Annotated in this window: 53 protein-coding genes, 5 tRNA genes and 1 riboswitch (2 of these 59 cut by a window edge); of the genes, 11 read left to right on the forward strand and 47 right to left on the reverse strand. The window is 39.4% G+C overall.

From position 1 onward, the window contains the following. From uvrC to lpxO, 5 genes are all read right to left on the reverse strand, one after another. Window positions 1–1,360 carry the 5' portion of an excinuclease ABC subunit UvrC gene (gene uvrC, locus F968_RS17250; protein WP_004795055.1) on the reverse strand. Its footprint begins 440 nt before the window's first position, so the window shows 1,360 of its 1,800 coding nt (coding positions 1–1,360); it begins with the start codon at window positions 1,358–1,360; its stop codon lies beyond the left edge, outside the window. A 133-nt stretch (window positions 1,361–1,493) separates the two neighbouring features. Further along, on the reverse strand, window positions 1,494–2,024 hold the full coding sequence (locus F968_RS17255; protein ID WP_004795057.1) for a CHAP domain-containing protein: 531 nt from the start codon (window positions 2,022–2,024) through the stop codon (window positions 1,494–1,496). A 247-nt stretch (window positions 2,025–2,271) separates the two neighbouring features. Further along, a complete protein-coding gene (locus F968_RS17260; RefSeq protein ID WP_004795059.1) occupies window positions 2,272–3,315 on the reverse strand; it encodes a hypothetical protein in 1,044 nt (347 codons plus the stop codon). Then, window positions 3,312–3,434 (reverse strand): hypothetical protein, encoded by a 123-nt coding sequence (locus tag F968_RS20025; protein WP_081399709.1) that lies wholly within the window; start codon window positions 3,432–3,434, stop codon window positions 3,312–3,314. The genes F968_RS17260 and F968_RS20025 overlap by 4 nt, the downstream gene beginning before the upstream one ends. A 90-nt stretch (window positions 3,435–3,524) precedes the next feature. Further along, on the reverse strand, window positions 3,525–4,439 hold the full coding sequence (gene lpxO, locus F968_RS17265) for a lipid A hydroxylase LpxO (RefSeq protein WP_004795061.1): 915 nt from the start codon (window positions 4,437–4,439) through the stop codon (window positions 3,525–3,527). Window positions 4,440–5,011: 572 nt separating this feature from the next. On the opposite strand from lpxO, the gene fadB reads away from it, so the two are divergent. Both fadB and fadA read left to right on the forward strand, forming a co-directional pair. Further along, entirely contained in the window at window positions 5,012–7,165 is a 2,154-nt protein-coding gene (gene fadB / locus F968_RS17270) for a fatty acid oxidation complex subunit alpha FadB (RefSeq protein ID WP_004795062.1), read from the forward strand. A 12-nt stretch (window positions 7,166–7,177) separates the two neighbouring features. Further along, window positions 7,178–8,350: an acetyl-CoA C-acyltransferase FadA gene (gene fadA, locus F968_RS17275; RefSeq protein ID WP_004795064.1), complete on the forward strand. Its 1,173-nt coding sequence runs from the start codon at window positions 7,178–7,180 to the stop codon at window positions 8,348–8,350. A gap of 47 nt (window positions 8,351–8,397) precedes the next feature. Here the strand turns inward: fadA and F968_RS17280 are convergent, their stop codons facing one another. Continuing rightward, window positions 8,398–8,889, reverse strand: a complete 492-nt coding sequence (locus F968_RS17280) for a hypothetical protein (RefSeq protein ID WP_004795067.1) — start codon at window positions 8,887–8,889, stop codon at window positions 8,398–8,400. A 243-nt stretch (window positions 8,890–9,132) separates the two neighbouring features. After that, window positions 9,133–9,780, reverse strand: coding sequence for an RBBP9/YdeN family alpha/beta hydrolase (locus F968_RS17285; RefSeq protein WP_034596474.1), 648 nt, complete (start codon window positions 9,778–9,780; stop codon window positions 9,133–9,135). A 71-nt stretch (window positions 9,781–9,851) separates the two neighbouring features. Here F968_RS17285 and F968_RS17290 point away from each other — a divergent pair, with 71 nt between their 5' ends. Continuing rightward, on the forward strand, window positions 9,852–10,217 hold the full coding sequence (locus F968_RS17290) for a MerR family transcriptional regulator (RefSeq protein ID WP_004795070.1): 366 nt from the start codon (window positions 9,852–9,854) through the stop codon (window positions 10,215–10,217). Window positions 10,218–10,238: 21 nt separating this feature from the next. Here the strand turns inward: F968_RS17290 and F968_RS17295 are convergent, their stop codons facing one another. Beyond that, window positions 10,239–10,997 carry a hypothetical protein gene (locus F968_RS17295; protein WP_004795072.1) on the reverse strand — a complete coding sequence of 253 codons (759 nt, stop codon included), beginning with the start codon at window positions 10,995–10,997 and terminating at the stop codon, window positions 10,239–10,241. A gap of 177 nt (window positions 10,998–11,174) precedes the next feature. On the opposite strand from F968_RS17295, the gene F968_RS17300 reads away from it, so the two are divergent. The 3 genes from F968_RS17300 to F968_RS17310 all read left to right on the forward strand — a co-directional run bounded on the left by F968_RS17300 (window position 11,175) and on the right by F968_RS17310 (window position 14,401). Further along, window positions 11,175–11,876, forward strand: a complete 702-nt coding sequence (locus tag F968_RS17300) for a DsbA family oxidoreductase (protein WP_004795074.1) — start codon at window positions 11,175–11,177, stop codon at window positions 11,874–11,876. 360 nt (window positions 11,877–12,236) lie between these two features. Then, entirely contained in the window at window positions 12,237–13,379 is a 1,143-nt protein-coding gene (locus F968_RS17305; RefSeq protein WP_004795076.1) for a hypothetical protein, read from the forward strand. A gap of 125 nt (window positions 13,380–13,504) precedes the next feature. Then, entirely contained in the window at window positions 13,505–14,401 is an 897-nt protein-coding gene (locus tag F968_RS17310) for a hypothetical protein (protein WP_004795079.1), read from the forward strand. 84 nt (window positions 14,402–14,485) lie between these two features. Here F968_RS17310 and htpG read toward each other — a convergent pair whose 3' ends face one another. The 5 genes from htpG to F968_RS17335 form a co-directional block, all read right to left on the reverse strand. Next, window positions 14,486–16,405 (reverse strand): molecular chaperone HtpG, encoded by a 1,920-nt coding sequence (gene htpG / locus F968_RS17315; protein ID WP_004795082.1) that lies wholly within the window; start codon window positions 16,403–16,405, stop codon window positions 14,486–14,488. 102 nt (window positions 16,406–16,507) lie between these two features. Next, window positions 16,508–16,861, reverse strand: a complete 354-nt coding sequence (locus F968_RS17320) for a lysozyme inhibitor LprI family protein (protein WP_004795083.1) — start codon at window positions 16,859–16,861, stop codon at window positions 16,508–16,510. Between the two features lie 189 nt (window positions 16,862–17,050). After that, window positions 17,051–17,635 (reverse strand): OmpW/AlkL family protein, encoded by a 585-nt coding sequence (locus F968_RS17325; protein ID WP_004795086.1) that lies wholly within the window; start codon window positions 17,633–17,635, stop codon window positions 17,051–17,053. Window positions 17,636–17,964: 329 nt separating this feature from the next. Beyond that, window positions 17,965–19,389, reverse strand: a complete 1,425-nt coding sequence (locus tag F968_RS17330) for a Na+/H+ antiporter family protein (protein WP_004795088.1) — start codon at window positions 19,387–19,389, stop codon at window positions 17,965–17,967. 101 nt (window positions 19,390–19,490) lie between these two features. Further along, window positions 19,491–20,369, reverse strand: coding sequence for an alpha/beta fold hydrolase (locus tag F968_RS17335; RefSeq protein WP_081399578.1), 879 nt, complete (start codon window positions 20,367–20,369; stop codon window positions 19,491–19,493). A gap of 117 nt (window positions 20,370–20,486) precedes the next feature. Here F968_RS17335 and F968_RS17340 point away from each other — a divergent pair, with 117 nt between their 5' ends. Continuing rightward, a complete protein-coding gene (locus tag F968_RS17340) occupies window positions 20,487–20,972 on the forward strand; it encodes a DUF4442 domain-containing protein (protein ID WP_004795093.1) in 486 nt (161 codons plus the stop codon). A gap of 44 nt (window positions 20,973–21,016) precedes the next feature. On the opposite strand, the gene F968_RS17345 is transcribed toward F968_RS17340, so the two are convergent. The 30 genes from F968_RS17345 to F968_RS17490 all read right to left on the reverse strand — a co-directional run bounded on the left by F968_RS17345 (window position 21,017) and on the right by F968_RS17490 (window position 50,289). Next, the gene (locus F968_RS17345; RefSeq protein WP_004795095.1) at window positions 21,017–21,373 is read right to left on the reverse strand and encodes a hypothetical protein; all 357 of its coding nucleotides are present in this window, start codon (window positions 21,371–21,373) and stop codon (window positions 21,017–21,019) included. A gap of 215 nt (window positions 21,374–21,588) precedes the next feature. After that, on the reverse strand, window positions 21,589–21,954 hold the full coding sequence (locus F968_RS17350; RefSeq protein ID WP_004795096.1) for a hypothetical protein: 366 nt from the start codon (window positions 21,952–21,954) through the stop codon (window positions 21,589–21,591). Between the two features lie 180 nt (window positions 21,955–22,134). Further along, complete coding sequence (gene rpoC, locus F968_RS17355; protein WP_013199106.1) at window positions 22,135–26,328, reverse strand: DNA-directed RNA polymerase subunit beta'; 4,194 nt, start codon at window positions 26,326–26,328, stop codon at window positions 22,135–22,137. Window positions 26,329–26,414: 86 nt separating this feature from the next. After that, window positions 26,415–30,503 (reverse strand): DNA-directed RNA polymerase subunit beta, encoded by a 4,089-nt coding sequence (gene rpoB / locus F968_RS17360; protein ID WP_004795100.1) that lies wholly within the window; start codon window positions 30,501–30,503, stop codon window positions 26,415–26,417. 306 nt (window positions 30,504–30,809) lie between these two features. Next, on the reverse strand, window positions 30,810–31,175 hold the full coding sequence (rplL, locus tag F968_RS17365) for a 50S ribosomal protein L7/L12 (RefSeq protein ID WP_004795102.1): 366 nt from the start codon (window positions 31,173–31,175) through the stop codon (window positions 30,810–30,812). Between the two features lie 48 nt (window positions 31,176–31,223). Further along, a complete protein-coding gene (gene rplJ, locus F968_RS17370) occupies window positions 31,224–31,730 on the reverse strand; it encodes a 50S ribosomal protein L10 (protein WP_004699170.1) in 507 nt (168 codons plus the stop codon). Between the two features lie 313 nt (window positions 31,731–32,043). Beyond that, complete coding sequence (rplA, locus tag F968_RS17375) at window positions 32,044–32,739, reverse strand: 50S ribosomal protein L1 (protein WP_004795104.1); 696 nt, start codon at window positions 32,737–32,739, stop codon at window positions 32,044–32,046. A gap of 3 nt (window positions 32,740–32,742) precedes the next feature. After that, on the reverse strand, window positions 32,743–33,171 hold the full coding sequence (gene rplK, locus F968_RS17380) for a 50S ribosomal protein L11 (protein WP_001074682.1): 429 nt from the start codon (window positions 33,169–33,171) through the stop codon (window positions 32,743–32,745). 109 nt (window positions 33,172–33,280) lie between these two features. After that, the gene (gene nusG / locus F968_RS17385) at window positions 33,281–33,814 is read right to left on the reverse strand and encodes a transcription termination/antitermination protein NusG (protein ID WP_003654499.1); all 534 of its coding nucleotides are present in this window, start codon (window positions 33,812–33,814) and stop codon (window positions 33,281–33,283) included. 7 nt (window positions 33,815–33,821) lie between these two features. Then, window positions 33,822–34,262, reverse strand: coding sequence for a preprotein translocase subunit SecE (secE, locus tag F968_RS17390; RefSeq protein ID WP_004795106.1), 441 nt, complete (start codon window positions 34,260–34,262; stop codon window positions 33,822–33,824). A 75-nt stretch (window positions 34,263–34,337) separates the two neighbouring features. After that, window positions 34,338–34,413 (reverse strand) — tRNA-Trp (locus F968_RS17395). A gap of 60 nt (window positions 34,414–34,473) precedes the next feature. Next, complete coding sequence (gene tuf, locus F968_RS17400; RefSeq protein WP_004794160.1) at window positions 34,474–35,664, reverse strand: elongation factor Tu; 1,191 nt, start codon at window positions 35,662–35,664, stop codon at window positions 34,474–34,476. A 146-nt stretch (window positions 35,665–35,810) separates the two neighbouring features. Further along, a tRNA-Thr gene (locus F968_RS17405) sits at window positions 35,811–35,885 on the reverse strand. Window positions 35,886–35,898: 13 nt separating this feature from the next. Next, window positions 35,899–35,974 (reverse strand) — tRNA-Gly (locus tag F968_RS17410). 37 nt (window positions 35,975–36,011) lie between these two features. Further along, window positions 36,012–36,095 (reverse strand) — tRNA-Tyr (locus F968_RS17415). Between the two features lie 52 nt (window positions 36,096–36,147). Beyond that, a tRNA-Thr gene (locus tag F968_RS17420) sits at window positions 36,148–36,223 on the reverse strand. A gap of 98 nt (window positions 36,224–36,321) precedes the next feature. Then, window positions 36,322–37,815: an anthranilate synthase component I gene (trpE, locus tag F968_RS17425; RefSeq protein ID WP_004795107.1), complete on the reverse strand. Its 1,494-nt coding sequence runs from the start codon at window positions 37,813–37,815 to the stop codon at window positions 36,322–36,324. Between the two features lie 108 nt (window positions 37,816–37,923). Further along, complete coding sequence (locus F968_RS17430) at window positions 37,924–38,592, reverse strand: phosphoglycolate phosphatase (protein ID WP_004795108.1); 669 nt, start codon at window positions 38,590–38,592, stop codon at window positions 37,924–37,926. Window positions 38,593–38,657: 65 nt separating this feature from the next. Beyond that, a complete protein-coding gene (locus F968_RS17435; protein WP_004795109.1) occupies window positions 38,658–39,284 on the reverse strand; it encodes an FHA domain-containing protein in 627 nt (208 codons plus the stop codon). Window positions 39,285–39,324: 40 nt separating this feature from the next. Beyond that, on the reverse strand, window positions 39,325–41,583 hold the full coding sequence (gspD, locus tag F968_RS17440; RefSeq protein WP_004795110.1) for a type II secretion system secretin GspD: 2,259 nt from the start codon (window positions 41,581–41,583) through the stop codon (window positions 39,325–39,327). Window positions 41,584–41,624: 41 nt separating this feature from the next. After that, window positions 41,625–42,461, reverse strand: a complete 837-nt coding sequence (locus F968_RS17445) for a type II secretion system protein N (protein WP_004795111.1) — start codon at window positions 42,459–42,461, stop codon at window positions 41,625–41,627. Then, complete coding sequence (gene gspN, locus F968_RS17450) at window positions 42,461–43,204, reverse strand: type II secretion system protein N (protein ID WP_004795112.1); 744 nt, start codon at window positions 43,202–43,204, stop codon at window positions 42,461–42,463. The genes F968_RS17445 and gspN overlap by 1 nt, the downstream gene beginning before the upstream one ends. Before the next feature lie 331 nt (window positions 43,205–43,535). After that, window positions 43,536–43,862: an H-NS histone family protein gene (locus F968_RS17455; RefSeq protein WP_002053185.1), complete on the reverse strand. Its 327-nt coding sequence runs from the start codon at window positions 43,860–43,862 to the stop codon at window positions 43,536–43,538. 194 nt (window positions 43,863–44,056) lie between these two features. After that, a complete protein-coding gene (locus F968_RS17460) occupies window positions 44,057–44,497 on the reverse strand; it encodes an acyl-CoA thioesterase (protein ID WP_004795113.1) in 441 nt (146 codons plus the stop codon). Window positions 44,498–44,504: 7 nt separating this feature from the next. Further along, on the reverse strand, window positions 44,505–45,698 hold the full coding sequence (locus F968_RS17465; protein ID WP_004795114.1) for a hypothetical protein: 1,194 nt from the start codon (window positions 45,696–45,698) through the stop codon (window positions 44,505–44,507). A 9-nt stretch (window positions 45,699–45,707) separates the two neighbouring features. Continuing rightward, a complete protein-coding gene (locus F968_RS17470) occupies window positions 45,708–46,550 on the reverse strand; it encodes a hypothetical protein (protein WP_004795115.1) in 843 nt (280 codons plus the stop codon). Between the two features lie 8 nt (window positions 46,551–46,558). Then, complete coding sequence (locus F968_RS17475) at window positions 46,559–47,326, reverse strand: uroporphyrinogen-III synthase (RefSeq protein ID WP_004795116.1); 768 nt, start codon at window positions 47,324–47,326, stop codon at window positions 46,559–46,561. A 3-nt stretch (window positions 47,327–47,329) separates the two neighbouring features. Further along, complete coding sequence (hemC, locus tag F968_RS17480; RefSeq protein ID WP_034596687.1) at window positions 47,330–48,247, reverse strand: hydroxymethylbilane synthase; 918 nt, start codon at window positions 48,245–48,247, stop codon at window positions 47,330–47,332. Between the two features lie 101 nt (window positions 48,248–48,348). Continuing rightward, on the reverse strand, window positions 48,349–49,089 hold the full coding sequence (locus F968_RS17485; protein WP_004795118.1) for a LytR/AlgR family response regulator transcription factor: 741 nt from the start codon (window positions 49,087–49,089) through the stop codon (window positions 48,349–48,351). Between the two features lie 60 nt (window positions 49,090–49,149). Continuing rightward, on the reverse strand, window positions 49,150–50,289 hold the full coding sequence (locus F968_RS17490) for a sensor histidine kinase (RefSeq protein WP_004795119.1): 1,140 nt from the start codon (window positions 50,287–50,289) through the stop codon (window positions 49,150–49,152). Here F968_RS17490 and argH point away from each other — a divergent pair. Both argH and F968_RS17500 read left to right on the forward strand, forming a co-directional pair. Then, entirely contained in the window at window positions 50,280–51,713 is a 1,434-nt protein-coding gene (argH, locus tag F968_RS17495) for an argininosuccinate lyase (protein ID WP_034596480.1), read from the forward strand. The genes F968_RS17490 and argH overlap by 10 nt on opposite strands. A gap of 9 nt (window positions 51,714–51,722) precedes the next feature. Continuing rightward, window positions 51,723–51,992 carry an oxidative damage protection protein gene (locus F968_RS17500; protein ID WP_004795121.1) on the forward strand — a complete coding sequence of 90 codons (270 nt, stop codon included), beginning with the start codon at window positions 51,723–51,725 and terminating at the stop codon, window positions 51,990–51,992. Between the two features lie 310 nt (window positions 51,993–52,302). On the opposite strand, the gene phoU is transcribed toward F968_RS17500, so the two are convergent. The 4 genes from phoU to F968_RS17520 form a co-directional block, all read right to left on the reverse strand. Further along, entirely contained in the window at window positions 52,303–53,025 is a 723-nt protein-coding gene (phoU, locus tag F968_RS17505) for a phosphate signaling complex protein PhoU (protein WP_013199117.1), read from the reverse strand. Between the two features lie 105 nt (window positions 53,026–53,130). Continuing rightward, on the reverse strand, window positions 53,131–54,462 hold the full coding sequence (locus F968_RS17510; RefSeq protein WP_081399579.1) for a multidrug efflux outer membrane protein AbuO: 1,332 nt from the start codon (window positions 54,460–54,462) through the stop codon (window positions 53,131–53,133). Window positions 54,463–54,558: 96 nt separating this feature from the next. Beyond that, a complete protein-coding gene (locus F968_RS17515) occupies window positions 54,559–55,464 on the reverse strand; it encodes a DMT family transporter (RefSeq protein WP_004795127.1) in 906 nt (301 codons plus the stop codon). Then, a complete protein-coding gene (locus F968_RS17520; RefSeq protein WP_004795129.1) occupies window positions 55,457–56,038 on the reverse strand; it encodes a TetR/AcrR family transcriptional regulator in 582 nt (193 codons plus the stop codon). Before F968_RS17520 ends, F968_RS17515 begins: the two co-directional genes overlap by 8 nt. Before the next feature lie 107 nt (window positions 56,039–56,145). Here F968_RS17520 and F968_RS17525 point away from each other — a divergent pair, with 107 nt between their 5' ends. Next, window positions 56,146–57,231: a hypothetical protein gene (locus F968_RS17525; RefSeq protein ID WP_212749654.1), complete on the forward strand. Its 1,086-nt coding sequence runs from the start codon at window positions 56,146–56,148 to the stop codon at window positions 57,229–57,231. Between the two features lie 34 nt (window positions 57,232–57,265). Next, window positions 57,266–57,400: riboswitch (TPP riboswitch) on the forward strand. Window positions 57,401–57,488: 88 nt separating this feature from the next. Next, on the forward strand, window positions 57,489–57,671 hold the start of the coding sequence (gene thiC / locus F968_RS17530) for a phosphomethylpyrimidine synthase ThiC (RefSeq protein WP_004795134.1). Its footprint extends 1,695 nt past the window's final position; 183 of the gene's 1,878 nt are visible here — the first part of the coding sequence; its start codon is at window positions 57,489–57,491; its stop codon lies beyond the right edge, outside the window.

Consider the following 57,671-nt stretch of genomic DNA (forward strand, 5'->3'; position numbering starts at 1 on the left):
ATATGGCTTTTTTATAACGTCGTGTTAAGGCTTGGCGCATAGCCGCATAGTCATCGCCTGCTGTAATGTCTTGAATGGCAAATTGGCGGTAGTCACGCTTACGTGCCCCACCTTGGTCAAACACCACACAAGACGCAATTGGAGCTTCGCCCATGGTATGGCTAATATCAAAACATTCAATACGATCGACAGGTCTTCCAATCACTTGCTCTAATTGATGGAAACGTTCATTAAGCTCTAAATGATTACTCAACTGACCCTTAATTGCATGTTGAACATTCATTTCAGCTAGTTCTAGCCACTCGGCACGAGTTTCTCGAACATTATTCTTAATCTGAACTTTTTTGCCAAACTGCTGTGCCAATGCTTCTTCTAATTCTTTACGGTCTGGCAAAGCAATGTTCACGATGAGCTCATTGGGTACTTCATCTGCAACTTGAAAGTAAAAGTTTGCCATAAAGTCACTGAGCATTTGCCCAAGATCATCACCAAGCATGTCAGGGAAATAGCTTTTTCCACCTAGCATTCGCCCATTGCGCACATACATAATCTGTACGCATGTCACACCAGCCTGATATGCAATGGCCAGAATATCCGCCTCACCTTTGACTTTAAACACAGCTTGTTGAGCTTGAACTTCACGAAGTAAAGATAGTCGATCACGGTAAAAAACAGCTTTTTCAAATTCAAGTTCAGCTGCTGCTTGTTCCATTTTGGCAATCAGTTCTTGATTGAGCTCCTTCGTATCACCTTGCAAAAAGCGAATACTATTATTAATGTCTTCTTTATAATCTTCGGGTGAAATCAGCCCTACACAAGGTGCAGAACAACGCTTGATCTGATATTGCAAACACGGGCGCTTGCGCTGTGCAAAGTAGCTATTTTCACACTGACGTACATTAAAAAGCTTTTGTAGAACGAGTAAAGTATCACGGGCACTATAGGCACTTGGATAAGGCCCAAAGAACTTACCAATTTGATGCTTCCCTTTGCCGCGACCACTAGCAAGCCGAGGATACGGCTTATCTGCCGATACAAAAATATAGACATATGACTTATCGTCCCGCAGCATGATGTTATAAGGCGGACGATGTTGTTTAATTAAATTTTGCTCAAGGAGTAGTGCTTCAGTTTCTGAACGAGTGACTAAAGTTTCAATATCATAAATTCTGGCAACTAAAGCCTGTGTTTTAGGATGCTCAATGGTTTTAACAAAATAACTCGATACCCGATTCTTTAGGTTTTTTGCTTTGCCGACATATAACAATTCTCCCTCTTTCCCTAGCATTTTATAAACACCTGGAAGTTGGGTCATGTGGGCTAAAATTTTTTCAATATGGGGACGAGCGTTTTGATTCACTATCGGCAGACATGGCTTAATACTGAATACCTAATGTGATGTTTTCAACCTGAGTTTTCAAGTGCTTTACTGTGCCAGAAGCCAAATTTGGAAACAGATTTGGATATGTCCCGACAGACTATGTCGTACTCGCTTAAGAATCGAGGCGATAGTAGCTATATTTCACGTCTTTTTCTTTATAGACCGCATAAGTTTTTTGGCGAAAATCTGAGAACCACCCATTCCCTGTATATCCCGCAATATGACCATATGTATGACCACTTGTTCGCTCAATAATATAAATATCGCCTTCTTGAGGACGATTAAAAGCAGGTTTAATTTTCTTATAACCGTTCTTCTCAAGTGTATGCCCCCAGTCTGAAGCTGCTACCGGATGCTTAGATACATCGGCGCCTGCTGCTTGTAAAGCAATGCGAATATTCTTGGCGCATTTCTCTTTACTATGGTTGGCAGATATACTTTCAAGCTTACTTGAGAACTTATGCAAATTAATATTTTGATCTTCAGATTGATGACTTTTCACATCAGATTTTTTATGTTTTTCAGTCGTCGAAGCTGTTTGTCTTAACATCACTTTCATTTTTAAATCATCTTGAGAGCTTTCTTCTTTTCTCTCTGCGATATGATGAACATGTGCATGAACTGCGTGATGAGCATGAGCCATTTTAAAACCTACTTCCGCTAACCAGTCTTCGAAAAAACCGCGCCATTGTAGAATCAAAATTGGTCTTTGGCTTTTAATAGTTGTAACAAATTGCCAGCACTGTGAAATGAGTCACAAAAACTATTAAGTACTGTACAGCATAAAAAACGCCCTTTCGGGCGTAATAAATAAAACTATTTATCTATAATTTTGGTCAATCCCATCCATTTTAAATACGATTGACTAAGTATTTATAGAGAGTTTCAGATTAATTTAAATTATTTAAATAAACCGTTCGCTCTATAGTTTTCTGGGTAAAGCATTGTGTATATTGCATCTCTTGGTTTTGCTTACTCATTTCAGCAGTCCAGTAATTCGATTGTTTTTGATAAGTTTCTAAATCCTTTTCAGCAATGTCATCAACACTTTTTTGTGCAAGTACCTTACATTCAACATCGCGTTTTTCAAACCAATCGGATTGATCTTGTTTAAATTGAGTTTTTTTCTCAGCATTCAATTTATCCCAAGTCTGATTTAAGCGTTCTACTTGCTTAGCTTTGTCGCTATCCAATTCTTTTTTACGGACATCCATGGCTTTCTGTGCCAATTCAGTCTGCGCATTATAATTTTCTGCCGATTGTTTATCATCCTCTACACGACTTTTTTCATAACGTTGATTTTCTTCAACATAAGCCGCATATTGCACAGCTTTAGTGGCAACAAAAACCACTCCTTCAATCACAGTATTTTGACTTGGCAAATTAAATACCAAACCCTCTTTATCTGTTTTTGTGATGTTATAGAAAAAATCACCTTTCAATTGATCATTTTCAAGGGTCAAAGATGAATCATTATTAGAAAAATGGTCATTGAGTACATCCGATTCTTCATCAGAATAGCGCTGTTCTTCAATATATGCTTTTTCCGCACGCTTTTGTAAGCCTTTAGGAAATGAAACGACCAATTGGCTTTCACAACTTAATTGTGTATTTTTTTGACTATCGTCTTCTAAGGGTAAAGTGCGAATATTTTTAATTTCAAACTTCAAACCTTGATTAATTTTATTAAGGATGTCCGCATCAACCTGATATTGACTTTGTCTTAAACTGCGTTCGATTTGTTTCAAATACTCTTTTTTTAATGAGGCTTGAATCTGCTTCAAATTCTCAGGATGCGTACAGCTCCAATCCGAAATTGTCTCAACTTTATCTGTTTTTGATTTTGGTTCTGGCTTAGATTTCCCACATCCAGTCAATATTAATGCTGCACTGAATGTAGTTATTACTAAAGCTTGTTTCATCACCGTATTCATTTATATTCCACACAATTTTTTAAATTTATCAAGCACAAGAAAGGTATATATTTACCAGTCGCATTATCATCCCAATAATTAATATAAAATTCACCTAAAATTTTAAATAAAAATGCTATCCGCTCTAATAATCATCTTTTTAAGTGCATAAAAATAAATGCAAATTATTTAAATAATCAAAACAAAAAACGCCCTCTCGGGCGCTTTAATTAAAATATATATGGTCGAACAAAAATCAGGAAGAAAATCCCAAGCATTAATAACCATTTTAAGAAGTAATACAACTTACGGTTTTTAGCTTTTAATGCTTTAGCTTTAATGCGAATTTGATAAACATAACCAAAAGCTTTATTTAAACCACCTGTTTGGTCACCTGTTTCATTAGGTGAACTTGCAGCAGTCATCACTTTACGACCAAACCAATGATTGAAACGTTCCATCCATTTCACTTTCATTGGTCGTTCAACATCTGCAAAGAAAATAATACGGTTTTGATCAGTCTTATTTTCAGCATAGTGAATATAGGTTTCATCAAACACGACGCTTTGACCGTCACGCCAAGAGTATCTTTCACCATCTACATCAATAAAACAACGGTCATCATTTGGCGTAATTAAACCCAAGTGATAACGAAGTGATCCTGCGTATGGGTCACGGTGTCTTACCAAACGGCTGTCAGGTGCAAGCTCGGTAAACATTGCGGCTTTAATTGTCGGCAATGTTTTAAGAAGAGCTGTGGTTTTTGGGCAAAGCTCAGCAGCAGACGGATGGCTTGACTCGTACCATTTTAAGTAAAAACGCTTCCAACCTGTTTTAAAGAATGAATTAAAACCTAAGTCGTTATATGTACTTGAAGCTTTGATCCCACCTTGGTCATATAAAGCTTTCGCTTCATCACGAATCATTTCCCAATTTTCATCCAACACTTTTAAATCTTTAAAATGCTGGGTGTCGATATAAGGTTGATTCGGCACCTTTGAAAAGATGTACATTAAAAAGTTAATCGGTGCGAGCAAGGTTGAATGGTCAAAAAATTGACGATAAAACGAGTGACGCACTTTGCCGCGATGCTGGATATACAATGCCGATATCACAAAAATCGCTAATATGATCCACTTAATCATATTGCTACTCTTTCAAAAGATTAGGGGCAACTTCACCTTATATTTAAGGCAATAGAAACCGGAAGTTTATTTAATTGGCACAAATTTTAACAAAATTGACTTATAAAAAGCGAATGTAAAAAAATAAGTCAAATAATAGACCTCATATTTTTATAAGAAATAAAAGAACCCTTGGTATTTTTTCAGCACTTTAAAAAGTTAAAACTTGTTGTTATTTTTATTCGCTTTTTTAAGATAAAAATTGAACAATTGACTTTTTTGACAAAAAATTAACTTTTGAATTTTCATAATTTTTATAAGAAAGCTTGATAATTCCAGAGCTTTATAAAGAAAAATTTAAAGCAAAACAAAAGCCTTTGATTAGCAGCTATCTTTATGATTTCTTTTATGCATTTAATACAGATGAATTGAATAATAAATAAGATGACCCTTGCGTCACGGCTTGATACAACTTGTCAGGTTTTTTTTAGATATAGTTATCGTAAGATTAGCGAAGCATAAATGTGTACCAAAGCTGTGCACACGCTTCATAACATCAACTTAGAAGTCCTCCAAAACCAAGGAGATCAGGCATGATCCACGCTGGCAATGCCATTACCGTCCAAATGCTTTCGGACGGAATTGCAGAATTCCGCTTTGACTTACAAGGTGAGTCGGTCAATAAATTTAACCGTGCAACAATTGAAGATTTCCAAGCTGCTATTGCTGCGGTAAAAGCAAATAACGATATTAAAGGCTTAGTTGTTACGTCTGGCAAATCAACATTTATTGTTGGGGCAGACATTACCGAATTTGGTGAAAACTTCGCTCAAGGCGAAAAAGCGATTGTTGACTGGCTTATGCCTGTTCACGAAATCTTCAATAGCTTTGAAGATTTAGAAATTCCAAAAGTTGTTGCTATTAACGGTATGGCGTTAGGCGGCGGTTTTGAAATGTGTTTAGTGTGTGACTATCGTGTGATGTCAGAAGCTGCACAAGTGGGCTTACCAGAAATTAAACTTGGTATTTACCCAGGTTTTGGCGGTAGCGTACGTTTAAGCCGTCTTATTGGTATCGACAACGCGGTTGAATGGATGGCAATGGCTGCTCCTAAAAAACCGGCTGCCGCCCTAAAAGATGGTGCTGTAGATGCGGTTGTAGCTGCTGATAAATTACTTGAAGCTGCAACTGATTTAGTTAAGCAAGCAATTTCTGGTCGTTTGAACTGGAAAGCGAAACGCCAAGAAAAACTTGATGCTGTAAAATTGAACCCACTTGAACAAATGATGGCGTTCAACACAGCAAAAGGTGCTGTACTTGCTAAAGCAAATCCTGCTCAATACCCTGCTCCAAAATTATTACTTGATTCATTACAAGCAGGTGCAAGCCTTGCGCGTGACGAAGCATTAAAAGCTGAAGCTGAAGGTTTTGCAAAAGCTGCGATTACTCCACAAGCTGGTGCATTAATTGGTTTATTCCTCAATGACCAAGTTGTTAAGAAAACGGCTAAAAAACATGAAAAAGGTGCGCACCCTGTAAACCAAGCAGCTGTACTTGGCGCTGGTATCATGGGTGGTGGTATTGCTTACCAAGCGGCAAGCAAAGGCACTCCAATTATCATGAAAGATATTGGTAACCCACAACTTGCACTAGGTATGTCAGAAGCGAACAGCTTGTTAACTAAACAAGTTGAACGTAAGAAAATGAAACCTGCGCAAATGGGTGAAACCCTTGCACGTATCCGTCCTACTTTAAGCTACGATGAGTTTAAAGAAGTTGATATCGTGATCGAAGCGGTTACAGAAAATCCAAAAGTTAAAGAAATCGTTCTTGCAGACACTGAAAAGCATGTTCGTGAAAACACGATTATTGCGTCTAACACGTCTACTATTTCAATTACACGTTTAGCAAAAGCATTACAACGTCCTGAAAACTTCGTTGGTATGCACTTCTTCAACCCAGTTCACATGATGCCACTTGTAGAAGTCATTCGTGGTGAAAAAACTTCTGAAGAAGCGATTGCAACTACTGTTGTTCTTGCTCAAAAAATGGGTAAAACACCAATCGTTGTAAATGACTGCCCAGGGTTCTTGGTTAACCGTGTATTGTTCCCTTACTTTGGTGCGTTTGACCTTCTTGTAAAAGACGGCGCAGACTTCCAGCAAGTTGACAATGTAATGTCTAAGTTTGGCTGGCCAATGGGTCCTGCTTACCTCATCGACGTTGTTGGTATCGACACGGGTGTTCATGGTGCAGAAGTCATGGCTGAAGGTTTCCCAGACCGTATGAAGCCAGACTACAAAGGTTCAATCCAAGCAATGTACGAAGCTAAACGTCTTGGTCAAAAGAATGACGTTGGTTTCTACAAATACGAACTCGATAAGAAAGGCAAGAAAGCAAAAACTGTTGATCCAACAGCGTATGAAATCATTGCTCCTTTCGTAACGGGTGAAAAACGCGAGTTTGATAACCAAGAAATCATTGACCGCATGATGCTTGCTTTCTGTAATGAAACAGTTCGTTGCTTAGAAGACAACATCGTTGCAACTGCTGCTGAAGCAGACATGGCAATGATTATGGGTGTAGGTTTCCCTCCATTCCGTGGTGGTCCATGTCGTTATATCGACCAGACAGGTGTTGCTGAATATGTTGCGCTTTGCAACAAATATGCACACTTAGGTAAGGCTTATGAAGCGCCACAAATGTTGCGTGACATGGCTGCTAACAACAAAAAATTCTACGGTTAAGGAGCAACGTGAATGGCTACTTTAAATCCACGTGACGTTGTCATCGTTGATGGCGTACGTTCTGCAATGGGTAAAACCAAAAACGGTATGTTCCGCAATGTACGTGCTGACAGCTTATCTGCTGAGTTGGTTCGTGCACTCGTTGCTCGTAACCAGTTTGACACCAATGAAGTTGAAGATCTGATCTGGGGCTGTGTAAACCAGACTTTAGAACAAGGTATGAACATTGGTCGTAACATCGGCTTATTGGCTGACCTACCAAAAACTGTAGCAGGTCAAACTGTAAACCGTCTTTGTGGTTCTTCTATGCAAGCACTTCATACTGCTGCTGCACAGATTGCAACTAACCAAGGTGATATCTTCATTATTGGTGGTGTAGAGCACATGGGCCATGTAGGTATGATGCACGGCATCGACCTAAACCCAGAAGCATCTAAACACTATGCTAAAGCATCTAACATGATGGGCTTAACTGCTGAAATGTTAGGTCGCATGAACGGCATTAGCCGTGAAGAGCAAGACGCTTTTGGTGTTGAATCTCACCGCCGTGCTTGGGCTGCAACTCAAGAAGGTCGTTTCAAAAACGAAATCGTTGGTGTTGAAGGTCACGATGCAAATGGCTTTAAAATCCTTTGCGACATTGATGAAGTAATTCGTCCAGATGCAAACCTTGAGTCGTTCAAAGCACTACGTCCTGTATTCGATCCGAAAGGCGGTACGGTAACTGCTGCTACATCTTCAGCGTTGTCTGACGGTGCTTCTGCAATGTTGCTTATGTCTGCTGAGCGTGCACAAGCGTTAGGTTTAAAACCACGCGCTGTAATTCGCTCTATGGCAGTTGCAGGTTGTGATGCTGCAATCATGGGTTATGGTCCAGTTCCAGCAACTCAAAAAGCGCTTAAACGCGCTGGTTTAACGATGGCTGATATTCAAACTATCGAGTTAAACGAAGCATTTGCTGCTCAAGGCTTATCAGTAATGAAAGGCTTAGGTATTTATGACAAGCAAGACATCATTAACTTAAATGGTGGTGCGATTGCTTTAGGTCACCCACTAGGTTGTTCTGGTGCGCGTATCACCACTACGTTGTTAAACGTAATGGAACAACAAGATACTCAAATCGGCCTTGCGACTATGTGTATCGGCCTTGGTCAAGGTATTGCAACAGTGATCGAACGTGTTTAATTAACACCAAGATAAAAAAATCCCCGCTCAATGCGGGGATTTTTATTTTATCGGCCTTTTAAACCGTCTTGAATTTGCTGCTGTAAATTTATGAGGTCATTAAGGTTTACTTTCATTGTACCCTCACGATAAGCATCAACATTACTGCGATTAATATTCAAAGGTCTTAACATTTCAAAGATACCATTGGTTGGATCAGAAGACTGTATTCCACCTGCTACCGCTAAAATATATTGTTGTAAGAATGGAGAAAGTTGAGACAAATCTGGCTGTGCCATGACTGGCTGATAATCTACCGTAGCCATGCCTTCAGGGACTAAAGCATTTTGTATATCATTATGAATTTTATACTCACGGTGCTGCAAAGCCTGACGCACTTTTTTATCTTCTTGGAAAGGTACAAATCCTACCTCTTCACGTAGCTCAGATTCAGCCATAACGCGAATTGTTGGTAAAGTCGCTACTTCTTCTGCTTGAACAGTCGGTAAACCCATAAAAGCAAATGCAGCAATGAAGGCTGATTGTTTTAGAAAGTTCATAACTTGCTCCAAAAATCAGTCACCCTATTCAAATTAAAAAGATGATGATTAAATTAAAAGTATCTATAAATAGGCTACAACAAAGTCGAATTTGATTCAGTAATGCTCAGATAAACGGTAAATATAATTAATTTTCTTAATGTAAAAGTACGGTTCTTCTATTTATTAAACTTCATCCTATAAAGCACTCTATAACTTGAACAAAAGTGTTCAGATTATAGAGTGCGATTTATCTTATAAATTTTATTTGCGCTCCAACATCTCTTTTAAAGAATTCACGACTTGTGGAAATGTCGTATAACCTTCTCTACCTAAAAAATGCCCGCCATTAGGTACTGTAATGTACGGCGCATCAATTTCTTTAGCCAATTGAATGGTCAGTTTTGGCGGCACCAAATCATCATTATCAGACAAATACACCAGCTTTTTCTTTATGCCCTTAAAGTCATTTGTATCGACTTTACTCTTCGTTATATAACTATTAAGTACAGAAGAATCTGAAATGAAACCAGAGAATCCGGATACTAAAATCATTCCTCCAATATTTTGATACTCATGTCTTTGCAAAAAGTGCAGTAACGTGATTACCCCTAAACTGTGCGCAACAAAATAGGTATTCTCATCCACCTTAGGGATCTGCTGGTCTAAAACTTTCTGCCAAGCTTCTACATCTGGATGTTCCGAATCTGGAAATGGAATTAAAGTAACAGTCGTATGTTCATCTTCTATTTGATGTTTTAAATCTAAAAACCAATGATCATCTATAGAAGCAGAGTAACCATGAAGCACAAATATTTGACGCATGTTCTTCTCCTGAAGTTCAAGTATTTTGGCATTTGCAACAAATGACATTAATCCGAATAACACCAATAAAATGAGTTTTCTCATCATGGAACAAGTACCATTTTGAAAGATAAAAACATGCTAAACTATGACACCACTGTTAAGGTCAACCCCATTTTATGAACCTTGCCAAAGTTGCCGAAATCACAAAAGTCAGCCCGCGTATGCTGCGTTATTATGAGAGTTTAGGGCTTATAAAGCCTTATCGAGCGAGCAATAACTATCGAAGCTATACACAAAAAGATATTGAAAATATTAAGAAAATTAAAATATTAAATGATGCAGGTATGCATTTAAAAGACATTCAAGCCTTGCTGCCTTGTTTTGATTTAGATGAACGTGTATTTAAGCTGTGCTCAGTGGTTCAAGAAAAACTGCAAACTGAACTCATGCATGTGTCTGAACAATTAAACAAACTGCAAACTTCTCAAAGTTTATTACAATCTTTTTTAACCAAAGGAAAAGCCGAGAGCACCAAACTATAATTCTTGATGCTCATACTCTGCTTATTCTTTTAAATCTCCTTCGAGTGCAGCTACATTCTTTTTCTTAATTTTTTCAATTTTTGCATTCAGTTTTAGAACATCTTGGTAAAGCCCATTAAACTTTTTGACCTGAGCATTTTCATGAAAAAGAATCATCTGATCTTTCTTTTGCCACTCATAATTTTTTAGAAGCTTAAACATTTGTTCCGCTTTATCCAAAATTTGTAGTTCAATCATAAAAATTGCATGGTCTTGATCTGCTTTTTGCTGAGTTCCCAATTTCATTTCAAGGAGTTGCCTCATCTCTGCATCAACAGATAATTCTTGAACCTTTGCTAAAAAAGTTTTATGAATTTTTTCATATTCAGTTTGATACTGATTCGAAGCTGTACGAACATCAGCTAACATCTTTTCGGTTTCTACAAATTTTTGCTTTTTATCAATATCTAAACGATCAACATTTAAAAAAGTATCCCATTTGGCTGCTTTGAGTTCTCTTAAATATGCATTTCGTGCATTAATATTTTGAATCCAATAACTTAAAAGAAATTCTGAAATTTGCTTATAGTGTCCTGCCAACCGTTTATCGTGAATATTAAGCTCGACGGGTTTAGACCAATCCTGCGCTTGTTCGTAAAGCTGATTCATTTTTTCAGTCATAACGACATCAAACATTTGACTACTGTCTTTAGCCTGCTGCTGTTTGATATGTTGATAGGTGAAAAAAACAATGCTTGTGATAACAATCAGACTTGCTATCGCAATCAAAACTCGGCGCATACACACCTCCTATTTCCCTTCTTATAGTTTTGCTCTTTATAGTTATAAAATAGAGCTTATTCTTCTTTATATGCCATTTATTTCACAATACGCAACACTGTATTCGCTACTCAAAGCTTTAAATCCTTGTGCATCATCCCTATTATGATGGGTAATTAAAATTTATGAGATTCTCCCATGCGTGTTGATGTCTGGTCTGATGTAGTTTGCCCTTTCTGTTATATCGGCAAAAAACGCCTTGAACATGTAGCTGCTGAAGCAGGTATTGAGCTTGAAATTCACTGGCATAGTTTCGAATTAGATCCTGATGCGCCAGCAAAACATGACACTTCAAATACTGAGCGTTTAGCTAAAAAATATGGTCGCACCTATGAAGAGATGGAAGAAATGGAACGCAATATTGCGGCCATGGCTGCCTCTGAAGGTATTGATTTCCAATGGCAAAAGGCGAATTCTGGCAATAGTTTCAATGCACACCGTATTATTCACCTTGCGCAAAGCAAAGGCTTAGGCAATCAAGCAAAAGAAGCTTTTTTCCATGCTTATATGACTGAAGGTCTGGCAATTGGTGAACGTGAAGTTGTAGAAGAAATTGCTTCACGTATTGGTCTTGATAATGCGGAAGTTGAATTTGTATTGGATACCAATGAGCTCTCTGATTTTGTTCGTCATGACGAAAAGATTGCTAAAGAGCAGTTAAATGTTACGGGCGTACCATTTTTTGTATTTGATCAACGAATCGCACTCGCGGGTGCTCAACCACGTGACGTCTTTTTAAAAGTCTTAGAGCAAGCACAACTGAAAGCAAATGCTGAAGCAGTTGAGCAAGATGATGCAGCTGTTTGTAATGATGAATCATGTGATATTCCACAGAAATAATTCAACCCAATTGAAAGTGTGATGAAATCGTATGTTTTATCACCATTTTAGCAATAGAGCGTTCTAAAAAAAGAACTATCTAATTGTTTAAAATCAGTTTATGATTGCGTCTTAGAATATTCGCGCTGTAATGTTCTGTTTTTTATGTGTTTAATGATCGGAATTTGAAGTTTCCTTGATCTATCATCCCCCTTAATTGGGGGATTTTTTTTGGTTAAAAATAATCGCTACTAGCTTAAACTTTTTAATTTATTTCAAATATGTAAAAAAAGTTAAATTTACTTAACTTTTGTGTCGCCCTCTTGATTTTATTAGAAAAATCAACAAAAGTGGAAACAACAACAAAACATAAAGATAGATATGAAAACATTTCACGTAATGCCCTACCGGCAGCTTTTTGCACTTTTAACTATTGGATTCGGTTCGGTATGCATTGCTCATGCAGAAACGAGCTCTTCCACTCAAAGCCAACAAATAGAAGGTTTGTCATCTGGAGTTCAAACCGAAGCTACAGCAGATGAAAATCTGTTAGATCAGATTCCACGTTGGGTAGATGCGACCCCAACCCTTTTTCCAGAGCAATCTAGTCAGCCTATTGTTCCCCCTACCGAACAAACAGAAGATCAAACCTGGGTTGACCGTAAGCAAAAGAAAATTCGTAATTGGGCCGATCGTACTTCTGAAAAAATTGATAACTGGTTTGGTGAAGTCGATCCACAAAAACCTGCTACTGCAACTATTCGCGTAATGGTCGATAACTATTGGAATGAATACGATAATTTTGAAATTAAGCCCAGAATACGAGGCAAGATTAAATTACCAACGCTAGAAAAACGGCTCAGCGTAGTGTTTGGTGATGACTCTCTTGATAATGAATTTAATAACAGCCCGGCCAATATTAACCAAAACCCAAATCAAGACTCCAATAAGAAGCTAAATGGTAAACAAACGCGAGATGACAACAGCTCGATTGCTTTACGTTGGTCAAATTTCTCGAAAAAATTGCCTTTTGAAACAGATGCTGACTTAGGTATTCGTTCTGGAGACGATATTTATGTTCGTTTAAAAGCATCAAGAGATTGGCAACTCCGTAATGATTTTAAGTTTTATGCTGAACAAATTTATCGTTACGGTATAGACAGTGAAAACTACTTACGTACCAATCTTGAACTGACCCATGCCAGACCAAATCAACCAATTTTATCAAATCAGTTCAGCTTAACTTATGCTGATGATCAAGATGATGATCTAAGTTGGGAAAACAGGGTCTTCCGTGAACATAGTTTCTTTGCAAACAACCGTTTTAACTATGGTATTTATACAGGGGGTTATTACAACGACAATGACTTGCGTTTGAATAGTTGGGGACCATTTGTTTCATGGCGCCAACCTGTTTTACGTGAATGGTTCTTTGTTCAAGGAGATGTAAATTACTTTAATGATCACCGTGAAGATCGCAACCATTTCGTCAGTACATTCTTGCGCTTAGAAGCGCTTTTTTAAGCTGCTATTCATCACCTTGGAATTCTTCCAAGGTGATGAATAATAAAATACTTTTAAATAAAAATTTAAGCTTAGGCTTTTAAAGTACTGTTCTAATTTTTATTTTTGATTCCTTCGCCTTAAAAATGAATCAATTTTCTTCTTTTTCATTTCAAAATAGATCGGCTATCTTCATTTGTATTTATAGTTTGGGTGTATTGACTTTAATTCCGCATACTCAATTTTTTTATAATACGTTCAAGCACCAACGGTCACGGCGTTATCCTTATTCTTCTACGAGTTTTACTAAAGTAAAAAGACAATCACTTTCACTCTCTCCTTGTGAAATAGAGACAAATGATGCTTTACCCGATGTCGCCTTAATTCAAGAACTAATGGCTGTATTTGGAAATGATACATTGTGGAGACGAGTGACTCAGCCTGAACAAACTTATAAGGCCTTTGGTAAGAAAAAGAAGAAGAACTCTTCAGCTCAGGTTTCGACAACTAATCCACTGAGTGCAAGCTGGGCGACCATTTCAACATGGATGCCTTTTGAAAATAATCTTGATTTAGGTTCAAACTCAGAAAACGATGTTTATGTACAATTTTTGGCAAAGAAAAAATGGAATTTAAGACATAACATTAGTTTGGATACCGAACAGGTATTTCGCTACGGTTCTACTAGCCGGAACTACACCGAGACAACGCTAAACTTAACGCAGAAAATGCAAGATAACACTCTTTTCGCTAATAAATTTAATGTGAATAAGAGTGAAAATGAAGATTATAGTTGGGGAAATTGGACTTTCCAGCAGTATCAATTTTTAAAGGATAATCATCTTACTTACGGTGTGTATAGTGGTGGCGTATATACCAAAAATGACATTCGACTAAATAGTTGGGGGCCTTATATTTCATGGCGCCAGCCTGTGTGGCGAGATTGGCTTTTTATGCAAAATGACCTTAACTTTTTTAACCATATTGATGATGATTCGAAACATCAGCTCAGCGTTCAAATGAATCTCGAAGCTAATTTTTAATCAAAAATTATCAAATTGTGGATAACTCTTTCTTTATCCACAAAAAAAAGCCCCTGAAAGTTCAGAGGCTTTTTTTACGCTGAATTACTTCAGCAATAAGCTATTAATACGTTTTACATAAGCTGCTGGATCTTCAGGTAAACCACCTTCAGCAATAACAGCCTGATCGAAAATCACGTTTGCCAAGTCATCAAACTGCTCTGAACCTTCAAGTTTTTTCACTAAAGGATGCTCAGGGTTAATTTCTAAGATTGGTTTGATTTCAGGTACTTCTTGTCCCGCTTGTTTTAGCATCCGGATGAGTTGAGGCGATAACTCACCTTCGCTTGTTACTAAACATGCAGGCGAATCAACGAGACGTGTAGTCACGCGTACTTCTTTAGTTTTAGCTTTCAATGAGTCACTTAGTTTCTCAACAACAGGTTTGAACTGTTCAGCGGCTTGCTCAAGTGCTTTTTTCTCTTCAGCATCTTGCAAATCACCTAAATCAACCGCGCCTTTTGACACATTCTTTAATGGTGTACCGTCAAACTCTTGAACAAAGTTCATTGCCCATTCGTCAACACGCTCTGCCATTAATAATACTTCAATGCCTTTTTTCTTGAACAACTCAAGCTGTGGTGAGTTTTTCGCTGCCGCTAAGCTGTCAGCAGTCACATAGTAGATGGCTTTTTGGCCCTCTTTCATACGTGCCTTATAATCAGCAAAAGAAGTTGTTACTTCATCATTTGTTGATGTCGCATAACGTAATAATTTTAAAATACGTTCACGGTTACCAAAGTCTTCGCCCAAGCCTTCTTTAAGTACTGAACCAAACTCACTATAGAACGTCTTGAATTTTTCTTGATCTTTTTCATCTTCAGATTTAGCCAAGCCATCAAGTACAGTTAGTACGCGGCGTGCATTACCCTCACGAATCGTTTTGACATCACGGCTTTCTTGCAACAACTCACGGCTGACATTCAGTGGTAAATCAGCACTATCCACTACACCTTGAACAAAACGTAGATAATTTGGAATTAAGTTATCCGCATCATCCATAATAAAGACACGTTTCACATAGAGCTTAATGCCCGCTTTTGCTTCACGAGTAAAAATGTCATGTGGCGCTTTACTTGGAATATAAAGTAATTGCGTATATTCAGTACTACCTTCAACACGGTTATGCGCCCAAGCCAGTGGTGCTTCAAAGTCATGCGTTAAGTTTTTATAGAACTCAACATACTGTTCTTCCGTGACTTCGCTCTTGTTACGTGTCCATAAAGCGCTGGCTGAGTTAATTGCTTCCCACTCGCCAGTTTTGACCATTTGGCCGCCTTTAGGCTCCTCACCTTCAGCAACCTCTTCTTCTTGCCAAACTTCTTTTTGCATTTCAATTGGCAAACTAATGTGGTCAGAGTATTTATTAACGATCTGCTTAACTTTATAAGATTCTAAATAATCAAGCGCGTCATCACGCAAGTGAAGAATAATGTCGGTACCACGTGAAGCCTTATCAATTTGTTGAACTTCAAACTCGCCTGTACCACCGCTAATCCAACGCACCCCTTCAGATGCATCTAGACCCGCACGGCGTGATTCCACGGTAATTTTATCAGCAACAATAAAACCTGAGTAAAATCCAACACCAAATTGACCAATCAACTGAGCATCTGCTTTTTGATCGCCAGTCAATTTTGACATGAAATCTTTAGTACCCGATTTTGCAATCGTACCTAAGTTATCAATCGCTTCTTGCTGATTTAAGCCGATACCATTATCAGAAATGGTTAAAGTTTTATCTTCTTTATTTAAAATAACTCGTACATGTAAATCTGGATCATTTTCATAATATTCAGGATGATTAATTCCTTCAAAACGCAACTTATCACATGCATCTGATGCATTAGAGATCAGCTCGCGTAAGAAAATCTCAGGGTTAGAATAGAGAGAATGCGTCACTAAATGTAAAAGCTGTGCAACTTCCGCTTGGAAACTATAATTTTGTGATGCTTGTTCACTCATAAATCACTCCTTAAATTTTGAAGTCTGTTTGTTCTCGAATGCTTTATGAATGGAGTACTTCTAGAATTTTTCAATCCTGAATATTAAAAATTTTTACTCTAATTAAAATGGACCGTGGCTTAACACTCTATCTTGCAATATTGCATCTAACTGCTGTTGTCGTTGTTGATAAGCTTTGCTAATACAACTTACAGCAGCCGCACAAGCATTTCTTTTTTTCAGCCATTGCTGCTGAGCATCTTTTTGACTGTCCCGCCCACCCATTGGTAAAGCATGCAGAACAATTTGATAGGTTGTTGCCATTTTCACATCGGCATCATTTAAAGAACGGTTTTTACAAATACTCTTTTCCGTTTTCGTTTTTGCAGCATCACATGAGAAACTTGCAGCTTGCAAACTTTGTGTAAAAGCGATACCACTAAAAATAGCCAAACACATCGCTAATTTTTTGTTCATGATTTTATTCCCATGTTTTGTAATGAATAGAAATTAGTTTAGAAAAAAACTTGCATAAGATATGTATAAAACTGTCTGTTTTATGCTTTTTTTAGTGCAAATAAAATCCATAAAAAAACCTCACATAAAATATATGTGAGGTGCCTGAGTCTAGGTTTATTATTATATTTTTTCTATTTATTATTATGCTTAAAATTTATAGCTATAACCTAAAGTGTAAACAAACGGATTAATATCTAGATCAAACTTAGTCCCATCATTTAAAGTAACTTCTGGGCTTATATCAGCATAACGAACATCTACAAATACTCCCCAATTTTTAGCATCTGCAGGTTGGAAATTAAAACCAACTTGTCCTGCCACACCAAAATCTTCTTTCACATCTTTTACAATGCCATCTTCATCCCAAGCAATAAATGCTGTTGCACCAACACCAATATATGGCGTAAAACGAGTCGAATTTTTAAAATGATATTTAGCAGTAATGGTTGGTGGTAACTGTTTAAGACTCGCTACCTTATTTCCATTTAGCAACACATCATGGTTAACAGGTGCTGCTAATAATAACTCTGCCGAAAATGGAGACTGACCAAAAAAGTATTCTACCGATGGCGTAAATGCATATTCATGATCTGCTTTAACTACAGTGTTTTCAGCAAGTGTCGTATCTTCCGAAGGAGCGATAACACTACCACCAAATTTCACTTGCCAATTACCAGCAAAAGTAAAAGAAGACATCCCCATTAATGCAACAACCAAAACTTTTTTGAACACTTTAATATCTCCAAACTTATTTATATTTATAATAAACATGTATTTTAAAATCATGCAATACACATTATAAAATTAATTTATCATTTATTTTTAAATAACTGTTTTAAATAAAATTATATATTAACCAACTATTTTAATTGGTTTTTATTCCAACCTTATTAATCAAGATTATTTTATATGACCAACTATTTTAATATACTTTTCAATCCTGAGTATTTTAATATAATTTATTTTAAATACATCTTTTATTTAATCAATAAAAAACCTTCTTAATTTAAATCTAAAGATCATCATTAAGAAGGTTAATAATTTAATATTTTATAAAAAATCTATAAAACCATTGCAGCAATCCAACCAAAAATTAATAGCGGAATATTAAAATGAATAAATGTAGGTACAACCGTATCCCATATATGGTCATGTTGCCCATCCACACCTAAACCGGCTGTTGGCCCTAAAGTTGAATCAGAGGCTGGTGAGCCTGCATCACCTAATGCTGCTGCTGTCCCAATAAGGGCAATCGTTGCTAATGGTGAAAATCCAAACTGTACGCATAAAGGCACATAAATAACGGCTAATACAGGTACACTTGAGAAAGATGAACCAATACCAATCGTGACAAATAAACCAATACAAAGCATTAAGAAAGCTGCAAGTGCTCGATTATCCCCAATTATTTCAACCACACCTTTGACCAGTTGATTGATATCTCCAGTATGCGTCATTACCGATGCAAAGCCAGCAGCAGAAATCATAATGAAACCTACCAAGGCCATCATTCGCATACCTTGTACAAAGACATCATCTGCATCTTGCCACTTAAAAATTCCGGCAGTAGATAGAACAGCAAAACCGACCAAACCACCCAAAATCATTGAACCTGAATAGAGCTGTGCAGCGAGTGTCAGGCCAATTGCAAGCAATGCCATATAGATTGTTTTCTTTGCAATTACGGGCGCTTGCTCTGCCTCATGCTTTAACTCTTCTGCATCTGCTTTTAAGTCAGCTGTTTCATCTTGCGCTGTTGCACGAAGAGGCTTATCTAAATCAATCGTTGCAGTTCGTGTAATAGCACGATCAGCATAAATTCTTGGTTTACGGTAACTAATAAATACAGCAACCAAGGTACCTAAAACCATTCCCAACACAGGAATAGCCATGCCAATTGACATCATGCCACGCTCTACATGCAAGCCATACGCTGCGCCAACTTTGTTGATATTTCCCATCAAAATTTGTTCAAGGAAAATTGCACCAAATCCAACCGGAAGAAAAATATAAGTTCCGACTAAACCTAGCGTAAGAACACAGGCTGCTGCTCGACGATCTAACTTTAAATGGTTCATTACCCGTAATAATGGCGGAACGAGTACGGGAATAAAGGCGATATGAACCGGAATAAGGTTCTGAGAGAAAATAGCAGCGATGAGTAAAATACCTAACAGTAGATATTTCACTTTCGTTTCGCGGCTTTTTCCAGCTTCCATTCCCAACAAACCAATCAGTTTATGGGCAAGTAAGTCAGGTAAACCAGATTTTGAAAGTGCCAGAGCGAATGCCCCTAACACAGCATAGGCAAGTGCAACTTCAGCACCATCACCAAGACCAGCGTTAAAGGCATCAACGGTTTGAGAAAGGCTTAAACCTGCTACGAGGCCGCCTACAATGGCAGAAACCACTAAAGTCAGTACGACAGAAACGCGCGCCAGTGATAATAAAAACATCACTGCAATCGCAATAACGACAGCATTCATGAATAAATTCAGAGCAAAACAAAAGGCGACATTCTATCAGATTCAGACCTATGAAGCCGAAAATATCGCCTAATTAACAGTTTTATGCAGTCACTCAATGATTAAGCTTGGGCCTTAATAAACTGACGAATATGATCTGCAATTTTTGCCGGCTCACTTAGAATTGCCCAGTGATTTGCTTCAAGCTCTACATATTCAAAATTTTCTACCCACTTTGGCATAGCCTCAGTAATATATTCAGGGCTCACAAAAGTATCATATTTTAAAATAATGGCTTTAACTGGACATTGAGCATAACGCTGACGAGGGCCAGTTAAACGAGGAATAAAATTTGCTCGATATAAATTAATGCCATATTTACCATCTGCATTAATATTATTATTTAAAGGTAAATTACTTTTTCTCTCTAGCTGAGTCAGGACTTTCCCCCATTTTTCAGGGCTAAAAAGAGACCATACTGTTGGTGCTAAAAAAGGAAGATGGAATGCACCGATATACCAAGATTTGGTTAATATTTTTAGGATCTGAGCTGGTGAAGATTTAAATTTATCACGCAAAAATAAAGCTGCATGATCAAGACATGGCCCAGAAATGGTTGTGTATGATAATAACCGTCCTTTAAATTTAGGCTCAGTTACTGACTCCCAAGATTGAATTGAACCCCAATCATGTGCAGCCATATGGAATTGACGATTTGGTAATAATTCATCAACCACTTCTTGTAAATCTAGAGATAACCGCTCTAAACGGTAATCGCGTATACGTTTTGGTATAGACGACAAACCCGCCCCACGTACATCATAGGTGACAATGTAAAAGTCATTGATTAAATTTTCAATGATTGATTCCCATACTTCTTGATTGTCAGGATAACCATGTACTAAAACCAACGGTATATTTTTTTCGTCGCCCCATGTTTTGGCACAAAGCGTTTGTTGGTCACTTGTTGTTACTGTATGAACTTTTGGCTGCATAATCATTTCCTATCTTGTTTTTCAATCGATCATGTCGTTAGTCGGATAGAGCATTGCCATCAATATAAAAAAGATGATACTTATCTAGTATGAATACTGTTTCAATAAAAAAAATTGACTATTATGGCTATTTTAAGAAGACTTCAGAACAATCCTACGATTTCAAAATTTCTATTTAATCACTACCCACCTTATCGTGGTGCAGGGATTTATATTGAAATCATGAATTTAGAACTTTGCCATGTACGTGTGAAAATGCCTCTGACCTGGAAAAACCAAAACTTGGTCGGAACACACTTTGGGGGGAGTCTTTATTCAATGGTTGATCCATTTTACATGATGATTCTGCTGCATCATCTCGGATCAAAATATATTGTTTGGGATAAAGCTGCTGAAATTAATTTTCTTTCCCCTGGTCGAAGTACGGTATATGCAGATATTCGAGTAGATTTAGCTGAGATTGAGCAAATACGTGAGCTTGCTGAAAACTACGACCCTGTTTTAAGAACTTATCATCTAAATATTTTTGATGAATCTGGGGTAAGAATTGCCGAAGTTAAAAAAACGCTTTATATCCGACGTAAAAAAGCAAAACCTTTCCCTCAATGAAAATAAGCGCTAAAAAGCGCTTATTTTCTTCAATCAATACTGTGTTATCTTTTTTCTTCAATCGCTGCACCAGCACCACCACCTATCGCACCGCCAATTGCAGCACCAGAGTCACCACCCAATATTGCTTTACCTACCACAGAACCGATACCAGCTCCGATCGCACTCTTAGTCGTGGTTTGTTTACTACCGCCTTGGCTATTTGAACCAACACCAGCACCTACTGCTGCACCTAAGCCTGCACCAACACCACCGCCTACATGGTTACCTAAGCCACCACCTAGTGCTCCACCTGCTGCTGCTGCACCAATACGCTGGTCAGACGGACTCATATTTTGACAACCCGTAATCATAAGCGTAGACAACATTAAAGCAGAAACTAATCCTATTGTTTTTTTCATGGCCATACTCCTATTACCTGTTCTAATGAAAAGAATAATCCTCTTTTATGAGTAATTTGATCAGATTGTGTTATTCATCTGTCCTAATCGATTGATATTTTGTAAAGCTCATCTATTTATGCTCATTAAGCAAAATTTTAATTATAAAAAAGACATAAAAAAGAAGCCTCTAACAGGTTAAAGACTTCTAGGTTTAAACATTATTAGGAATACTTTTAGTACTTCCCTTTCTTCTCTTCATAAGCTGCGCCCGCACTACCACCCAGTGCACCACCTGTAGCAGCACCAGCATCGCCACCAATGATTGCGCCACCTAACACCGCACCAACACCAGCACCAATTGCACTATTACGCACGGTTTTACTACTAGATCCTTTTGCATTAGCTGCTACGCCGGCACCGAGAGCCGCTCCTAAACCTGCGCCAATATTACCGCCCACATGTTTACCTACAGCACCACCTGCGCCACCACCGATCGCAGCCGAACCAATACGTTTACTCTCTGGGCTCGCATTCTGGCAACCAACAAACAAAGTTGTTGACATCAGGCCAACGCTCGCAATCGTCATCATTTTTTTCATTAGATTTACTCCAGTCTCCATAAGCATGTAGCCTAATCTGTTTTTGTGGAGCGTTTATCCCGCTTAAGTAATAAAATAATGGCTCTTTAATATGTTTATGTAATTACCACTTTTAATTGTTATAAATAAATATAAATAAAAAAGGCACCCTGAGGTGCCTTTTTTAATGCCAGTCTAAACTTAGAATTGTTCTGAGTTTAATGCTTGGCTAAATGCTTGGTCTACTTCGCTGAAGTCATTGTGAAGCTCATGTTCAGCAGCTTCTGCTTCTTGACGACGACGTTCTAAGTGGTATGCAAGACCAGTACCAGCTGGAATCAAGCGACCTACTACAACGTTTTCTTTCAAGCCACGTAAATCATCTTCTTTACCTGTTACAGCAGCTTCAGTTAACACACGAGTTGTTTCCTGGAACGATGCAGCAGAGATGAACGAGTCTGTAGAAAGCGATGCTTTCGTAATACCCATCAATTGACGTTCAAACTTCGCAGGGAACTTGTTCTGAGCCAAGACAGCTTGGTTCTCTTGAACAACGCGGATGTAATCCACTTGCTCACCTTTGATGAAGCTTGTATCGCCACCATCAGTGATATCAACTTTACGCAACATTTGACGTACGATAACTTCAATATGTTTGTCGTTGATTTTTACACCTTGGAGACGGTATACGTCTTGAACTTCGTTCACGATGTAGTTAGTTAATGCAACTTCACCTTTCAAACGTAAGATGTCGTGCGGGTTTTGTGGACCGTCAGAAACTGTTTCACCACGGTTCACATGCTCGCCTTCGAACACGTTGATTTGACGCCATTTTGGAATCAATTCTTCGTAAATCTCAGAACCATCATCTGGGGTAATTACTAAACGGTTTTTACCCTTAGTTTCTTTACCAAAGCTTACAACACCTGAAACTTCAGCAAGAATTGCATGTTCTTTCGGTTTACGTGCTTCGAATAAGTCAGCTACACGTGGAAGACCACCGGTAATATCACGAGTACGTGATGTTTCTTGTGGTACACGACCAATTACGTCACCGACACCAATCGTTTCGCCATCGCGAACAGTTACGATTGTGTTTTGTGGCAAGAAGTAGAACTGTTCGCCGCCATCTGTTGTATCCAACACGATTGCAGGACGTAAATCTTTACCAGAAGCAGGACGAGCCGTTACAGGCAAGATTTCAACAGTAGTCATACCAGTTGCATCATCAGTTTTCGATGTTGCAGTTACACCATCAGCGATTTGGCTGAAACGTGCTTTACCAGCAACTTCTGTTACTAATGGATGTGTATGCGGATCCCAAGTCGCTACGATACCGCCAGCTTCAACAGCTTCACCATCTTTCAACAAGATGCTTGCACCGTAAGGAAGTTTATAACGCTCGCGCTCACGACCTAAATCATCGGCAATACCAATTTCACCTGAACGTGAAACTGAAACCAAGTGGCCTTTTGCATGTTGTACAGTTTTCACGTTATGGAAACGTACAGTACCTTTGTTACGTACTTGAACACTGTTTGCAGCAGAAGTTCGGCTCGCAGCACCACCAACGTGGAACGTACGCATCGTTAACTGTGTACCTGGTTCACCAATAGATTGTGCTGCCATTACACCAACTGATTCACCAGGGTTAACCAAGTGACCACGTGCAAGGTCACGGCCATAACATCTAGCACATACACCAAAAGCAGATTCACAAGCAATTACTGAACGTACTTTGACTTCATCCACACCCGCTTCTTCAAGATGAGCTGCGATTTTTTCGTCAATTAACGTACCACGAGGTAATACAACTTCATCATCAGATGCACGACGTACGTCTTCAGCAGTTACACGACCTAATACGCGGTCACGTAATGGCTCGATGACATCACCACCTTGAATGAATGGAGTCATCACCAGACCACCAGCTGTACCACAGTCAGGTTCGGTAATTACCAAATCTTGCGCTACGTCTACAAGACGACGAGTCAAGTAACCAGAGTTCGCAGTTTTTAATGCTGTATCGGCCAAACCTTTACGCGCACCGTGTGTTGAAATAAAGTACTGAAGTACTGTTAAACCTTCACGGAAGTTCGCTTTAATCGGTGTTTCGATAATCGAACCATCCGGTTTTGCCATCAAGCCACGCATACCAGCAAGCTGACGAATCTGCGCCGCACTACCACGGGCACCAGAGTCAGACATCATATAGATGCTGTTGAATGATTTTTGTTTCTCGTCTTCACCTTGTTTGTTTTTCACAAGTGTATAAGACAAGTTATCCATCATCGCTTTAGCAACTTGGTCGTTTGTACGCGCCCAGATATCGACAACTTTGTTATAACGCTCACCAGCAGTTACGAAACCTTGTTCGAACTGTTGTTCGATTTCACGAACTTCTGTTTCAGCTTTATCAATAATTGTGTGTTTAGTAGGTGGAATTAACATGTCTTCCATACCTACAGATACACCTGAACGAGTCGCTTGACGGAAGCCCAAGTACATTAATTGGTCAGCAAAGATAACAGTATCTTTCAAACCAAGTTTACGGTAGCAAGAGTTGATTAACTTCGAGATATTCTTTTTAGTCATCTCAAGGTTGATCATGTCAAAGCTTAAGCCTTGTGGAACAACTTCCCAAAGCAAACAACGACCTGGTGTCGTATCAACAATAATAGTTCCGTGTTCACGTTCACCATTTTCATTGATAACAGTTTGATGCACACGTACTTTAACACGAGCATGGATCGCAACCTGACCAGTTGCAAGCGCACGGTTTACTTCGTGAGTATCAGCAAACACCATGCCTTCGCCTTTAGCATTTACTGCATCACGCGTGATGTAGTAAAGACCCAAGACAACGTCCTGAGAAGGAACGATGATCGGCTCACCATTCGCTGGTGACAAGATGTTGTTTGTTGACATCATCAATGCACGAGCTTCTAACTGTGCTTCAAGTGTCAATGGAACGTGTACCGCCATTTGGTCACCATCGAAGTCGGCGTTAAACGCAGCACAAACGAGTGGGTGAAGACGGATTGCCTTACCTTCAATAAGAATAGGTTCAAATGCTTGAAGACCTAAACGGTGAAGTGTTGGCGCACGGTTCAACATTACTGGATGTTGACGAATTACAGAAGCAAGAACGTCCCAAACTTCTGGAGTCTCGCGTTCAACCATTTTCTTCGCAGCTTTAATGGTTGTTGCTTGACCTGAAGCTTGTAGTTTCGCAAAAATAAATGGCTTGAATAATTCAAGTGCCATTTTCTTCGGAAGACCACATTGGTGAAGACGTAAAGTAGGACCTACAGTAATTACCGAACGACCAGAATAGTCAACACGTTTACCAAGTAAGTTCTGACGGAAACGACCTTGTTTACCTTTGATCATATCTGCCAAAGATTTTAATGGACGTTTGTTAGAACCGGTAATTGCACGACCACGACGACCATTATCAAGTAATGCATCTACAGACTCTTGTAACATACGTTTTTCGTTACGTACGATAATGTCTGGTGCTGCAAGATCAAGAAGACGCTTCAAACGGTTGTTACGGTTAATGACACGACGATATAAATCGTTCAAGTCAGAAGTCGCGAAACGACCACCTTCAAGTGGAACTAATGGACGTAAATCTGGTGGAAGTACAGGAAGTACATTCATCACCATCCATTCTGGCTTGTTGTTTGAATCGTTGAATGCTTCCATCAATTTCAAGCGTTTAGACGCTTTTTTCAACTTCGTTTCAGAAGTTGTTTGAGGAATTTCTTCACGTAAACGTGCGATTTCAGCTTCAAGATCGATATCTTTTAATAAGTCCTGAATCGCTTCTGCACCCATTTTCGCAGTGAACTCATCACCGTGCTCTTCAAGTGCATTGAAGTATTCTTCGTCTGTTAAAAGTTGATACTTTTCAAACGGAGTCATACCAGGATCAGTTACAACGTATGATTCGAAATACAATACGCGTTCGATATCACGAAGCGTCATATCAAGTAATAAACCGATACGAGATGGTAACGATTTTAAGAACCAGATATGTGCAACTGGAGAAGCGAGTTCAATGTGACCCATACGTTCACGACGAACTTTCGCTGTAGTTACTTCAACGCCACATTTTTCACAAATGACGCCTTTGTATTTCATACGCTTGTATTTACCACACAAGCATTCGTAATCTTTTACTGGACCAAAAATTTTGGCACAGAACAAACCGTCACGTTCTGGTTTAAACGTACGGTAGTTAATTGTCTCAGGTTTTTTAACTTCACCATGAGACCATGACTTAATCATTTCTGGTGACGCAAGACCAATACGGATACGGTCAAACTCAATTGGTGCATGACCATCTGAGTCCGTTTTCTTACGCATGATATCGAGCAAGTCTTTCAATTTTTTTCTCCGTGTGTCGGGAAGCAACGCTTACCCGACTGGGTCACAAATATTGTTTTTTCCTAAAAAATCGTGAGTCTTACGACTTAGTCACCATTTTTCAGTTCAATGTTGATACCTAAAGAACGGATCTCTTTGGTCAATACGTTGAACGATTCAGGCATACCCGGATCCATATAATGGTTACCATCTACAATATTCTTATAGATGCGTGTACGACCTTCAACGTCATCCGACTTAACAGTTAACATCTCTTGAAGAGTATATGCTGCACCGTAAGCTTCAAGTGCCCAGACCTCCATCTCACCGAAACGCTGACCACCGAACTGTGCTTTACCACCAAGCGGTTGTTGTGTAACAAGTGAGTAAGAACCAGTTGAACGCGCATGCATTTTGTCATCAACCAAGTGGTTCAATTTGAGCATGTACATGTAACCTACAGTTACAGGACGATCAAACTGTTCACCCGTACGACCATCAAACAATACTGTTTGACCAGTACGTGAAATGTCAGCTAATTCAAGTAAGTCTTTAATTTGGCTTTCTTCAGCACCATCAAATACAGGAGTAGCTAAAGGCACACCAGCACGTAAGTTGCCAGAAAGAGCTAAAACTTCAGCATCAGTTAAGCTATCAAGATCTTCTTGCTCGCCACCAACTTTGTTATAAATCTTGTCTAAGAATTCGCGAAGTTCTAAAACTGTACGCTGTTCTTTCAACATTTTTTCGATTTTATCGCCAAGCCCTTTAGCCGCCATACCCAAGTGAGTCTCAAGAATCTGACCCACGTTCATACGAGATGGTACACCCAATGGGTTCAATACGATATCTACCGGTACACCGTTCGCATCGTGTGGCATGTCTTCAACAGGTAAAATGTTAGATACAACACCTTTGTTACCGTGACGACCAGCCATTTTATCACCAGGCTGAATACGACGTTTAACTGCTAGGTAAACTTTAACAACTTTCAGAACGCCTGTTGTTAACTCATCACCAGTTGAAAGCTTACGTTTCTTCTCTGCAAACTTCTCATCAATTTCTGCACTCTTCTCTTTCAAGAACACTTGAATTTGAGATAAACGTTCAGCAATTGCTTCGTCTGTAGGTTGGATTTCAAGTAAGTCAACAAGCTCTAAACCAGACAACATATCTTCAACAAGTTTGTCGCCACGTTTAGTCGAACCACCACCGTTAGATTCTTGGCCTTTAAGCAAACGAATTACACGCTCACGTGCTGCTTCTTCAAAGATCTTGTATTCTTCTTTCAAGTCTTTACGGTAAGAGTCAAGCTGTGCTTTTTCAATTGCTAACGCACGGTCATCTTTCTCTAAGCCATCACGAGTGAAGACTTGAACATCGATAACTGTACCTTTAGTACCAGATGGAACACGTAAAGATGAGTCTTTAACGTCGGCTGCTTTCTCACCAAAGATTGCACGAAGCAATTTTTCTTCAGGAGTTAACTGAGTTTCACCTTTAGGCGTTACTTTACCAACAAGGATGTCACCAGCAGTAACTTCAGCACCGATATAAACGATACCTGATTCATCAAGTTTAGAAAGTGCAGCTTCACCTACGTTAGGAATATCGGCAGTAATTTCTTCTGCACCTAACTTAGTATCACGCGCTACACATGATAATTCTTGAATATGAATAGAAGTTAAACGGTCTTCTTGAAGTACACGCTCAGATAATAAGATCGAGTCTTCGTAGTTGTAACCATTCCACGTCATGAACGCTACACGCATGTTTTGACCAAGCGCAAGCTCACCCATATCTGTTGACGGACCGTCTGCCAAAATGTCACCGCGAGCAACTTTGTCGCCCAAATTCACGATAATATTTTGGTTAATACAAGTGTTTTGGTTAGAACGTGTATATTTAATGAGGTTGTAAATATCTACACCAGCCTCACCTGCAATCATTTCATCTTCGTTTACACGAATAACGATACGAGAAGCATCTACATATTCAATCGCACCACCACGGTTTGCGATCACACATACACCAGAGTCACGTGCTACGTTCGCTTCCATACCTGTACCTACAAGCGGTTTATCCGCACGTAGAGTAGGAACTGCCTGACGTTGCATGTTTGAACCCATTAATGCACGGTTCGCGTCATCGTGTTCAAGGAATGGAATAAGCGATGCAGCTACAGATACAACCTGCTGTGCAGATACATCCATATGCGTCACTTTTTCAGGTGGCATACGTACGAATTCACCTTGATGACGAACAGAAACGAATTCTTCTGTTAAGTTGCCATCTTTATCTACAGCAGAGTCGGCCTGTGCAATAACAGTACCCACTTCTTCAATAGCAGATAAATATTCAACTGCATCAGTTACACGACCATCTACTACTCTACGGTATGGTGTTTCCAAGAAACCGAAGTCATTCGCTTTTGCATATACAGAAAGCGAGTTAATCAAACCAATGTTTGGACCTTCAGGCGTTTCAATTGGACATACACGACCATAGTGAGTTTGATGTACGTCACGTACTTCAAAGCCCGCACGTTCACGCGTTAAACCACCAGGTCCAAGCGCTGAAACACGACGTTTATGTGTAATTTCAGATAATGGGTTGTTTTGATCCATAAACTGAGACAATTGGCTTGAACCAAAGAATTCTTTGATTGCAGCTGCAACTGGTTTTGCGTTAATGAGATCTTGTGGAGACAAATTATCTGTTTCTGCTTGGCTTAAACGTTCTTTAACAGCACGTTCAACACGAACTAAACCAACACGGAATTGGTTTTCAGTCATTTCACCAACAGAACGTACACGACGGTTACCCAAGTGATCGATATCGTCGACTTCACCTTTACCGTTACGAATTTCAACTAATGTACGTAATACATCGATGATATCTTCGTGCGATAAAATACCTTCTACTTCACGTGACTTCTGGTCAGTACCAACTTCGTATGGGCGACCCAAACGACGGTTGAACTTCATACGCCCTACTGGAGATAAGTCATAACGTTCAGAAGAGAAGAATAAGTTATTAAATAAGTTTTCAGCAGCTTCTTTTGTTGGTGGCTCGCCTGGACGCATTACTTTATAGATTTCAACTAATGCTTCTTCACGACCAGATGTTGTGTCAGCACGTAATGAGTCAGCAACAAATGAACCACGGTCAATATCGTTCGTAAACAAGATATTGAATTGTTTAACGCCGCCTTCTGCCAGTTTCACCATAACTTCATGGCTTAACAATGTATTTGCAGCAATCACATCACCATTACGTAAAGTAATATCTTCAGCAGTGATACGCTCATACAAGTACTCATCAGGAACTGATAGCTTAGCTAAACCAGAAGCTTCCATTTGACGTACGTGACGTGCATTAATACGTTTACCTTGTTCAACAATGATTTTACCGTCATTGTCAGCAATATCAAATTGCGCCATTTCGCCACGCAGACGATCTGGAACGAGGTCAATTTGATAGCTACCCATATCAAGATATACAGGCACTTTCTCATAGAACAAATTCAAGATTTGTTCATTGTTATAACCCAATGCACGCAACACAACAGTTGCTAATAATTTACGACGACGGTCAATACGTACATAAACTAAATCTTTAGCATCAAATTCGAAATCTAACCATGAACCACGGTAAGGAATAATACGTGCAGAATAAAGTACTTTACCACTTGAATGTGTTTTGCCTTTATCGTGATCGAAGAACACACCAGGTGAACGATGTAATTGAGATACAATTACACGCTCAGTACCATTGATAACAAAGGTACCATTGTCTGTCATGAGTGGCATTTCACCCATGTAGACTTCTTGTTCACGTACGTCTTTAATAGATTTAGTTTCGCGATCTTTAATAATCAAACGAATTTTTACGCGCATTGGTGCTGCATAAGTCGAACCACGTAAAATACATTCACGCACATCAAACTCAGGCTTACCAAGGCTATACTCAACAAATTCTAAAGCAGCATTGCCAGAATAACTTTCTATAGGAAAAACTGAACGAAATGCGGCTTGGAGACCGATATCTTCGCGGTTTTTTGGAGATTTGCCACCTTGCAAGAACGTTCTATACGAATCGACCTGAATCGAAAGTAAGTACGGTGCTTCCATTACTTGGGGCAATTTACCAAAATTCTTACGGATCCGTTTCTTTTCGGTATATGAGTATGCCATCTGGAGTCCTCGGAAAGTAAACCAAGCCCGCCTGCAGAACGGGCTCAGAAGGAATTACACAGGCCGATATGGCCACCACTGTTTACAAATGCTGCAATTTTTAGTGGTATTAAAACGCTTAACAATATTTTTTTAAAAAGAAAAATATTGGTAAGCATTTGAAATTACTTTGATTCTTCTGAAATATAACAGTTATTGTACAGAACAAACAAAAATCGAGCCGATTATTGTAACGCAAAAAGGCTGATGACCCAAGAGCCATCAGCCATTTTATGGAGCCGATTTAAAAACCGACTCCTTTTACAATTACTTAAGTGTAACTGTAGCACCAGCTTCTTCAAGTTTCTTTTTAAGTTCTTCGCCTTCTTCTTTAGAAACGCCTTCTTTAAGAACTTGTGGAGCACCTTCAACTAGGTCTTTAGCTTCTTTAAGACCAAGGCCAGTTGCTTCACGAACTGCTTTAATTACAGCTACTTTGTTAGCACCAAAAGAAGTCAACTCAACGTTGAATTCAGTTTGTTCTTCAGCAGCAGCAGCAGCAGGAGCAGCAGCTACAGCTACAGCAGCAGCAGATACGTTGAATTTTTCTTCAAAAGCAGAAATAAGTTCAACAAGTTCAAGAACAGTTTTTTCAGCAACTGCGTTTAGGATTTCTTCGTTTGTTAAAGCCATGAGATTAACTCCAAATGGGTATTGAATGGTGTGGAAGTAGATTTAAGCTTAAGCAGCTTCTGACTCGTTTTTCTCTTGAAGCGCTGTAAGTAAGCGACCCAATTTCGAAATAGGAGCTTGAAGAACAGATGCGAGCATAGTAAGCGCTTTTTCTTGGTTTGGAAGGTTTGCGATAACGCTAACATCAGCACCTTGATAAAGTTTGCCATCAAATGCAGCAGCTTTTAATTCAAATGCTTTGTTAGTTTTAGCAAATTCTTCAAACAAGCGTGCAGCTGCACCCATATCGTCTTCAGAAGTTGAGAATGCTAAGATTGTTGGGCCAACAAGGTTGTCATTCAAGATTGCAAATTGCGTATCTTGAAGAGCACGTTTAGCCAAAGTGTTACGTACAACGCGTGTAGCAACACCTAGTTTACGAGCTTCAACACGAAGAGTAGTTAATTGCTCAACGGTTAAACCTTGATAGTCAGCAACAACGGCAGCGAACGCTGTAGAAGCAGTTTGAGCCACTTCAGCAACGATCTGTTTTTTGCTTTCAATAAGAAGAGCCATTGTAAAACCTCCTAACGGTGATTTATGTACTCAAAAAAGTACACTCCCAATTCGCAAGTCAATAAGGATTTGACTTGCACGCGGAGGAGGAATAAATCACACCACCGCGTCTACGCAGGCTGGGTTATTAAGAAGATATTCAAAAGAAGTCTCTTCGCCTGTGGTCTTTGACGCTGATAAATTTACATTTATCAATTCAAAGTCCGCCTGATGAGTGAGGAAACAAAGCAATACTTTGAATGAGTATAAAAACCTATAATTTTTATACTCTGCCCTCAATCAGGACTTTAAAATTCTTGACTAAGTTTCAAACTTAGTTAGAAACGTTGCTTACATCAACAGTAAGACCAGGACCCATAGTTGAGCTCAAAGTGATCTTTTTGATGTATACACCTTTAGAAGTTGCAGGTTTTAACTTTTTCAAGTCAGCAACTAAGGTTTCAACGTTTTGACGGATAGCAGCAGCTTCAAAGCCTAATTGACCGATCGCAGCATGGATAATACCCGCTTTGTCTACACGGTAACGAGCCTGACCAGATTTAGCGTTTTTAACAGCATTCGCTACATCAGGAGTTACAGTACCAACTTTAGGGTTTGGCATTAAACCACGTGGACCAAGAATTGTACCGAGCTTACCAACAACACGCATAGCATCAGGAGCAGCGATTACAACATCAAAGTCAAGGTTTCCGCCTTGAATGCTTTCAGCAAGGTCATCAAAACCTACGATATCTGCACCAGCTTCTTTAGCAGCTTCTGCTTGCGCGCCTTGAGCAAACACAGCTACACGTACAGTTTTACCAGTACCAGCAGGTAATGTAGTCGCACCACGAACAACCTGATCAGATTTACGTGGGTCTACACCAAGATTTACAGCTACATCCAAAGATTCTTTGAACTTTGCAGCAGGTAGGCTGTTAAGAACTTGCACTGCTTCTTCCAAAGTGTAAACTTTGTTTGCTTCAACAGCAGCAGCAATGGCTTTTTGACGTTTAGTTAACTTTGCCATGTCTTATAGCTCCACTTCCAAGCCCATAGAACGCGCAGAACCAGCAATGGTACGTACACGTGCGTCTAAATCAGCACCAGTTAAATCTGGTTCTTTAGTAGTCGCAATTTCTTCTAACTGAGCACGAGTCAACTTACCAACTTTAGTTTTGTTTGGTACAGATGAACCCTTTTGGATACCAGCAGCTTTCTTAAGAAGAATAGAAGCTGGAGGAGTTTTCATGATGAATGTGAACGACTTGTCGTTGTACACAGTAATCACTACAGGAATTGGAAGACCTGGTTCAACTTTTTGTGTAGCAGCATTGAATTCTTTACAGAATGCCATGATGTTTACACCACGTTGACCTAATGCAGGACCAATTGGTGGAGATGGATTTGCTTTACCAGCTGGAACTTGCAGCTTGATATAGCCGTCAATCTTCTTAGCCATTTTAAAATACCTCTGGGTACGAACGCCGCTAGGCTCCCCAATCTTTACGCAACACTACTGTTACAACAACAATGCCCGATAAAATCGGGCGCTTTTCAACCAATTAAGATTAAATCGTTTTTTCGACTTGGCGAAATTCGAGTTCAACCTGAGTTGGTCGATTAAATACATTAATCGTCAACGTTAAACGTGACTTTTCGTATTGAACTTCTTCCACCACACCTTTAAAGTCTGTGAATGGACCGTCAATAACAAGTAATTCTTCACCAGGCTCAAACATCGTCTTAGGACGTGGTGCTTCACCTGTATTACGTACACGCGCAAGAATCGCATCTGCTTCGCGCTGAGTGATTGGTGCTGGTTTTTCAGGTGTACCACCAATGAAACCTAGAACCTTTGGACATTCTTTAACGATATGCCAAGTATCATCATTCATTTCCATTTCGACTAATACATAGCCAGGAAAGAATTTACGCTCAGATTTACGTTTCTTACCATCCTTCATTTCTACCACTTCTTCGGTAGGAACAAGGACATCACCAAAGCTATCAGCAACAGCGCTACGCTGGATTCGTTCTGTAAGCGAACGCAACACTTGTTTTTCATAGCCAGAGTAGGCATGAATAATGTACCAACGTTTCATAGCTCTTTTACCCGATAATCAACTTAATTAACCAACCCAAACCATAGTCAAAGCACCATAAAACCAATGATGCAACAACTACAACCAATAGAACCTGCCACGATGTAGTGACTGTTTCTTGTTTTGTTGGCCAAGTTACTCGACGCAATTCGACTCGTGCATCTTTTAGCAAACGAACGAAGCCTTTACCTTGATGGGTGGCGTATAATAAACCTAAAGCCACAACGATACAAGCAAAAATTGCCCCAACGCGCACCCAAATATTATTTGCAGGTGCCCAATACGCTGGTAAATACTGATTCACCATAGTAGCTAAAAGCAAGAATGCAATTGCAATCACCCATAGAACAATATCTAGAGGCGAACCAGAACGAACAACTTCAGCAGAATTATTTCTTTGAGGAATTGGCGCGTCGCTCAATGCGTCACGCGATTTATCATTCGACATTTTTGTACTCGTCGTAGAACTCGCGACTTATTATATGAACAACTAAGCCAGCATCAAGCTTTTTATTTCAAAATATGGCAGGTCAGGAGGGACTCGAACCCCCAACATTCGGTTTTGGAGACCGACGCTCTACCAATTGAACTACTGACCTATAATGCAAGTTGAGAGCCAAAGCCCTCAACCTGAGACGTAATCCGTCACTATATTATGCTTATGCAGTTACTTTCGCAACAACACCAGCACCTACAGTACGACCACCTTCACGGATCGCAAAACGTAGACCTGGGTCCATTGCGATTGGGTGGATTAATTCTACTGACATTTCAACGTTGTCGCCTGGCATAACCATTTCAACGCCGTCTTGTAATTGGATTGCGCCAGTTACGTCAGTTGTACGGAAGTAGAACTGTGGACGGTAACCGTTAAGGAATGGAGTATGACGACCACCTTCTTCTTTAGAAAGTACGTATACTTCTGCATCGAATTTAGTGTGCGGCTTGATTGTACCTGGTTTAGCAAGTACTTGACCACGTTGTACGTCTTCACGCTTAGTACCACGTAAAAGAACACCACAGTTCTCGCCCGCACGACCTTCGTCAAGAAGTTTACGGAACATTTCTACGCCAGTTACAGTTGTTTTAACTGTATCTTTAATACCAACGATCTCTACTTCTTCACCAACTTTAACGATACCAGCTTCTACACGGCCTGTTACTACAGTACCACGACCAGAAATTGAGAATACGTCTTCGATTGGCATTAAGAATGCTTTGTCGATAGCACGTTCTGGTTCTGGAATGTAAGAGTCAAGCGCTTCAACAAGAGCAAGAACTGAAGACTCGCCATATTGACCAGCATCACCATTAAGAGCTGCAAGAGCTGAACCACGGATAACAGGAGTGTCATCACCTGGGAAGTCATAAGTAGAAAGAAGTTCACGAACTTCCATTTCTACCAATTCAAGTAATTCTTCATCATCAACAAGGTCACACTTGTTTAAGAATACGATGATGTAAGGTACACCAACCTGACGAGAAAGAAGGATGTGTTCACGAGTTTGTGGCATTGGACCATCAGTCGCAGCACATACAAGGATCGCGCCGTCCATCTGAGCAGCACCAGTAATCATGTTTTTAACATAATCGGCGTGGCCCGGGCAGTCTACGTGAGCGTAGTGACGGATTGGAGAATCGTATTCTACGTGTGAAGTATTAATTGTAATACCACGTGCTTTTTCTTCAGGTGCTGAGTCGATTTGTGAGTAATCTTTCGCTTCACCGCCGTAAGTTTTTGCACAAATAGTTGCAATCGCAGCAGTTAAAGTTGTTTTACCATGGTCAACGTGACCAATTGTGCCCACGTTTACGTGTGGCTTATTACGTTCAAACTTAGCCTTAGCCATGTTTATAGTCCTCGTTTACGTCGAACACAATTCTGAGCAAGACTCAGCATCGACATATCGCCTAAAAAATCAAACACCCAATACTTGAAAAGCAGACTAATAAGCCTGCTTTTTAAATCTTTGTAGAAAATCTACTAAACTGTATCTGGAGCTCTTATCGAGATTTGAACTCGAGACCTCTCCCTTACCAAGGGAGTGCTCTACCACTGAGCTATAAGAGCGATTATCCTTCGATGGAGCGGGAGACGAGGGTCGAACTCGCGACATGCAGCTTGGAAGGCTGCCGCTCTACCAACTGAGCTACTCCCGCACGATGCTGGTATACTTAGCACTTCAATCGAAGTTAATGGTGGTGAGAGAAGGATTCGAACCTTCGAAACTTTCGTAGCGGAGTTACAGTCCGCCCCCTTTGACCGCTCGGGAATCTCACCATATCACACTTATTTCAGTGTTATCCTACACTTAACAACTTCACACTTTAAATGGTGCCGGCACACGGATTCGAACTGTGGACCTACTGATTACAAGTCAGTTGCTCTACCAACTGAGCTATGCCGGCGCTTCTTAGTGTTTCGTACGTTTCGTATCGGAACGGTGTGCAGTTTAGCAAAACTTCCAAACGATGCAAGCAGTTTTTTTAAAAAAACTGCTAAAAACTCATAAAATCAATCCGTTTGATGATAATTCAACCGCTTTGATCACTGCGCGAGCTTTTATTTGGGTTTCATTCCATTCTGATTCTGGATTTGAGTCAGCAACTAAGCCCGCTCCAGCCTGTACATACACTTTTTTATCACGGATTACACACGTACGGATTGCAATCGACATATCCATTTCACCATGCCATCCTAAATATCCCACTGCCCCACCAAAAACACCTCTTTTTACAGGCTCTACTTCATCAATAATTTCCATTGCACGAATTTTCGGTGCGCCAGACAAAGTACCTGCTGGAAAAGTTGCCTTAAATACGTCTAGTGCATCGATATCATCACGCACTTCACCTTGTACATTTGAAACGATGTGCATGACATGCGAATAGCGCTCAATGACCATCTGATCAGTCACTTTGACCTTACCAATTTTAGAAACTCGCCCAACATCATTTCGACCAAGGTCAATCAACATTAAATGCTCTGCGATTTCTTTCTCATCAGAGAGTAAGTCTTTTTCTAAAGCGATATCTTCTTCTTTAGTTTTTCCGCGTGGTCTCGTACCAGCCAACGGGCGAACTGTCGCAATACCATTTTCAAGACGAGAGAGAATTTCAGGTGATGACCCTACAATATGGAATGGTTTTTGATCCGTAATTGTTTGACCTTGTACTAAGAACAAATAAGGCGAAGGATTTAAATGGCGTAAAGCACGGTAAACCTGTAAAGCCTCTCCATCAAAGTCAGAAACCATACGTTGCCCAGGAACAACCTGCATAACATCGCCCGCACGGATGTATTCTTTGACCTTTTCTATGGTCTCAAGGAATTTCGCTTTACCCGTAATCGATTCAAAATGTGGGGGTGTATGCGGCTTAGCTTGCAAACTAACTGGTGTAGCCAACAATTGCTCTAATTGATCTAACTTTTGCTGCGCATCTTCATAAGCATTTGGCTGTGCTGTATCGGCATGAACAATTAAAAACAGAGTATCTTTAAGGTTATCAAAGACAATGACCGTTTTTGATAGCATCAACCACAAATCCGGCAATGTAATTGGATCAGCCGCAGGAACATTTTTTAAACGTGGCTCTATGTAGCGAACCGCATCATAGCCTAAATAACCAACCAGCCCGCCAGTAAAACTTGGTAAGTCTGGTAAAAGCTCAGCTGGTGGAACTGTAAATTGCTTCTGGAATTCACGAATATATTCAAATGGATCTAGACAATCTTCTTGTGTGATCGAACCATCAGCATGCTGTATCGATAAAACGCCTGCATTGCATGAAAAAACTGTCGACTCACCCAAACCAATCATGGAGTAACGCGCCCAGTTTTCACCCCCTTCAACCGATTCAAATAAATAAGCTTGTTTTTGCTCCTTAAAACGAGCAAAAACAGATAAAGGTGTTTCCGTATCTGCCAAACGCTGACGATAAACTGGAATAGTATTGTAACCTGATGCTTTAAGCTGTTCGAATTGCGCTAAAGTAGTCATGAATTTTCTCTAATATGGTTTCGATTTAAAAGTGTGTTTTTCTAGTTTCGATTTAGACACGCCATCGAAAAACCATACGCTTATTCATGCTGATCTCCATTTCACTCATTAGATAATTAACTCAGCCAAACTATCAACCACTTGCTGAGGTTTGCAATCATAGATATTTTCTCCATGATTATAGCCATAGCTAACCACAATACAATCAATTCCCGCACGACGCGCAGCCTCAATATCATTACTTGAATCGCCAATCATTAATGATTGTGACGCAGATATTTTTAGACTTTGCATGCAATGCAACAAAGGTAATGGATGTGGCTTTCTCTCTGGCAAGCTATCGCCTCCAAGTACAACTTGAAAATAAGAAGAAAGTTCTAATGCATCAAGTAACCCTTGAGCAAGTTGTACAGGCTTATTGGTAACACATGCCATATGTATATTCAAATTTTTACAATGCTTTAAAAACTCAGTTACACCAGGATAAATTTGAGTGTTCACACAAAGTTCAGCACCGTATATGTCAACAAATTTCTGCAAGAGGACTTCATGCTGTTCAGCATCTAATTTTCCAAAAATATGTAAGAGAACACTTTCACAGAGTTTTGAAGCTCCTTTACCCACCCACTCTCGAATCTGAGCTTCTGTTACCAAAGGCCAACTGAGCGCTTCTAAACTTAAATTCATAGCCCGATACAAATCAGCAGCAGAATCAACCAGTGTTCCATCTAGATCAAATAAAATTAAATCGCGCTTACTTAGTTGTGCAACAGACATCTTTTTCTTCTCAAAATTAAAAAGGCATGCTTTTAGCATGCCTTGATTGTAAAAGCAGCAACGGATTATTTAAAGAATAACCATGCCAATAAAGCTAAAATTACTAAAATAATAATAGTGATTAAACCAACTGAGGCATTCTTCTGTTGCTCTTTTTCTTCAGCAACACGAGAAACTGGCTCATCAAAAGCAATAGGCGCTTGCTGTTGGGCATTGATATCTACACCCTCTGGAATAGGTGCAGGCTTTGGAATAGAAATATTCTGCGGCATACCATCGCGACGAACTTCCACTTCTGCAGCACGCTCTGTAAGGCTTGGCATTCCTTGATCACTTAAATCTGGCGTTGATGCCGTATTTACAGGTTCCACCTCAATTTCAGGCAAATCTAATATTTCCTGCGCAGGTGCTAATACAGAAAATTTAAAGCTAGCAAATTGAACAATATCACCATCATGCAACTGTTTTTCTTGCTCAATACGAATATCGTTTATGAATGTGCCATTCGATGAATTAAGGTCTTGCACCCATAGCAATTGATCTTTTAAAAGCAATGCAGCGTGGCGACGTGAAATTTCAGCAGCTTGTAATAACACATCAGCATCTTGATGGCGCCCCACCAACATATCACGATCAACACTAATTTCTTGGCCGGTAATTTCGCCAGTAATTGCTTGTAATTTCCAAGTCATGCGTATGTCCTATTCATTTTTTATCAATCATAACATGCTACTACGGTGCTGTGCTTGGACGCAGTGTCGTTGTTGTTACTGTATTTTTAGTACGATTAATTTCAGGATCGGGTAACTGCAAGGTTTGCTTTTGAACCGCGGGTTCTACTGCTACAGGTGTGGTTACTGTCGAGCTTTTTCCACCTGAAGGAACCTGTTGATAATTTTTTGGCTGAGAGCTAATACTTGGTGGCGTCATTTTTTGATTATAGACATCATCAACCTGTTCAGGCAGTTTGGCAAAGTTGCCATTTTTATCCATCGCCAATTGCAAGCTGTAAAGTTGATTATAGCGCTGCTGAGACAAACGGCGCACATCATTCGCATCACCCACAATTGTTGGATGAATAAAGACGAGAAGATTACGCTTCACATTACTTCGGGTATCCGAACGGAATAACCGACCTAAATAAGGAATACTACTTAACCCAGGAATACCTTGGTTGTTAAACTCAACATCATCAGATACTAAGCCCCCTAAAACCACTGTCTGCCCATGCTCAGCTAAAACAGCAGTTTTAATAGCACGTTTATTCGTAATTAGGTCAGCAGCCTGACCTTTACTTGATTGAACATTAGAAACTTCTTGTTCAACTTCAAGCCTAACTGTCCCACCTTCACCAATGTGAGGGATAACTTTCAAAGTTACCCCTACATCTTTACGCTCGACTGTCGTATAAGGATTTACTGTTCCCGAAGATCCCGTAGAAACAGAACCAGTCACAAAAGGAACATTTTGCCCCACAACAATATAAGCCTCTTCATTATCCATCGTTACAATAGATGGTGTCGAAAGCAAATTTGATTTGGTATTAGTTTTAAGGGCTTGAATTAATGCACCATAAGCCTTACGAGAATTCTCAAAATTTCCTAAAGCAAAAGTCGCGCCATCACCCTTGTTTTTACCCGATGCAATAGCATTTGCAGCACCTGCCGTACCACTTGATAGGTATCCAGCAGCGATAGACGACAAACTAGCACCTATATTACTAAAACTAAGAAGACCAATTCCACTAGATAAATCACCTAATGCCCATTGGATTCCAAGTTGATCCGCATCATCCCCTGAAACCTCAATAATTGCGGCTTCGATTAAAACTTGCTGACGACGAACATCGAGCTGCTGGATAGCAGACTCTATTTCACGCATTAATTGAGGATCTGCTTTTACAACAAGCGAGTTTTGAGCATTATCCGCAATAATACTCACACCTCCTTGACTAAAACTTGTAATATTACTCTGATTACTATTAGAACTATTATTAAGGTTAATTGAAGGGGTACTAATTGAAGAGCCAGACGGGCCAGAATTTTGGCCATTAACCATTGAATTATTTACCCCTCCCGAAGAAGCTACCGCCCCACCTCCATTTGACGAAGAAACAGCTTGTCCTGTTACGAGGCCTTGTAAAATCTCAGATAAGTTTTTTGCACTAGCATACTTCAATCGAAAAACTTTTAAGCCGCCTAAGCGGTCTGCTGAAGGCACATCCAGCATTTCGATCATGTGGCGAATACGTTTACGCGTTTCAGGATCGCCCTTTACTAAAATACGATTCGTTCGGTTGTCTGCAATAATACGGATACGAGCCCCATTAAAATCTTTAGATGCTCCCGTAGCGCTCATTGCCTCAAGTTGAGTAATGATTTCTTCCGCTTGGCTCGATTGGAGACTTATTGCCTCAATATCATTTTGCCCCGTACCGTCGAGGTTACGAATGATATTTTCAAGTTGGTAGATATTTGCAGCTCGGTCCGAAACAATCAGCGCGTTAGTCCCTGCTATCGCAGCCATATGTGCAAATTGCGGCATTAAAGGGCGAAGTGCTGGAATTAAATCATTTGGATTTGTATTTTCAAGCCAAATGACTCGAGTGACAATTTGATCACCACGCAATCTATTTCTAGAATCGTAAGGGATTCCCGAATTCTTAACATTACTATCTGGCACAAGTTTGATGGTGTTCCCAGAAGGAATTGCCACTACCCCATTTACATTTAAGACCCCAAGAAACAGATCATAAACTTCATCTTTATTAAGTGGTTTATTCGATATTACTGTGACATTGCCACGCACTCGCGGATCTACTGCAAAGTTTTTCCCCGTAATGTCTGCAACTTCATTAATAAATGCAGTTAAGTCAGCATCACGTAAATTGATCTTCCATGTCTGGGCATAAACGCTGCTACTCACTGTCGCAATCAATGGGGCAGCTGCAAGTAATGCCCAAAGTGGACGTTGATGATTCAATAAAGCCATAACTTGCGATAATTCCTAACTCTTATGGTGACGTGTTATCACTAAAAATTTTGTTGTATGGTCATCACTTGATCACCACGTTTTATTTCTAATTTCACTTGCCCAGCTCGACGAGCCTGTTCAAGTAACTGCACATCCGTTTGTCCTTGCCCAACCGTTTGACCGTTTAAGGAAACAATCCGGTCACCCGGCCTTAAACCTAACTTATTTCTAAGCGCAGTGGGTGTACGTTCTGTAACTTCAAAACCTTCGCTTGAGTTCCCGCTTACACCCATATCACGTAGATATTGTTCACGGTTCCCCTGCATTTGCTGAATAGCCTGTCCTAACGCCTCTTGAGTCGTATTAACTGGTGCCGATGACTGAGGCGCAGTAGCAGCTGGTTGTGAGGCATCTGGCGTCATAGGTTGATATAAACCGTTTGGCAAGCCTTTAAACTGAAGTTCACGCGTACTTCCATTACCTTGACGCAATATCACGTGATCCCAATAAACTTCTGCCAACTGATAAGAGGTAGAACCTATTGTTTCTCCCACCCGATACCGGTCAGCAGTATTATCAAGCTTAATAACAGCTGAAGAAAAACGGTTCGGATAACCCAGCATCACGCCTTGTAATTCTAGGTTGACATTTTCCTGAGCTGCATTGGCTGAAGGTTCATTAAAAAGCGAAAAAGTACTAATGTTAGGAATTTGTGGTTGCTGTGATCCTAACTCTACCCGATCAAACTGCATCATTTGAGGAGGTGCAATCACCCACCAAAATAATGAAGCCAATTTCCAGCACAGCCATAGAATTAAAACGGCAAATACAACCACACTTAACCGATCTAATTTTTGCCATTGTAGATGCTGTAATTTCTCAATCCACACTTTCATTAGTTACCCCCTTGTATTAAGGGCTGACGAGAACTAATGACAAATGTATCTAAACCAGCTTTTCCATCATAAGATGGAATATTCAGTAATAATCTTTGCGTAAGCTGCACATCAAGCATCATGTTGGTATCTAATAAAAGATTCGCCATTTTTTGACTGCGTTGATCACGTATATCAACTTGTAGTTGACCGTTTTGATCTGTTAGTTGCCCAGTTAAAGAAGGCATATTCATCCGATCTTGACGATCACCAATATTATAAATTAAAGCACCGCCACCCCAATGCAATTGACCGTCAACTGCGGCGAAACCCTGCTCTTTTTTATAACTAAAATTAATATCTTTTAACTGGATACTATTCACAGGCCATTGCCAGTTCACAATTTGTTTTAATGTTTCAGGCGCAACCTGACCATTCATAGCTTTTACAATTACTTTTTTACCCACGCCATAGCCCATTACCCCAGATAATTGGGTATTTCCACTATGGATATCTACATCAGCAGCGAACCGTAATAAAAACAGGTCAAGAGGTCTAGTTTTCCAATGAATCGAGCCTCTCAAAGTACCACGCCGCCAATCTGCTTGGCCTTGCCAGATATTTCCACTTACATTGTGTAGAGTTTGATTATTCTTTGAAAATTTAGAAATTAGCCACGTCGCCGGGATCTGTAAAATAATAAAAATTAAAAATGCAATGAGTGCAAATAACCACCACTTCCATTGCTTAGACTTTTTCTTCATTCAGCCTTACCAACATGCAAATTATCGTCCTTATTTTGAGAGTAGCTCCCTAGTCTGACATTATGCATACTTTTTCAACATCGCCAATTCACTTCATATAAAAAAACCAAGCAATCGGGCTTGGCTTCGGTATTAAGACTATAAGTTGAACGTATGACAAAATCATGAAAACCTAATGCTAAAAGAACTAAATGCAAATTTGATCTCAACAATGTATTTAAAGATGAATTTAAACACTCAATTTCTTAAATAATATTTACAGCACGCTTTAGATATTTTATGCATAAAAAAACCAGACAAATCTGTCTGGCTTTTTAAATCGGCAATACGATTAGATTAAGAAATCTTCAAGTTTTGCGCCTTTTTCAATTTCAGCAACTAACCAGCGTGGTTGTTTACCACGGCCAGTCCAAGTCTCTTCAGAATTGTTTTTGTTGCGGTAACGTGGCTCAACAGATTTACGTGTTGTTTTCTTACGTTTTTGAGCGCCAAACTCAAGAAGTTGTTCAACACTAAAACCTACATTTTCAGCGATCTCGATAATTTGATTATAAGCATCTTCGATTGCTTGATCTTTTTTACTTGCAATTAAAGCTTCCGCTTCTTCTTGTAAGCGTTTTAACTCTTCAACAGATAATTCACTGATATCCGGTTTCATTAATAAATACTCCAGTCTTACAGACAATTCAAAATAATACAGACAAAATTTAAAAACATAAAATCAAGACCAATATTATTTATAATCTATTAAATAAGCAATAGTTTGAAAGCCGTGTTCATCAGAATAACTAAAAAAATTACCTTTTAATTACATTATCAATTATAAATGAAATATATTTTATTAATATTTATTTAAGATAAATGTATTAAGTCATGCCCAACAGATTTTTCTAGCTCAATAATTTTTTGTTTTATTTCCTGAGGTATTTCACATTTTTGTTCTGTTAATTTATCTACGCAGACCATAACCGCTTCACCAGTAGCCACGATTTGTTGTTGTGTTTCGCTCCATAATATATAAGCCATACGGAATGCACTATTACGGAGCTCTTCCACACGAACACCGACTTTCAATACATCTGGATAAAAAACTGGCTTTAAATATTTACACTGACTTGAGGCTACAACGGTATATAATTGAGCGGTTAATATATTTATTGCTTCCATATATAAAATACGTGAGCTTTCAATATATCGATAATATTGTACATTATTGACATGACCGAAAGCGTCCATATCTCCCCACGCTACTTTCTGTTCATATATTATCGGGTAGACAGACAGTTCTTTCATTTTTGCCTCATATTTTAAATTTTAAAAAATTCGCATCATTTTCAAAGATTAGGTTTAACTGTTTGATTAACACTTCATCTTCATTAAGCGTAGACTTAATACGCAAATAGCTCATTAAAATATTATCTGGATATAATGATAATAATGTTTCAGCCTCTGCTTGACGTCCAGTTGCCATATAGACATGCCATTTTGCAAAGGTTAAAACAGGTAAATTCATATATTGATTTTCAAACTCGATAATTTTTTCTTCGACATCTGCATAGTCTGGGACTTGTTTAAGCAGTTGTTGCTGAAACCACAGATAAAACACTTCTGGATCGAACTGTTCTTTTAATAAGTGTAGTGTTAGGGCTGCGTGCTGCATACTCATATCAGGCATACGCGCCAATAGTTTAAGCCATAACAACTTACTGCTATAAGGTCGAGTTTGAATTTCAGACTCTAAATCCAGATAACGTTGTTGCAAAGCATGCAGATCATCAACAGAAGCTTCATCAAACTGCTGAAGAAGTTGCTGTAACCATAAATCACGGTGCTCAGCATCTAGCAGACCATACTTCATTGAACGTAAATACACCCATGGGTGTAGCAGCGCCAATTGCCCCCATAACGCGGTTAATCTTTGCTGGTAGGCAGTTTCTATTTCCTGAAGCCAAGGTGACAACTGATGCTGATATAAAAACTCAAGATGAGTTAATGCACGTTCAGCTTCGTTTTGGGCTAAAAAGATTTCGATTCGCTCTAACTCTGCCAATTCAAATGCCATAGGCGGTGATTGATCTAAAGCAGCCAATGCTTTCGGATAGTCCCCACTTAAAACCAAAAATTTGGCATCAATAATATTTTTTAAAAGCGCTGACTGAGTGAACACGCATTCAATAAATACACGTTGATCTTCAGCGGCCTCTAATAACCAAACAATACCTAATTGTTCATAGGGGTGAAGGTTTTTAAACTGAAAAATGTTTTCACTTTTCCTCTGCTCGCGAGAGGAATAACGTTTAACCCAAAGCCATATAAGTTGAGCAATAAAACTCATGACCACAAAAGAAAGGGTTAATCCCCAGACATTTGTTTGCAACTGCAATTGTCGCCAGTAAATGTAGACATACCCCATTCCATAGCCATAACTCAATAAAGCTAAAGCGGCAAAGAGTATTAAACTAATTACGAAATAAACCGACAGGAGGTGTTTCATATCTCCTCCTTATGAGCCAATTAGACCAAGTGTAGATAATTTAGGAACAGGCACGACAGATAAATGTGCCACTTTAGCAATACGTTTTTTTAACTGCTGACTCGTTGCATCAGGCATTTCATCTAGCTTTTGCATCACAGATTGCAACTCGTTTTGGTACTCTGTCATTTTGCCTTGATTGAGTGCCTGTTCAGCAATTAATAATCTTAATTGCACTTCTTTGAGCACCACACTTCGATTCATCAAATTAATAGACGGCGTTTCTACTTTTTCTATGCGGAACCATTTTTTCCACCAAGATACAGACTCGGATTGATCCATCTCAAGCTTAGGCTGAGCTAAAGCTTGCTGAATATTTTTATCAATTGTCTGTAATAAATCATCGATCAATTGATGGCGCTGATTTTGAGCCAAAGTGAATTGTTGAACTGCTTGCTTATCCTGCTCAAGCGATTGGCTCAAACTATGTTGCAATGCTGGAGCAATTTCATAGTGCACGAGAGATAGCTGCAACTGATTTAATTGATCAACTGCATAAATCAATTGCTGCTGATCAATTGCAAATTGAATTAAATCTAACTTTTGTTTAATTAAAACTGTAGGAGCAATACCTGTCGGTGGAGCATCTGGGTGAGCTACCGAACTTAGTTTATCGCCTGTATTTACAGGTTGATTCTGTAATTGTCGCTGTAAAGCAACCAATTGATCATTTAAATTGGCATAGTGCTGTTCTGATTGAAGCAGACTTTGCTTAAGCTCAGGAACAGTACGAGAAATTTGCCACATATCGTAACTGAGCTTAGCCAACCAAGCCATGCCCAGTAAAATGATGATAGAAACAAGTTTTCTCATACGAATCCTTATAATGCCTGAATGTGATGAATCATCCCCGAAGGCGATAAATTTTCAAGTTGAATAATGTGAAAATGAGCCTGTTGTTGATCGCGATATTCTTTAACAATTTGAAAAAGGCGTGGTCCTAAAACCAGATATACACAATCAGGTTGTACATTATTTTTTGAACAAAGCTCTAACCAATATTTCCAGCTGGCCTCACTGGTAATTAAGACGAGCCATTTGTGTAAATTATAATTTGAATTCTGTGTCAGATGTTTGAATGTAGAATATGAGGTTTCTGGGCATTGCCGATGATATAAAACGAAATTTAAAATCTGAATGCCTTGCTGCTGCAAAGTTTCCATCATAAATTGACGGCCACCCTTTCCTCGCCAGAAAGCAACACTACCGGCCTGCTTCATATTATGCAGAATAGGCAAATTGAGCATCCCTTCAGAAGTTTCCACATCTGGAATATGTGCTTCTATTCCATATTCATTTAAACGATTGGCTGTTGCTTGTCCTACCGCAATCCACTGAATATGTTTTAAATCACTGAGCTTTAGACCGCTTTTTTCTAAATACGTCATGCCCACCTCAACAGCAGTTGGGCTGACCACAACAATAGCTTGAGCTTTTCTTAATTGCTGGTAAAGCTGAAGTAATTGTTCCGAAAAGGGTTTAGCAACGAGTTCTAAAAGAGGTAAAGACTCAACCTGATAACCTTCATTTTGCAAAACATCTGTTAATTCAGCTGCACGAGAATCAGGTCGAGTATTAATAAACAACATGGTTTAGTAGAGGGCCTTTAATAGCTCACCCGCACCTTGATCAAGTAAGTTCCGAGCAAGGTTTTCGCCCAGTTGATGAGCATTGCTAGCTTCATCTGTCAGTTCAGCACGTAATAATGTTTGCCCATCAGGACTTCCGACACGGCCTTCAATATGAATTTGTCCATTTTGTAGTGTGGCATAACCTGCAATTGGAACCTGACAACCACCTTCAAGATAGGCATTAAAAGCACGCTCAGCACGTACACAAACATCGGTTTCTTCGTGTAATAACGGTTGAATTAAAGCTAATACATCTTGGTCAGCTGCACGGCATTCCAAGCCCAACGCACCTTGACCCACCGCAGGCAAACTAATGTCTGGTGCTAAACAATGACGGATACGTTCTGACAATCCTAAACGCTTCAAACCAGCGCTAGCTAAAATAATAGCGTCATATTGACCATCATCTAGTTTCGCTAAACGTGTGCCAACATTTCCACGCAAGTCAATAATTTGCAAATCAGGACGTTGTTTTAAAATTTGAGATTTACGACGTAAACTTGAGGTACCAACTTTTGCACCTTGAGGTAAGTCGGCAAATTTTTCAAATTGATTTGAAACGAAAGCATCTAATGGATCTTCACGTTCACAAATTACTGCCAAGGTTAGACCTTCTGGCAAAGCCATCGGGACATCTTTCATTGAATGTACAGCTAAATCTGCACGCCCATCTAAAAGTGCTGCTTCTAACTCTTTAACAAACAGCCCTTTCCCACCAATTTTTGCTAAAGGCGTATCTAAGATTTTATCGCCCTGCGTGACAAATTTAACCAACTCCACCGTTAAATCTGGGTGAAGCTCCTGTAATCGGGCACGAATATATTCTGCCTGCCAAAGAGCAAGTGGGCTTTGTCGTGTAGCAATTTTCAAGATTTTCATAAATTCAAGCATGGGCTGGTCAAACGATACACCCTAAACTTAACTTGATCCCTTAAAATTGCAAGTAAAATCTCGCACACCCAAGATAACTCTTTTTAACTTTAGAGCTGATGGATCCGCTCTCTAAGCATAGATAAATGTCGACGACTCACTGAAAGTCGCTCATCTAAGCCACGTAAACGAACCTGATATTGCCCAGAGCTAACGAGCTCCAGTCCATCTAAATATGCAACTGCAACCAATGCATTTCGATGAATACGAATGAATTGATCTGCAAATTCGGTTTCAAGCTCTTTTAAAGTTTCATCAATTAATACGCTGCCATTTTGATGACGCACCGTGACATATTTTTGATCGGCTAAAAAATAATAAATATTTTCAACTGGAATTAGCTCAACCCCACGATAGGTTTTTGCAGCAATTTGATGTCGTTGTGTTTTTACATCATGTAAAAAATCATGTTGTGGTAAAGCATTGAGCTGCGCTTGAGTAAGCTGAGTCAATTGACTAAAAACTTGTTCAAGTTCTTGAGGATCAATTGGTTTAAGAAGATAAGCTTGAGCTTGAGACTTAAATGCTTCCAATGCATGTTGATCATAGGCTGTACAGAATACAATCGCAGGTCGAGGATTGAGCTGACTTATCTGTTCCGCACAGACAAGACCATTCATACCTGGCATTTGAATATCAAGTAAAATTACATCCGGTTGATGAAGCCGCGCCTGTTCCAAGGCCTCTTGTCCATGATGAGCCATTGATACAACTTCATGTCCCATCTTTGAAACTAAACGTGATAATCGCTCCACTGCAAGTGGTTCGTCATCACAAATCAGCACCTTCATTCATCCTCCTTGTCACCGTTAACTTGATCCATTTTTTTATGGTTAACTCTGACTAACTTATTATTTTGTTTGATATTGATAGCTCATAATGGTGGTATATAAGGTTTCACCTTTATAAACCTGAAATCTTACGCAACTCCCATAATATGCTTTCAGGCGCTGCTTAACATTTTCAAGCGCGATTCCATGCCCTTTCCTTGAATTTATTGTATCGTCTGTATAGGGGTTGGTAATGACTATACTGACCTGATTTTGCAATATTTCAACCAATACCCCTATGGTTGCCTTACCCATCATTGGTTCTACCCCATGAAAAATACTATTCTCTAACAAAGGTTGTAATGTCAATAAAGGAATGGTGATCTGTTTGAGTTGCACAGGTGAAAGCTCGACTTTCCAATCTACTTTTAAGCGCTCTCCCAAACGGACCTGTTCAATCATTAAATATTGTTTACTTAGCTCGATTTCTTCATACAAACTCACCAATTTCAATTCTTGGAAGCTGGCACGAAATAAACGTGACAGACTAATAAGCATGCTTTCTGCTTTATCTGGATCTATCGCAATTAAACTGACTACATTATTTAGACTATTAAATAAAAAATGAGGATGAATTCGCGCTTGCATGGCCTGAATACGGGCATTTAATTCTGCATATTGCTGATGTAACCATTGTTCTCTGACATATAAATAACGTAGGCAGAAAGCCCCGAGTAATATTCCATAGCTTAGATATAAAGGCACATTGGTAAAATAAATGCTCCAGCCCTGCGTTAATGACGCATGTTTATTTAAAAGACCAAACTGAAAAAAATTACTCATTAAAGTGGTTAAAACAACAATACCTTGCAACATGATAAAGCCAATAACCAAGGCAAACTCTTGACGTAAAGTGCTAAAAAAACCTTGAAAACGCTCAACCAAGGCAAAAAATGACAATATTACCCAATTAATAAAAACGATGTATTGAAAAAGCCTTCCCCCGCTCAAGGCTTGCCAAGACTGTGCTTCAGCCAATGCTAAGACCAGAGCCAAAACATTACTTGCGATAATTAATTCGAATAAGTGTTGCCAACGCCCGTTTTTCGTAAAAAAATAGGAGGAATTTTGATTTCGGTATGCTGTAGGAAACAACTTTGTTTGTTGAGCTTCGGCAAGTGATATACTCTTTTTTATTTTACTGAGCCACCATGACCACATCTTCAAATCCCCCTAATTCAGTAACCCCAGACCAAACCTCAGGTATGTGGGGTGGTCGTTTTTCTGAAGCGACGGACGCTTTTGTAGCCGAATTTACCGCCTCTGTTCAGTTTGACCAACGTTTTTATAAACAAGACATCGCTGGTTCGATTGCGCATGCTACCATGCTTGCGAAAGTTGGCGTACTCACAGAAGCAGAACGCGATGACATTATTGAAGGTTTAAGCACCATTCGCTCAGAAATTGAGGCTGGAAACTTTGAGTGGCGCATCGATCTTGAAGATGTTCACATGAACATTGAATCACGTTTGACTCAACGTATTGGCATTACAGGTAAAAAACTACACACAGGTCGTAGCCGTAACGATCAGGTTGCAACTGATATTCGTCTTTACCTACGCGACGAAATTGATGATATTTTAAAATTATTAGAACGTTTACAAAAAGGCTTGTTAGGCTTGGCTGCCAAAAATGTAAATACCATTATGCCGGGCTTTACACACCTACAAACTGCTCAGCCTGTGACTTTTGGTCATCACTTGTTAGCATGGTTTGAAATGTTGATTCGTGACTCTGAACGTCTTCAAGATTGTCGTAAGCGCGTTAACCGCATGCCACTTGGTTCAGCTGCTCTTGCCGGTACAACTTATCCGATTGACCGCGCCTATACAGCAGAACTTTTAGGTTTTGAAGCAATATCTGAAAACTCTCTTGATGCTGTATCTGACCGTGACTTTGCCATTGAATTTAATGCTGCTGCTGCACTGATCATGATGCACTTATCACGTATGTCAGAAGAGCTCATTCTTTGGACTTCTGCACAGTTTAAATTTGTGAATATTCCTGACCGCTTCTGTACTGGTTCTTCAATTATGCCGCAGAAGAAAAATCCGGATGTTCCAGAGCTTATTCGTGGTAAATCTGGCCGTGTATTTGGTGACTTAATTAGCTTGCTTACGCTCATGAAAGGTCAACCATTGGCGTACAACAAAGATAACCAAGAAGATAAAGAACCTTTATTTGATGCAATCGATACGGTTCGTGGTTCACTCATGGCTTTCGCAGATATGATTCCTGCATTGGTTCCAAATATTGAAATCATGCGTGAAGCTGCGCTTCGTGGATTCTCAACTGCAACCGATCTTGCTGACTACTTAGTGAAAAAAGGCGTTGCTTTCCGTGATGCTCATGAAATTGTAGGTAAAGCTGTTGCATTAGGTGTTGCTGAAGAAAAAGATTTATCTGAACTCACACTTGAGCAATTACAGCAATTCTCTGACTTAATTACAGCAGATGTGTTTGATAAAGCCTTAACACTAGAAGCTTCTGTAAATGCACGTGATCATATTGGCGGAACTTCACCAAAACAGGTTGAAGCTGCGATTGCTCGTGCCCATACACGTTTAGAACAGTTATACGCTTAAGGATAAACCATGAGTCGACAAGTTTTTTGCCGCAAATATCAAAAGGAAATGGAAGGTCTAGACTTCGCTCCTTTCCCGGGTGCTAAAGGCCAAGATTTTTTTGAAAATGTTTCTAAGCAAGCATGGCAAGAATGGTTAAAACACCAAACTACGCTGATTAATGAAAAACGCTTAAACGTGTTTGAACCAGATGCGAAGAAGTTCCTTGAAGAACAACGTGAGAAGTTCTTTAACAATGATGAAAGCGTAGAAAAAGCTGAAGGCTGGAAACCAGAATAATCGGTTTGTTTTAGCTTCTTCATCATTAAAAAGGCGGATCCTATACACATAGACCCGCCTTTTTTTACGTGAAACTTACACAAGCATAAAAAGCCTTACATAGAGCGAACAGGACTCTACATGACATCAAAAAGCAAAGAACTTAATATCAATTCATAGCAAGAAGAACACGATCCCTGTCGTGTTTATGCACTTGATTTTCTGTCCTGAACTTCCCCCCAAAGTTCGGGACATTTTTTTATCTATTATTTTTAAACAAATAAAAAAAAGCCTTGTTTCAAACAAGGCCTTTAAATATTTCAGCTCAAGATTACTTTTCGTGAACTTTAGCTTCAATTTCTTCAATTTTGGTATGACGAGCATCAAAGCCTTTTGCCATATAAATAACTTGCTCAGCAATGTTACGTGCATGGTCACCAATACGCTCTAAAGAACGTAGAACCCACATGACGTTAATTACACGAGCAATATGGCGTGGATCTTCAATCATATAGGTCATTAATGTGCGCGTTGCTGACTGATATTCACGGTCGATGTCAGCATCGGCTAAAAGCACACGTAAAGCTTGATCTGCATCTAAACGTGCAAAAGCATCAAGTGCATCATGAATCATGACACGAACTTGGTTACCAATATGACGTGTTTCCATGTAGCCACGAGGTGAACCACCCTCTTCACAAAGGTTCTGTGCAATACGGGCAATTTTTGCAGCTTCATCCCCAATACGCTCAAGGTCAGTATTGGCTTTGCTCATGGCAATAACCATACGCAAGTCAATCGCTGCTGGATGACGACGCGCCAAAATTAGCGTCAAGCCTTCATCAATATCACGTTCATATTGATTGACTGCATTATCTTTAAATTGAACATCAATCGCTAAATTTGCGTCTGTATCAAGCAAAGAATGAATTGCATTTGCGACCTGTTGTTCGACCAAGCCACCCATGGTCATAAACTTTGTGTTTACATCTTGCAAATCTTCATTAAATTGAGAAGAAATATGATGGGTTAACACCGGATTACTTGGACTCAAGGGAAGCCTCCAACATGATGGCGCAGGAATAAAATGATTGAGCATTAAAACACAGCAATCATTAAGTTTTTATGACAAAATTAAATTTCAGATAAAAGCATTTTATTACTGATAAGTTAACCAGCTATTAAGCTCAACCAGATCTTTTTCACCGAGCTGGCCTACTGCAGCTTTTAAACGAAGCACATTCAATAAATAGTCATATTGAGCATTAAGATAATCCTGTTTTGCAGAAAAAGCATTACGCTGGGCCAATAAAACATCAACCATACTTTTTAAGCCTTCGTTATAGCTCGCTTTCGAGGCTTGAGAAACTAAAGAAGATGAATCCATTGCAGCTTTTCTTGCTTCGAGTTTGGCTTGGTCTGTATCGACCTGCATAAATGCACTTTTCACATCGACATTGGCACGGCGGATGGCCGCATCAAGTTGAGCCTGAGCTTTACTAGCTTCTACAGTTGCCTTTTTAATTGATGTTCGGGTCCGTCCACCATTAAATAAATTCCAGTTCATTTCTACCCCAACCTGATCAAATTTTCCGTCAGTGGAAATAAGAGTCTCTGGGGTCTGTTTGGTATAACCATAGCTCGCCACAGCATCTATTTGAGGATAAAGTGCGGCTTTTTCTACACGGCGCTGATCTTCACTATATTGTTGCTGTAAACGAGCTTGCTGGATCTTTAGATTTTTTTGCTGGGCCAAAGAAATCCAATCATTAAGCTCTGCTGGATAAGGCTTTTGAAAACTAAAGTCACTTCGTAATACAGCAAGTTTATCTTGATAAGAACCGATATATTCAGACAGCTGTTCTTGGGCCAAAAGTAATTGAACATTGGTTGAAATACGATTGGCTCTGGCATTTTGATATTGAGCATTTGCTTCACTCACATCACTACGCGCCACCAAACCTTCTTTGAGTTTGGCATTCATCATATTCAGCTGCTCAAGCAAAGCTTTTTCTTCTTGTAGGTATGCAACACTGAGTGCTTGCTGACGCAGTACATTAAAATAGGCTTCTGCTACATTTAAAACATGATCTTGTTTTTGCAGTCTTAAGGTAATTTCACTTAAGGCAACTGAAGTTTTAACTTGTTTATAACCTTCCCAAGCATCCATTCGAAACAATGGCTGACGTGCTGTTAAGGTCGCTTGCTGAGTCGTTGAAGTATTACTCACCAAAGCATCAGAAAGTCCTTCTTGGTCAACACCCGGAAAGTTTGAACGCTTTACAGTTTGTCGATTACGCGTGATGTTTCCAGACAGTGTAACGGTGGGTAATAACGCTCCCGTTGCCAAGCCTAAATTAAGTTGATCTGCTTCAAATTGTTGTTGATTGGCTTGCCATGTCGGATCATTTTGTTTTGCGCGCTCATAAGTCTCAACCAAATCTAGAGCAAAACTCGAAGATGCAAAACTCCAAAGGCCAACAGCGACCATTAATTTTATTTTCATTGTTCAAATCAACGATAAAACTTGCCTTTAAGACTAAGAAAAATTCGAATCAAACTCAAGCCATTAAAAGTTTTAGTTTTTTTAAGCGTTCTCAGTTTTTGACAATATTAAAATACAAATAAAAATCAAAAGCATGCCTATCCAACCCAACCATGAAACATGCTCACCCACCAACACAATCGCAAAAATCGCAGCAACTAAAGGTTCAAATAAAGTTAAGGTCGTCGCTTTGCTGGCATTTACTGTTTTTAGACCAAATCCAAAAAGTAAATAACCCAAAAACATAGGAATCAGCATCATATAACCAGCCACAAGTAAATTGGTTGAGCTTTGTAATAACCCACCACCTGTAACCAACAAAGTAGGAAGCAAAATAACTGCCCCACCACCCATAATCATGCCCATTGCAGCTTTAGAAGCAACACCCCGATCTATTAATCTTTTTGCAGCCCATGAATAAAGTGAATAAGTTGTAGCCGCGACAAGCCCAAGAAAAATACCGAAGTATTTATTCAATTGATTTGTATCGTCTAGAACCGCATGACTTTCACCCATCGACAGCATTGTTACGCCAAGCACACCGCAAATAAAACTTAGAAACCAGATAGCTGATAAGGCTTTGCGATCAAAGAATTTCTCTAAAATTGCTGCGATCAATGGAGCAGTACCAATTGAGACCACGGTGCCAATCGTAATACCTGCATAATGCATCGAGGAATAAAAGGCCAAAGGATAAATACCAACTGCCGCTACACCCAAAAGCAATATGAAAAGATTTTCTCTTATAAATTGTCGGTTTTCACGTATCGCTCGTGATGCAACCAAAGCTTGTAAAAGACCTCCACCGCCCATCGCTACAGCGCCAATAGCGAGTGGACCAAGTGTCGGAGCAAATGCGGCCGCAGTACCGGTTGTTCCCCACAAAACAGAGGCAACTAAAATCGCGATTGTGCCTCCATAACTACTATTTTTAATGAGGCTAATCATGGGGGCATTCTCTATTTAAAATGTCTTCTGCCATTTGTTTTGCTAATAGAAGTTGACGACTGTTTCCTTCTAAACCTGCTCGTGCCATAGAACCTTCTAAAAGAAAAGAAAGCTGCGTAGCCACATAGCTAATCCGCTGTGAGTCTGGTATCAATTTTTTTAAATGTTCAGCAACCATAGCCTCGACTTCTTCTTTATGCTGTCTTACCGAACTTCGCCCTGCACTATTTGCCGGAAACTCAGCCGCAGCATTCAATAACCCACAACCTCGAAAGCCTTTTTCATAGGCAAATTCCGCATGGTCTTGATAGGCATCAAATACGGCCAAGATGGCTTGTTTCGCTGTTTTTATTTTTTCTAAACGCTTTTGGTAGAGATCAAGCCACTCTTTATGACGCGCAGCAATGTAGGCATCGACAAGCTCACCTTTTGAAGAAAAATTATTATAAAGCGACATCTTAGCAACATCTGCTTTAGCCGTAACCGAGTTAATTCCAGTTGCAGTAATGCCATCGTTATAAAACAAAGTTGAAGCGGCATCGAGAATTTTCTGTCTTGCTGTTTTATCATTCATAGCTTTAATTTAAGTAGACCGACCTACCTAATAATAAAGATTTCTAACAATGATGCAATCTTTTTCCGAGTTATAATTTGAGCAATATTCACTTTGATAAAAATACAATGATGAAAAAATTTCTAATGATGAGTATGTGCAGCGCACTACTTTTAGCTGGATGTAATAAAACATCAGAGCAAAATCAGACCGTATCTAAAGAGCAAAAATCAACTGAGCAAAAGGTAACTCAACAACAAGACAGTAGCTGCTTACAAATTATGGTAGCTATGCACACGATTAATCAGAACAGCAAAATAGAAGACTTAAATCAAATTAATGAAAAGCTTAAAACGTGTGTTCCTTCATTAAAAAATGATGAACAGCTTAAGCTAATTGATGCATCAACAGCCATGTATCAACGTTTTATTAAACAAGACTACACTGAAAAAACAGGTAGAGCGTTTGAAGCTTTTGGCTATGCTGTTTTAGAACATAAACAACAAGACCTTAAAAAGGTGATTCAAAGTCAGAAAAAGCTCTTCGCCCAACTGAGCCCGCGTGATCAATATTTACTTCAACATGAAGGCCAAGCCTACATTGAACTCCTTTATCAAGGCGAAGGCATGTTTACCTATCGACGTCAGCCAAACTATTTAGTTGATGTTTTTTCTAAAGCCTTACCAGCAGACCAAAAAGAGTTCTTAACGCGTATGGCAAAAGACAATCAAAATATTTTTTATAACGATGGTGCATTGGCTATTTCTTGGAAAGAACTCACTGAACGTGCATTGTTTTGGGAAAAATTTATTCAAAAATATCCAAAGAGCCACTTTATTAGTGACGCCAAATTACTCTTTAACGAATATCGCTATTTTATTTTCTTTGGTCTCGATAATACGCCTGTGTCAGATGAATATGCACCGAATACATGGTTTGATAAAGATGCGCTTCAACAAATTCGGTTTCTCTCTACACAAAATGAGTCGAGTCTAGCGAAACCTGCTCAACTGTTTCTTAAATTTACTGCCACGCCTGTAGAGGAGCGTAATAAGCAATTTAAAATAGATTTAACTGATAAGAATGGCGATAAAAAATCAAATTATCAGATGACTCATGAACAACTCGAGCAGCTCTTAAAATTAGACTCCCCATGGAACACTGAAGTCTATCGTGACTGCCATATGGATGCGGTTTGTATAGATACAAATTGACAATGCCACCCAACCTAAAACATGTTAGTCTGTAAATCGCTTGACGGAGCGCGAGTAATAACTCGCTGAGATTGTGTAAATTTCGTGTTATCGCAACACAAGTTTGAACATGAGTACCGTTGAACCTGATCAGGTTAAGACCTGCGTAGGAATCAAGCCATCTGAAAACTTAAGCCTTAAATTTATCTAGCAAAGATAAATCCGCCATCGTTTTTGGTCGTGCTTGATTCGTTGATGTTATTCATAAGGATCATGTAATGAACCAGTTAACGAATCTCTCTTCTGCTGAAATTTCAGCACAACATGAACAAGATGCAAAAGATTTAACCCGCATCTTACCCGCTTCTAAAAAAGTTTATATTGAAGGCTCTCGTCCTGATATTCAGGTTCCAATGCGAGAAATTTCTTTAACAGATACTCCAACTGGTCTAGGCGGTGAA

It is taken from the genome of Acinetobacter sp. NIPH 817, from assembly GCF_000368405.1.
GTDB lineage: Bacteria > Pseudomonadota > Gammaproteobacteria > Pseudomonadales > Moraxellaceae > Acinetobacter.

What these genes read in the sequence shown, in the direction of transcription:
- F968_RS17285 (WP_034596474.1), bottom strand. Translation starts at nt 9,780, where the DNA reads ATGATGAGAAAACTCATTTTATTGGTGTTATTCGGATTAATGTCATTT.
- F968_RS17510 (WP_081399579.1), bottom strand. Translation starts at nt 54,462, where the DNA reads ATGGTCGCTGTTGGCCTTTGGAGTTTTGCATCTTCGAGTTTTGCTCTA.
- rplA (WP_004795104.1), bottom strand. Translation starts at nt 32,739, where the DNA reads ATGGCAAAGTTAACTAAACGTCAAAAAGCCATTGCTGCTGCTGTTGAA.
- F968_RS17520 (WP_004795129.1), bottom strand. Translation starts at nt 56,038, where the DNA reads ATGAATGATAAAACAGCAAGACAGAAAATTCTCGATGCCGCTTCAACT.
- F968_RS17280 (WP_004795067.1), bottom strand. Translation starts at nt 8,889, where the DNA reads ATGAACTTTCTAAAACAATCAGCCTTCATTGCTGCATTTGCTTTTATG.
- fadA (WP_004795064.1), top strand. Translation starts at nt 7,178, where the DNA reads ATGGCTACTTTAAATCCACGTGACGTTGTCATCGTTGATGGCGTACGT.
- F968_RS17515 (WP_004795127.1), bottom strand. Translation starts at nt 55,464, where the DNA reads ATGATTAGCCTCATTAAAAATAGTAGTTATGGAGGCACAATCGCGATT.
- trpE (WP_004795107.1), bottom strand. Translation starts at nt 37,815, where the DNA reads ATGACTACTTTAGCGCAATTCGAACAGCTTAAAGCATCAGGTTACAAT.
- F968_RS17460 (WP_004795113.1), bottom strand. Translation starts at nt 44,497, where the DNA reads ATGAAAGAACTGTCTGTCTACCCGATAATATATGAACAGAAAGTAGCG.
- F968_RS17490 (WP_004795119.1), bottom strand. Translation starts at nt 50,289, where the DNA reads ATGTGGTCATGGTGGCTCAGTAAAATAAAAAAGAGTATATCACTTGCC.
- F968_RS17485 (WP_004795118.1), bottom strand. Translation starts at nt 49,089, where the DNA reads ATGAAGGTGCTGATTTGTGATGACGAACCACTTGCAGTGGAGCGATTA.
- F968_RS17255 (WP_004795057.1), bottom strand. Translation starts at nt 2,024, where the DNA reads ATGGCTCATGCTCATCACGCAGTTCATGCACATGTTCATCATATCGCA.
- F968_RS17290 (WP_004795070.1), top strand. Translation starts at nt 9,852, where the DNA reads ATGAACCTTGCCAAAGTTGCCGAAATCACAAAAGTCAGCCCGCGTATG.
- F968_RS17435 (WP_004795109.1), bottom strand. Translation starts at nt 39,284, where the DNA reads ATGACTTGGAAATTACAAGCAATTACTGGCGAAATTACCGGCCAAGAA.
- F968_RS17320 (WP_004795083.1), bottom strand. Translation starts at nt 16,861, where the DNA reads ATGAACAAAAAATTAGCGATGTGTTTGGCTATTTTTAGTGGTATCGCT.
- lpxO (WP_004795061.1), bottom strand. Translation starts at nt 4,439, where the DNA reads ATGATTAAGTGGATCATATTAGCGATTTTTGTGATATCGGCATTGTAT.
- F968_RS17475 (WP_004795116.1), bottom strand. Translation starts at nt 47,326, where the DNA reads ATGTTGTTTATTAATACTCGACCTGATTCTCGTGCAGCTGAATTAACA.
- F968_RS17470 (WP_004795115.1), bottom strand. Translation starts at nt 46,550, where the DNA reads ATGAGAAAACTTGTTTCTATCATCATTTTACTGGGCATGGCTTGGTTG.
- F968_RS17345 (WP_004795095.1), bottom strand. Translation starts at nt 21,373, where the DNA reads ATGAAAAAAACAATAGGATTAGTTTCTGCTTTAATGTTGTCTACGCTT.
- argH (WP_034596480.1), top strand. Translation starts at nt 50,280, where the DNA reads ATGACCACATCTTCAAATCCCCCTAATTCAGTAACCCCAGACCAAACC.
- F968_RS17305 (WP_004795076.1), top strand. Translation starts at nt 12,237, where the DNA reads ATGAAAACATTTCACGTAATGCCCTACCGGCAGCTTTTTGCACTTTTA.
- rpoB (WP_004795100.1), bottom strand. Translation starts at nt 30,503, where the DNA reads ATGGCATACTCATATACCGAAAAGAAACGGATCCGTAAGAATTTTGGT.
- F968_RS17335 (WP_081399578.1), bottom strand. Translation starts at nt 20,369, where the DNA reads ATGATTATGCAGCCAAAAGTTCATACAGTAACAACAAGTGACCAACAA.
- F968_RS17455 (WP_002053185.1), bottom strand. Translation starts at nt 43,862, where the DNA reads ATGAAACCGGATATCAGTGAATTATCTGTTGAAGAGTTAAAACGCTTA.
- F968_RS17340 (WP_004795093.1), top strand. Translation starts at nt 20,487, where the DNA reads ATGGCTATTTTAAGAAGACTTCAGAACAATCCTACGATTTCAAAATTT.
- F968_RS17445 (WP_004795111.1), bottom strand. Translation starts at nt 42,461, where the DNA reads ATGAAAGTGTGGATTGAGAAATTACAGCATCTACAATGGCAAAAATTA.
- F968_RS17525 (WP_212749654.1), top strand. Translation starts at nt 56,146, where the DNA reads ATGATGAAAAAATTTCTAATGATGAGTATGTGCAGCGCACTACTTTTA.
- F968_RS17465 (WP_004795114.1), bottom strand. Translation starts at nt 45,698, where the DNA reads ATGAAACACCTCCTGTCGGTTTATTTCGTAATTAGTTTAATACTCTTT.
- F968_RS17300 (WP_004795074.1), top strand. Translation starts at nt 11,175, where the DNA reads ATGCGTGTTGATGTCTGGTCTGATGTAGTTTGCCCTTTCTGTTATATC.
- F968_RS17330 (WP_004795088.1), bottom strand. Translation starts at nt 19,389, where the DNA reads ATGAATGCTGTCGTTATTGCGATTGCAGTGATGTTTTTATTATCACTG.
- F968_RS17350 (WP_004795096.1), bottom strand. Translation starts at nt 21,954, where the DNA reads ATGAAAAAAATGATGACGATTGCGAGCGTTGGCCTGATGTCAACAACT.
- F968_RS17260 (WP_004795059.1), bottom strand. Translation starts at nt 3,315, where the DNA reads ATGAATACGGTGATGAAACAAGCTTTAGTAATAACTACATTCAGTGCA.
- gspN (WP_004795112.1), bottom strand. Translation starts at nt 43,204, where the DNA reads ATGAAGAAAAAGTCTAAGCAATGGAAGTGGTGGTTATTTGCACTCATT.
- htpG (WP_004795082.1), bottom strand. Translation starts at nt 16,405, where the DNA reads ATGAGTGAACAAGCATCACAAAATTATAGTTTCCAAGCGGAAGTTGCA.
- rplK (WP_001074682.1), bottom strand. Translation starts at nt 33,171, where the DNA reads ATGGCTAAGAAGATTGACGGCTATATCAAGCTGCAAGTTCCAGCTGGT.
- F968_RS17430 (WP_004795108.1), bottom strand. Translation starts at nt 38,592, where the DNA reads ATGTCTGTTGCACAACTAAGTAAGCGCGATTTAATTTTATTTGATCTA.
- rplL (WP_004795102.1), bottom strand. Translation starts at nt 31,175, where the DNA reads ATGGCTTTAACAAACGAAGAAATCCTAAACGCAGTTGCTGAAAAAACT.
- F968_RS17500 (WP_004795121.1), top strand. Translation starts at nt 51,723, where the DNA reads ATGAGTCGACAAGTTTTTTGCCGCAAATATCAAAAGGAAATGGAAGGT.
- F968_RS17295 (WP_004795072.1), bottom strand. Translation starts at nt 10,997, where the DNA reads ATGCGCCGAGTTTTGATTGCGATAGCAAGTCTGATTGTTATCACAAGC.
- tuf (WP_004794160.1), bottom strand. Translation starts at nt 35,664, where the DNA reads ATGGCTAAGGCTAAGTTTGAACGTAATAAGCCACACGTAAACGTGGGC.
- hemC (WP_034596687.1), bottom strand. Translation starts at nt 48,247, where the DNA reads ATGAAAATCTTGAAAATTGCTACACGACAAAGCCCACTTGCTCTTTGG.
- nusG (WP_003654499.1), bottom strand. Translation starts at nt 33,814, where the DNA reads ATGAAACGTTGGTACATTATTCATGCCTACTCTGGCTATGAAAAACAA.
- rplJ (WP_004699170.1), bottom strand. Translation starts at nt 31,730, where the DNA reads ATGGCTCTTCTTATTGAAAGCAAAAAACAGATCGTTGCTGAAGTGGCT.
- F968_RS17310 (WP_004795079.1), top strand. Translation starts at nt 13,505, where the DNA reads ATGAATCAATTTTCTTCTTTTTCATTTCAAAATAGATCGGCTATCTTC.
- gspD (WP_004795110.1), bottom strand. Translation starts at nt 41,583, where the DNA reads ATGGCTTTATTGAATCATCAACGTCCACTTTGGGCATTACTTGCAGCT.
- secE (WP_004795106.1), bottom strand. Translation starts at nt 34,262, where the DNA reads ATGTCGAATGATAAATCGCGTGACGCATTGAGCGACGCGCCAATTCCT.
- fadB (WP_004795062.1), top strand. Translation starts at nt 5,012, where the DNA reads ATGATCCACGCTGGCAATGCCATTACCGTCCAAATGCTTTCGGACGGA.